Source organism: Arthrobacter sp. B055-34 (assembly GCF_059090425.1).
The window spans coordinates 1-46823 of sequence record NZ_JBNHFQ010000018.1 but is presented as its reverse complement, the minus strand read 5'-3'; the positions used below and the strand labels follow the sequence as shown (position 1 = coordinate 46823).

At 64.3% G+C, this 46823-nt stretch carries 41 protein-coding genes; 24 read left to right on the top strand and 17 right to left on the bottom strand.

Annotated elements, in window-relative coordinates; genetic code table 11:
• Positions 1-95: transposase-like zinc-binding domain-containing protein (locus AC5RWO_RS21385; protein ID WP_498731395.1), on the bottom strand; the 95-nt coding region annotated here is incomplete at its 3' end.
• 166 nt (positions 96-261) lie between these two features.
• Between AC5RWO_RS21385 and AC5RWO_RS21380 the strand changes: the two genes are divergently transcribed.
• Together AC5RWO_RS21380 and lplAB are read left to right on the top strand one after the other, a co-directional pair.
• On the top strand, positions 262-705 hold the full coding sequence (locus tag AC5RWO_RS21380) for an NADPH-dependent FMN reductase (protein ID WP_498733937.1): 444 nt from the start codon (positions 262-264) through the stop codon (positions 703-705).
• Positions 706-903: 198 nt separating this feature from the next.
• Positions 904-1965, top strand: coding sequence for a lipoate-protein ligase LplAB (gene lplAB, locus AC5RWO_RS21375; RefSeq protein WP_498733935.1), 1062 nt, complete (start codon positions 904-906; stop codon positions 1963-1965).
• Here lplAB and AC5RWO_RS21370 read toward each other — a convergent pair.
• A complete protein-coding gene (locus AC5RWO_RS21370) occupies positions 1860-2801 on the bottom strand; it encodes an alpha/beta fold hydrolase (RefSeq protein WP_498733933.1) in 942 nt (313 codons plus the stop codon). The two genes, lplAB and AC5RWO_RS21370, sit on opposite strands and share 106 nt — an antisense overlap.
• A 164-nt stretch (positions 2802-2965) precedes the next feature.
• Between AC5RWO_RS21370 and AC5RWO_RS21365 the strand changes: the two genes are divergently transcribed.
• The gene (locus tag AC5RWO_RS21365) at positions 2966-4996 is read left to right on the top strand and encodes a hypothetical protein (protein ID WP_498733929.1); all 2031 of its coding nucleotides are present in this window, start codon (positions 2966-2968) and stop codon (positions 4994-4996) included.
• On the opposite strand, the gene pepN is transcribed toward AC5RWO_RS21365, so the two are convergent.
• The gene (gene pepN, locus AC5RWO_RS21360) at positions 4997-7618 is read right to left on the bottom strand and encodes an aminopeptidase N (protein WP_498733928.1); all 2622 of its coding nucleotides are present in this window, start codon (positions 7616-7618) and stop codon (positions 4997-4999) included.
• Between the two features lie 102 nt (positions 7619-7720).
• On the opposite strand from pepN, the gene AC5RWO_RS21355 reads away from it, so the two are divergent.
• Genes AC5RWO_RS21355 through AC5RWO_RS21340 form a run of 4 tightly spaced genes read left to right on the top strand, consistent with a single transcriptional unit; the run spans position 7721 to position 12111 of the window.
• Positions 7721-9286, top strand: coding sequence for a circularly permuted type 2 ATP-grasp protein (locus AC5RWO_RS21355; RefSeq protein WP_498733926.1), 1566 nt, complete (start codon positions 7721-7723; stop codon positions 9284-9286).
• 37 nt (positions 9287-9323) lie between these two features.
• Positions 9324-10250 (top strand): alpha-E domain-containing protein, encoded by a 927-nt coding sequence (locus AC5RWO_RS21350; protein ID WP_498733925.1) that lies wholly within the window; start codon positions 9324-9326, stop codon positions 10248-10250.
• Positions 10247-11098 (top strand): transglutaminase family protein, encoded by an 852-nt coding sequence (locus AC5RWO_RS21345; RefSeq protein ID WP_498733923.1) that lies wholly within the window; start codon positions 10247-10249, stop codon positions 11096-11098. The genes AC5RWO_RS21350 and AC5RWO_RS21345 overlap by 4 nt, the downstream gene beginning before the upstream one ends.
• Before the next feature lie 17 nt (positions 11099-11115).
• Positions 11116-12111: an adenosine deaminase gene (locus AC5RWO_RS21340; RefSeq protein ID WP_498733921.1), complete on the top strand. Its 996-nt coding sequence runs from the start codon at positions 11116-11118 to the stop codon at positions 12109-12111.
• Between the two features lie 28 nt (positions 12112-12139).
• On the opposite strand, the gene AC5RWO_RS21335 is transcribed toward AC5RWO_RS21340, so the two are convergent.
• Positions 12140-13582 (bottom strand): SDR family NAD(P)-dependent oxidoreductase, encoded by a 1443-nt coding sequence (locus tag AC5RWO_RS21335; RefSeq protein ID WP_498733919.1) that lies wholly within the window; start codon positions 13580-13582, stop codon positions 12140-12142.
• A 111-nt stretch (positions 13583-13693) separates the two neighbouring features.
• Complete coding sequence (gene glgC, locus AC5RWO_RS21330) at positions 13694-14962, bottom strand: glucose-1-phosphate adenylyltransferase (RefSeq protein ID WP_498733917.1); 1269 nt, start codon at positions 14960-14962, stop codon at positions 13694-13696.
• Between the two features lie 104 nt (positions 14963-15066).
• On the opposite strand from glgC, the gene glgA reads away from it, so the two are divergent.
• The gene (gene glgA, locus AC5RWO_RS21325) at positions 15067-16263 is read left to right on the top strand and encodes a glycogen synthase (protein ID WP_498733915.1); all 1197 of its coding nucleotides are present in this window, start codon (positions 15067-15069) and stop codon (positions 16261-16263) included.
• 53 nt (positions 16264-16316) lie between these two features.
• Here glgA and AC5RWO_RS21320 read toward each other — a convergent pair whose 3' ends face one another.
• Together AC5RWO_RS21320 and AC5RWO_RS21315 are read right to left on the bottom strand one after the other, a co-directional pair.
• Complete coding sequence (locus AC5RWO_RS21320; RefSeq protein ID WP_498733913.1) at positions 16317-18434, bottom strand: acyl-CoA dehydrogenase family protein; 2118 nt, start codon at positions 18432-18434, stop codon at positions 16317-16319.
• Between the two features lie 10 nt (positions 18435-18444).
• Positions 18445-19176, bottom strand: coding sequence for a TetR family transcriptional regulator (locus tag AC5RWO_RS21315; RefSeq protein ID WP_498733911.1), 732 nt, complete (start codon positions 19174-19176; stop codon positions 18445-18447).
• Between the two features lie 75 nt (positions 19177-19251).
• On the opposite strand from AC5RWO_RS21315, the gene AC5RWO_RS21310 reads away from it, so the two are divergent.
• Genes AC5RWO_RS21310 through AC5RWO_RS21295 form a run of 4 tightly spaced genes read left to right on the top strand, consistent with a single transcriptional unit; the run spans position 19252 to position 24098 of the window.
• Complete coding sequence (locus AC5RWO_RS21310; RefSeq protein WP_498733909.1) at positions 19252-20601, top strand: acetyl-CoA C-acetyltransferase; 1350 nt, start codon at positions 19252-19254, stop codon at positions 20599-20601.
• A gap of 3 nt (positions 20602-20604) precedes the next feature.
• Complete coding sequence (locus tag AC5RWO_RS21305) at positions 20605-21948, top strand: 3-oxoacyl-ACP reductase (RefSeq protein WP_498733907.1); 1344 nt, start codon at positions 20605-20607, stop codon at positions 21946-21948.
• A complete protein-coding gene (locus AC5RWO_RS21300) occupies positions 21945-22844 on the top strand; it encodes a MaoC/PaaZ C-terminal domain-containing protein (RefSeq protein WP_498733906.1) in 900 nt (299 codons plus the stop codon). The genes AC5RWO_RS21305 and AC5RWO_RS21300 overlap by 4 nt, the downstream gene beginning before the upstream one ends.
• 24 nt (positions 22845-22868) lie before the next feature.
• Positions 22869-24098, top strand: coding sequence for a kynureninase (locus AC5RWO_RS21295; protein ID WP_498733904.1), 1230 nt, complete (start codon positions 22869-22871; stop codon positions 24096-24098).
• Between the two features lie 55 nt (positions 24099-24153).
• Here the strand turns inward: AC5RWO_RS21295 and mshA are convergent, their stop codons facing one another.
• The gene (mshA, locus tag AC5RWO_RS21290; RefSeq protein ID WP_498733903.1) at positions 24154-25386 is read right to left on the bottom strand and encodes a D-inositol-3-phosphate glycosyltransferase; all 1233 of its coding nucleotides are present in this window, start codon (positions 25384-25386) and stop codon (positions 24154-24156) included.
• Positions 25387-25575: 189 nt separating this feature from the next.
• On the opposite strand from mshA, the gene AC5RWO_RS21285 reads away from it, so the two are divergent.
• On the top strand, positions 25576-26046 hold the full coding sequence (locus tag AC5RWO_RS21285) for a hypothetical protein (protein ID WP_498733901.1): 471 nt from the start codon (positions 25576-25578) through the stop codon (positions 26044-26046).
• Here AC5RWO_RS21285 and AC5RWO_RS21280 read toward each other — a convergent pair.
• The 4 genes from AC5RWO_RS21280 to AC5RWO_RS21265 are packed head-to-tail and all read right to left on the bottom strand — an operon-like array spanning position 26043 to position 29235.
• Complete coding sequence (locus AC5RWO_RS21280) at positions 26043-27209, bottom strand: FAD-dependent oxidoreductase (RefSeq protein WP_498733900.1); 1167 nt, start codon at positions 27207-27209, stop codon at positions 26043-26045. The two genes, AC5RWO_RS21285 and AC5RWO_RS21280, sit on opposite strands and share 4 nt — an antisense overlap.
• Positions 27202-27903: a class I SAM-dependent methyltransferase gene (locus AC5RWO_RS21275; protein ID WP_498733899.1), complete on the bottom strand. Its 702-nt coding sequence runs from the start codon at positions 27901-27903 to the stop codon at positions 27202-27204. The genes AC5RWO_RS21280 and AC5RWO_RS21275 overlap by 8 nt, the downstream gene beginning before the upstream one ends.
• Positions 27904-27921: 18 nt before the next feature.
• On the bottom strand, positions 27922-29100 hold the full coding sequence (locus AC5RWO_RS21270) for a type III polyketide synthase (protein ID WP_498733897.1): 1179 nt from the start codon (positions 29098-29100) through the stop codon (positions 27922-27924).
• 9 nt (positions 29101-29109) lie between these two features.
• The gene (locus AC5RWO_RS21265) at positions 29110-29235 is read right to left on the bottom strand and encodes a hypothetical protein (RefSeq protein WP_498733896.1); all 126 of its coding nucleotides are present in this window, start codon (positions 29233-29235) and stop codon (positions 29110-29112) included.
• A gap of 116 nt (positions 29236-29351) precedes the next feature.
• On the opposite strand from AC5RWO_RS21265, the gene AC5RWO_RS21260 reads away from it, so the two are divergent.
• The 5 genes from AC5RWO_RS21260 to AC5RWO_RS21240 all read left to right on the top strand — a co-directional run bounded on the left by AC5RWO_RS21260 (position 29352) and on the right by AC5RWO_RS21240 (position 34141).
• The gene (locus AC5RWO_RS21260) at positions 29352-30047 is read left to right on the top strand and encodes a phosphoribosyltransferase (protein ID WP_498733895.1); all 696 of its coding nucleotides are present in this window, start codon (positions 29352-29354) and stop codon (positions 30045-30047) included.
• 68 nt (positions 30048-30115) lie between these two features.
• On the top strand, positions 30116-31432 hold the full coding sequence (locus tag AC5RWO_RS21255; RefSeq protein WP_498733893.1) for an ATP-grasp domain-containing protein: 1317 nt from the start codon (positions 30116-30118) through the stop codon (positions 31430-31432).
• Positions 31429-33468, top strand: a complete 2040-nt coding sequence (locus AC5RWO_RS21250; RefSeq protein WP_498733891.1) for a CocE/NonD family hydrolase — start codon at positions 31429-31431, stop codon at positions 33466-33468. The genes AC5RWO_RS21255 and AC5RWO_RS21250 overlap by 4 nt, the downstream gene beginning before the upstream one ends.
• 70 nt (positions 33469-33538) lie before the next feature.
• Entirely contained in the window at positions 33539-33697 is a 159-nt protein-coding gene (locus AC5RWO_RS21245) for a DUF6480 family protein (protein WP_498733939.1), read from the top strand.
• A 6-nt stretch (positions 33698-33703) separates the two neighbouring features.
• Entirely contained in the window at positions 33704-34141 is a 438-nt protein-coding gene (locus AC5RWO_RS21240; RefSeq protein ID WP_498733890.1) for a hypothetical protein, read from the top strand.
• A 98-nt stretch (positions 34142-34239) separates the two neighbouring features.
• On the opposite strand, the gene AC5RWO_RS21235 is transcribed toward AC5RWO_RS21240, so the two are convergent.
• The gene (locus AC5RWO_RS21235; protein WP_498733889.1) at positions 34240-34725 is read right to left on the bottom strand and encodes a hypothetical protein; all 486 of its coding nucleotides are present in this window, start codon (positions 34723-34725) and stop codon (positions 34240-34242) included.
• Between the two features lie 225 nt (positions 34726-34950).
• Here AC5RWO_RS21235 and AC5RWO_RS21230 point away from each other — a divergent pair, with 225 nt between their 5' ends.
• The 3 genes from AC5RWO_RS21230 to AC5RWO_RS21220 all read left to right on the top strand — a co-directional run bounded on the left by AC5RWO_RS21230 (position 34951) and on the right by AC5RWO_RS21220 (position 38934).
• Positions 34951-36627 carry a glycoside hydrolase family 13 protein gene (locus AC5RWO_RS21230; RefSeq protein WP_498733888.1) on the top strand — a complete coding sequence of 559 codons (1677 nt, stop codon included), beginning with the start codon at positions 34951-34953 and terminating at the stop codon, positions 36625-36627.
• Positions 36628-36711: 84 nt separating this feature from the next.
• On the top strand, positions 36712-37125 hold the full coding sequence (locus AC5RWO_RS21225) for a CBS domain-containing protein (RefSeq protein ID WP_074702400.1): 414 nt from the start codon (positions 36712-36714) through the stop codon (positions 37123-37125).
• Positions 37126-37143: 18 nt separating this feature from the next.
• Entirely contained in the window at positions 37144-38934 is a 1791-nt protein-coding gene (locus tag AC5RWO_RS21220; protein ID WP_498733886.1) for a thiamine pyrophosphate-requiring protein, read from the top strand.
• A 6-nt stretch (positions 38935-38940) separates the two neighbouring features.
• On the opposite strand, the gene AC5RWO_RS21215 is transcribed toward AC5RWO_RS21220, so the two are convergent.
• The 3 genes from AC5RWO_RS21215 to AC5RWO_RS21205 all read right to left on the bottom strand — a co-directional run bounded on the left by AC5RWO_RS21215 (position 38941) and on the right by AC5RWO_RS21205 (position 41864).
• The gene (locus AC5RWO_RS21215; RefSeq protein ID WP_498733885.1) at positions 38941-40059 is read right to left on the bottom strand and encodes an FUSC family protein; all 1119 of its coding nucleotides are present in this window, start codon (positions 40057-40059) and stop codon (positions 38941-38943) included.
• 56 nt (positions 40060-40115) lie between these two features.
• Positions 40116-40937, bottom strand: a complete 822-nt coding sequence (locus tag AC5RWO_RS21210; protein ID WP_498733884.1) for a DUF1684 domain-containing protein — start codon at positions 40935-40937, stop codon at positions 40116-40118.
• A 78-nt stretch (positions 40938-41015) separates the two neighbouring features.
• Positions 41016-41864, bottom strand: a complete 849-nt coding sequence (locus AC5RWO_RS21205; RefSeq protein WP_498733882.1) for a metal-dependent hydrolase — start codon at positions 41862-41864, stop codon at positions 41016-41018.
• Positions 41865-42081: 217 nt separating this feature from the next.
• Here AC5RWO_RS21205 and AC5RWO_RS21200 point away from each other — a divergent pair, with 217 nt between their 5' ends.
• Positions 42082-42879, top strand: coding sequence for an SRPBCC family protein (locus AC5RWO_RS21200; RefSeq protein WP_498733880.1), 798 nt, complete (start codon positions 42082-42084; stop codon positions 42877-42879).
• 1138 nt (positions 42880-44017) lie between these two features.
• On the opposite strand, the gene AC5RWO_RS21195 is transcribed toward AC5RWO_RS21200, so the two are convergent.
• Entirely contained in the window at positions 44018-44392 is a 375-nt protein-coding gene (locus tag AC5RWO_RS21195; protein WP_498733878.1) for a PGPGW domain-containing protein, read from the bottom strand.
• Between the two features lie 328 nt (positions 44393-44720).
• On the opposite strand from AC5RWO_RS21195, the gene sbnA reads away from it, so the two are divergent.
• Both sbnA and AC5RWO_RS21185 read left to right on the top strand, forming a co-directional pair.
• The gene (sbnA, locus tag AC5RWO_RS21190) at positions 44721-45797 is read left to right on the top strand and encodes a 2,3-diaminopropionate biosynthesis protein SbnA (RefSeq protein ID WP_498733876.1); all 1077 of its coding nucleotides are present in this window, start codon (positions 44721-44723) and stop codon (positions 45795-45797) included.
• A partial coding sequence (locus tag AC5RWO_RS21185; protein WP_498733874.1) for an acyl carrier protein occupies positions 45794-46823 on the top strand: 1030 nt, incomplete at its 3' end. The genes sbnA and AC5RWO_RS21185, both read left to right, overlap by 4 nt.

Genomic DNA, 46823 nt, shown 5'->3' with positions numbered 1-46823 from the left:
CAGCGCCAGCGCTGCTTCCCGGCAGAGGTCCTGCCGTTCTTGACCAGTACGTCTCCACAGACCTGACAACGGGAGGAATTGCAAGCACCATTCACAACTACTGGTGCTAAGGCATAACGAACCCCGTTTTACTGCACCAACACAGGGAAGCAAGCCGATTCGATACACACTTTTTTGCCTATAAGCCAGGATGCGACTAGGCCCACCGCGCCGCAGATACGAGCACGACTGAACCGCCTTCGTCGAATGGAGAAGTCCGCCATGTTGAAAATCGCGATCATCCTCGGCAGCACCCGCCCCGGCCGCACTGGCTCGCCCGTGGCCAACTGGGTTTATGAGCACGCCCGCCAGCGTACGGATGCCGAATTCGAGCTGATCGACGTCGCCCAGCAGAACCTGCCTCTGCTCGACGAGCCGATGCCGCCGTCCACCGGGCAGTACAGCAAGGACCATACCAAGGCCTGGTCGGCGAAGATTGCCCCGTTCGACGGCTACATTTTCGTCACCGCGGAGTACAACCATTCGGTTCCCGGCGCCCTGAAGAACGCCATCGACTTCCTGTACGCGGAGTGGAACAACAAGTCGGCCGGATTCGTCAGCTACGGCAGTGCCGGCGGCACCCGTGTGGTGGAACACCTGCGCGGGATCGCGGCCGAACTGCAGCTGGCCGACGTCAGGGCCCAGGTCTTCCTGCCCTTTCGATGATGAATTCGACGACGACCAGGACTTCGTCCCCACGGACGAGGCCACCGAGGCGCTCACGCCGCTCTTCGACCAGGTCATTGCCTGGGCTGGGGCGATGAAGACGCTGCGCAGCTGACCTGCCCCGCTTCGCGCACTGGCCGCCGTCGATGGTAAGACTGGAACGTTAAGTTGGTAGGCGTGGAGCACAGGGGAGCGCAGATGTTAGAACACCGGCATGGTGAATACAAGGTCCTCGGCGGCAAGCTGGTTGTCGCCGACCTGGACGTCCTTGATGGCCGGCTGGCCAACGTTTCAATCAGCGGGGACTTCTTCCTCGAGCCCGACGAGGCGCTGGCGGACATCAACGCAGCCCTGAACGGACTCTCCGCGGAGGCCGGCCACGGCGAGTATTCGGCAGCCATTTCCGCCGCGCTGGCTGCCGACGTCGTGCTTTTCGGATTTTCGGCCGATGCGGTGGCAGTGGCAGTGCGGCGCGCCTTGGCCAAAGCGACTGGATGGCTTGACCATCACTGGCAGGTCATCGGGCCGCAGACGCTACCCATCCACCTCAACGTTGCCCTGGACGAGGTACTGGCACGGCGGGTGGGCGAAGGCAAACGGCCGCCCGCGCTGCGCCTGTGGGACTGGGACGAACCGTCTGTGGTCATCGGCAGCTTTCAGTCAGTGCGCAACGAGGTGGATCCGGACGGAGCCGAGCGCCACGGCGTCACGGTGGTCAGGCGGATCACCGGTGGCGGAGCGATGTTCATGGAGCATGGCAACGCCATCACGTACTCCCTGTACCTGCCGCAGACCCTCGTGGACGGACTGTCCTTTGAAGCCTCGTACTCGTTCCTGGATGCCTGGGCGATGGCCGCACTGAAGAAGGTGGGCGTAGAAGCCTTCTACCAGCCGCTCAATGACATTGCGACGCCGGAGGGCAAGATCGGCGGGGCTGCGCAGAAGCGGCTGGCCAGCGGTTCCATGCTGCACCATGTGACCATGTCCTATGACATCGATGCGGACAAGATGACCGACGTGCTCCGGATCGGCAAGGAGAAGCTTTCCGACAAGGGCATCAGCAGTGCCAAAAAGCGGGTCGACCCGCTGCGCCGTCAGACCGGGTTGTCCCGCGCCGAGATCATCACCACCATGATGGATACCTTCAAAGACCGCTACGGGGCGGTGGAGGCCGGGGTCTCCGAAGAGGAACTGGCTGCCGCCAGGGAACTCGCGGCCACCAAGTTCGCCACCGACGAATGGCTCAACCGCGTGCCCTGAACCTTCGGTGCAAGGAATTCCGAAACGAGGCGGTTGAAGTCGTCGGCGCGCTCGATCGCCGCAACGTGCGAGGCCCCGTCTCCACGGATGACTTCGAACCGTGCGCCGGGGATCGCGTCGGCGACCTCGCGCGCTATCCAGGGTGGCGTCAGCAGGTCCTGCTCGCCAACAAGTACCAGAGTGGGTGCCGTGATTGCGCCCAACCGGTCCACGGCGTCGAACTGCAGGTAGGCATCTGCCTGCCGCCCGTAGGCCTCGGGACTCATCGGATACGGATTGCTTGCCAACAGCGCGGCAGTGTCCCGCACGGCCTCGCGGTTCCGGAGGAAGGCTGTGGAGAACAGCGACACGAACTGCTGGCCGCCAAACACCTGCCCCGTAGCGTCGTTCGCCTTAACCCAGCTCCAGATCTGGATCGGATCGACGGCGCTTCGTGCCGGCGCGGCTCCCGTTGCGGCGAGCACCAGCCGATCCAGCCGGTCGGCGTGCCGTAGGGCGAATTCCTGGGCAATCATCCCGCCCATGGAAAGCCCCAACAGGTGGGTCCGGGCAATCCCCAGCGCGTCAAGCAGGCCGGACAGGTCATCCGCCATCTCCGCAATGGTGTACGGATGGCTGGCTTTCGAGCTGCGGCCCGCGTCGCGGTTGTCGACCAAGACCACCCGGAACTGGGTGGACAGGGCCGGGACCTGCGCCAACGTCCAGAGCGACGAGTCGTAGCCTATTCCCATCACCAGGACGAGTTCAGGTCCTTCTCCATGAATTTCGTAATACAGCACCTGCCCGTTCGTCTGCACCGTGCCCGATGATGGCAGCTTTGCCTGGTTCGTGTTCATTTTGATGCTCCTTGTGACTGACCCGTCATCGGCTCGCGGCGTCTCCCGCGGCCAGAGGTCGGGCTTGGTAAACCCCTACGCGTGAGGAACACTGTTACTTGGGTAACCCCCCGGTGTTACACCGGGGCCGGGTCTGAGCAGGCATGCCTGCGGATCGGTGAGCGATGTACGACGACGCCGAAGCGCCGCTGGTGGAGCAGGCGCGCGAGGCATACTCCAGCGGCGAGTGGTCGCAGGCGTACGACCTGCTCGTCGGACTGGACGCGCGCGGCCGGCTTTCGGTGCAGGACCTGGGGCTTCTGGCCGAAGCCGCCTATGCCGCCGGTCATCTCGACGTGACGATCGAGGCATGGGAACGCGCGCATGCGGAGGCTGTGCGCCTCGGCGACCCGATCGCAGCGGCCGGTGCGGCGGCCCGCGTTGCCTTGCATCTGCTCATGGATACTGCTCTGATGGCGCCGATCCGCGGGTGGGTCAAACGGGCAGAGCGGCTCTTGGTGGGGCAGGAGGAGACGCCGGTCCATGCCTGGCTGGCGGTCATCAGGAGCTACGAGCGCCTGATGATAGGCGACGTCGGCGCCGCGCGCGAATGGGCCGGCCGGGCCGTCGAGGTGGGATCGCGCTGCAACCCGGCAGCGGCTGCCGTCGGCAGGGTGGCAGAGGCCCACGCCGTAATTCTGGAGGGGGACGTCCGCCGGGGCCTGATACTCGTCGACGAAGCCGCGGTGGCCGCCGTCTCCGGTGAACTGGATGCCATATCGACGGGAATGGTTTACTGCGAGCTCGTGTGCATGCTCCAAGGGCTCGCTCAGTACGACCTCGCCGAGGAGTGGACGGAGGCCATGGAGCGGTGGCGCCACGGAAACGGTAACGGCAGCACCCATGGTCGCTGCCGTGTCCACCGTGCCCAGATCCTGCGGCTTCGCGGGGCAACCGCCGAAGCGGAGCAGGTGGCACTGGCGGCCTGCGCGGAGCTCCGGCCATATCTTCGGCGCGAGTTCGGATGGCCACTTACAGAATTGGGCCGCGCGCGATACCAGTTAGGCGATCTAAACGGTGCAGAGGAAGCTTTCCTCGCAGCTCGCCAGGCTGGCTGGGATCCGGAACCGGGCCTCGCCCTTGTGCGGCTTGCTCAGGGCGACGTGGCTTTGGCGGCAGCATCCATCCGCGACTCACTCGAACATCCCGTGACCGTCCCTTCCAAGGAACTCCCGCCGAACAGCGCACTACGCCGGGCTCCGCTGCTGGCCGCGAGTGTCGAGATCGAAGCGGCGGCCGGAGACCTCGTGGCCGCCCGTGACTCCGCCGACGAACTTGCCCAGATAGCCGCCTCGTTCGAGAGCAGTGCATTGTCTGCCAGCGCGGCCATGGCGAACGGCCGAGTGCGGCTCGCCGCCGGTGAGGTGCCCGGCGCCCGGAGTGCCTTCCAGAGTGCCGTGCAGCTGTGGAGCCTGGTAGGAGCACCCTACGAAGTCGCCTTGGCGCGCACCGGGCTCGCACAGGCGCACCGCGCTGCGGGGGATGAAATCAGTGCCGGCCTGGAGCTGGCGGCTGCCGATGCCGCCGTCGAAATCCGTAGAGCAGGCCATAAGGCAGAGGAGAGCAAAAGCGGACCCAACTCCTTTCGCCGGACAGGCGACTACTGGTTCATCTCATTCGAGGAAAACAACGTTGCCCTGCGCGATCTGAAGGGGCTTCACTATCTGGCGCGGCTCCTCGCACATCCCGGCAGGGAGTTCCACGTGCTCGACCTCGTATCGAGCGGGACTGATCCAGCTGCGGTCCATGCGGGTCTGCCTGATCCCGAGCTCCCGTCTTCCGGCTGGGGAGACGCAGGCCCCATGCTGGACGACCAGGCGAAGAACGCCTATCGTCGGCGGCTTGCGGAGATCGATGAGGACCTCGATGAGGCCCGTCTCATGCGGGACCGCGGGCGTGTTGTCCAGGCGGAGGCGGAACGCGAGTTCCTCATCCGCGAGCTATCTAGGGCTGTCGGACTCAGCGGGCGTGGCCGGCGCGCCGGCTCCGCATCCGAACGCGCCCGCGTCAGCGTGACCCGGGCAATCCGCCATGCCATGGACCGGATTCGTGAGCACGACCCGCCGTTGGCGGAGCACCTCGAGCGGACCATCCGGACTGGGACTTACTGCGTCTACCTCCCAGACTCACGCGTCAACGTGGCCTGGGTAACCTGATCAGAATGCCTGGACCAACTGCCGCCCCTGCACAGTCAGGGCGCGGAGCAGATGGTCGCGCTGCTCGATGACGATCCGGCGCAGGGCGGCCGGCGCGTCGCTGTGGCCGGCCAGCCATTCGTCGGTACGAACAACGACGGCGTGCTGCCGCGGCTCGGCGCCCGGCTCGAGGTCCTGGGCAAGGGGATAGAAACCTCTTGCAATGCGGCTGGCAATCTCGATGCTCTTCTGCGCCCAGACGCTTTCGATGCTCTGGAAGTACGGCTCGACGTAGGGATCCAACAGTTCATGGTCGGCGGCGGTAAAGCCGTCGATGGTCGCATCGAGCAGTTGGTTGGACAGTTCGGATCCGGCCACTGCGTCAGCCCAGGCCTGCGCCTTGACCTCAGGATCGGGACGCGCTGTCATGGCTGACATGTGGCCTGCTCTGCCGGCTGCGTTCAGGTCCGCCGCCAGCTCCGTGTCCAGCTGCTCCTGGTTGGCGTGGCCGGTGGCGGCGAGTGCCTGCCAGAAACGCCAGCGCAGGTCAGTGTCCAGCGTCAGCCCGGCAACGCTTTCAGTGCCGTTCAGCAGGTCTGCGATGTAGCCGGCATAGCGCGGGGTCGAGCGGGATAATGCGGCCAGGGACCGGGCCCAGGTCAGCTGCTGGTCGCTGCCGGGCGCGGCCTTTCCCAGTTCCAGCCGCACGGAGTCAACAAAGCGCTCCCGCTGTACCGTCCGCTCAACTGCGGGCAGGTAGCGGTCCAGCGCTGTCCTGGCACAGTCGAGCAGCATTTGCAGCACGCCGTTGTCCGATTCGGCGGGAGCGAAGCGTTCCACGGCGCCTAGGTAGTCTGCCGGTGCCAGCAGCCCGTCGCGGGTCATGTTCCATAAGGTTGACCAGCACAGGGCGCGGGCCAACGGATCGGTGATCTTATCCAGGGCAGAGAGCACGGTCTGCAGCGAGGCGGCATCGAACCGGACCTTGGCGTACGTCAGGTCGTCGTCATTGACCAGCAGCAGCGCCGGGGCTGGCCGCCCCGCGAGCTCCGGAACGTCCGTCGCGGCTCCGGCCAGGTCCAGCTCTACAGAATCGGTCCGCACCAGAGCACCACCGGCGTCGAAGTTGTAGAAACCGAGCCGGAGCCGGTGCGGCCTCTCTACGGTCCGGGCGGTGACGGGATCCATTGCCTCCTGGAGCAATCGCACCCGGGCCAGCCGGTCGCCGTCGTACTCAATCTCCGGAACCAGCGTGGAAATGCCGGCAGTCTGCAGCCACAGGGAGGACCAGCGGCGCATATCCCGCCCTGAGGCGTCGCTGAGGACAGTCAGGAAATCGTCCAAGCTGGTGTTCGAGTAGGCGTTGTCCCGGAAGTACTGCCGGGCGGCATCAATAAAGGCGTCGAAGCCGACGTAGGCGACCAGCTGCTTGAGCACCGAGGCGCCCTTGGCATAGGTAATCCCGTCGAAATTCTGCTTGGCGGCCTCCAGGTCCCGGATATCGGCGACGATCGGATGCGTAGTGGGCAGCTGGTCCTGCACATAGGCCCAGGCCTTACGGCGGTTGGCGAAGGCAACCCAGGCGTCCTTCCACGCGGTGGCTTCCACCAGCGCCAGCGAACCCATGTAGTCGGCGAAGGATTCTTTGAGCCAGAGGTCGTCCCACCACTGCATCGTGACGAGGTTGCCGAACCACATGTGGGCCATCTCGTGCATAATGGTGTTTCCGCGTGCCTGGTACTGGGCATCCGTGGCCCTGGATTTGAAGACGTAGGTCTCGGTGAAGGTGACCAGCCCCGGGTTTTCCATGGCACCGAGGTTGTATTCGGGCACGAAGGCCTGCTCGTACTTGCCGAAGGGATAGGGGTACTCGAACAGCTCGTGGAAAAAGTTCAGTCCGGCCTTGGTGAGCGCGAGAATTTCCTTCGCATCGAAGGCCTCCGCCAGCGATGCCCGGCAATAGGCCCCCAACGGGACCTCCAGTTCGGTGCCGTCCGCAAGGGTGCGCTTCCAGCTGTCCTCGACGAAGTGGTACGGGCCTGCGAGGACCGTGGTGATGTAGGTGGAGATGCGCTCGGTCGGGGCAAAGCGCCGGATCGAGAATCCGGGCGTGGAGGTCATCTCCTCACACACCGCCAGCGGGCTGTTGGAGGACACCTGCCAGTCCGACGGCGCAGCGACATTGAAGGTGAAGCTGGCCTTCAGGTCAGGTTGTTCGAAGTTGGCGAAGACCCGGCGGGCATCGGCCGGCTCATACTGCGTATACAGGTAGATCCGGCCGTCCGCAGGGTCCACGAACCGGTGGAGTCCCTCGCCGCTGCGGCTGTAAGGGGCAGTACCGACGATGGTGACTTGGTTTTCGGCGGCCAGGTCCGCGAGGTGGATACGCGAGCCATCCACGACGGCGTTCGGATCCAGCTGGATCCCGTTCAGCATGACCGAGTGGATGCCATCGTGGATGAAGTCCACAAAGGTCCCGGCTCCCGGTTCATTGCACCTGAACGTGATGACGGAGCGGGAAATGTAGCCGGTTGCCTCCGGGTCCAGGACACCTCGCAGGTCCAGCGCTACATCGTAGTTCTCGACTTTGATGAGTTCTGACCGTCGGCGGGCCTCTGACCGGCTAAGATTCTCGTTCTTCACCCGGCCCATTTAACCACGGCGACCGCTGTACCGGTCCGCTGTGAACACGCTGTTGTGGAGCAAAAGCGTGTGCCGGAGCCAAATACGTGAAACGCTTTTGCCATGTCGGACTTGTTTGAGGACTACGCCACCGCGGCGAAACGCAGCCCTGCCTTCGACGAGATGTTCGGCGCTGGTCAGATGCCGCGCGCCGAGTACGCGCATGTGGCGGCAGCATTGGGCGAATTGACGCTGGCGGATGTCACCTCACGGGCAGATTCCATGGCGCGGACCTTCCTGGACCGGGGAGTCACCTTCGACTTCGCCGGCGAGGAACGGCCTTTTCCACTGGATCTGGTGCCGCGGATCATCTCCGGGTCCGACTGGAACATTCTGGAGCGCGGCGTCACCCAGCGGGTCCGGGCACTGGAGTTCTTCCTGGACGACGTCTATAACCGGATGTCGGTGGTGGCGGACGGCGTGATTCCGCGCAAGCTCATCACCTCCAGCGCCAACTTCCACCGGGAAGCATACGGCTTCGATCCAGCCGGAGGCGTGCGCGTGCATATCGCCGGAATCGACGTGGTCCGGGACCAATCCGGCACCTTCCGTGTCCTGGAGGACAACGTCCGCGTTCCCAGCGGCGTCAGCTACGTGATCGAGAACCGACGCGCCATGGCGAAGGGCCTGCCGGAGGCATTCGGGCAGCAGCCCATCCGCCCGGTCGAGGAATACCCGCGGCGGCTGCTGACGGCGCTGCGCAAAACCGCACCTGCCGGCGCTGAGGATCCGACCGTCGTCGTACTCACTCCCGGCGTTTTCAACAGCGCCTATTTCGAACACACCCTGCTGGCCGGACTGATGGGCGTGGAACTGGTCGAAGGCCGGGACTTGATCTGCCGTGCCAACCGGGTCTACATGCGCACTACCGGCGGCGAGCAGCGCGTGGACGTGATCTACAAGCGGATCGACGACGAGTTCCTCGACCCCCTGCAGTTCAGGTCCGATTCGATGCTGGGCTGCCCCGGCATCGTCAATGCGGCCCGGGCCGGCAACGTGACCATCGCCAATGCAGTGGGCAACGGCGTCGCCGATGACAAGCTGGTTTACAGCTATGTGCCGGACCTGATTCGGTACTACCTGAGCGAAGAGCCTATCCTTCCCAACGTGGACACCTTCCGGTTGGAGGAACCCCAGGCCCGCGAAGAAGTCCTGGACCGGCTCGATGAACTGGTGGTCAAGCCAGTGGACGGTTCCGGCGGCAAAGGACTGGTGATCGGGCCGGATGCCACCAAGGAGGAGCTGGAGACGCTGCGCGCCAAGGTTCTCCAGGATCCGCGCGGCTGGATTGCCCAACCGGTGCTCCAGCTGTCCACGGTCCCCACCATGTCCGGCGGCCAGTTCAGCCCCCGGCATGTGGATCTGCGCCCCTTTGCGATTAACGACGGCGACGACGTCTGGGTGCTGCCCGGCGGATTGACCCGGGTGGCGCTGAAAGAGGGGTCGCTGATCGTCAACTCCAGCCAAGGCGGTGGGTCCAAGGACACCTGGGTGCTCGCCGACGGTTCGCCGGACACGCAGGTCGAAACGACCGGCAGTCCTGCCGTTGTGCCTGCCCCGCCGGCGCGGGAACAGGCGAGTGTCTGGCCGGTGGATTCAAACTGGCCCGACAGCCAGCCGGAACAGTAAAGGACGTTGTGACAGTGAACCAAGGAGGCAGGAACCGATGCTGAGCCGCATTGCGGAATCCCTGTTCTGGATAGGCCGGTATGTGGAACGCGCCGATGGCACGGCGCGCATCCTGGACGTCAATCTGGAGCGGCTGAACCAACTGCAGCCGGATGAGCAGCGCTTGGTGTCGCGGCAACTGCTCGGGATCATGGGCTCGCGACCCGACAGCGACGACTTCGGCCTAGGCGATCTGCTGAACAAGCTGGCCTATGACCGGGTGAGTCCGACCTCCATCGCCGGTGCGCTCGGGGCCGCACGCGAAAACGCCCGCCGGGCGCGCGAGACCGTCTCCTCAACGCTCTGGGAAGGGCTGAACACCACTTGGTACGGCCTTAGCCAGCACCGTAAAGACGTGGTGGGCACCTACCGGTTCTGCCACTGGGTGCTGGAACGCACCGCCATGATCAAAGGCTTGGCCGATACCACCATGAGCCACGACGAGAGCTGGCAGTTCCTCGCCCTGGGCCGCAGCCTCGAAAGGGCGGACATGACGGCTCGCATGCTCTCCACCCAAGGGGTGCTCTCTGCCGGGCTGTCCTGGGTGAACATGCTGCGCTGCGCGGGAGCTTACGAGTCCTTCTTGCGCACCCGGCGCGGGGCCTCAGGTGAAGAACAGGCCGCGGAGTTCCTGCTGCTGGACCGGTTGTTTCCGCGGTCCATTGTCTACGCGCTCAGCGACGCGGAAAAGGCCCTCGAGCGCCTGGATCCGTCCTACCAGCGGATCGGCTTCATCAACGACGCGCGCAGGATTGTTGGCCAGGCCCGCACCTTCCTGGAGTTCCACCAGCCCGATGATCTGCTGGCCGAGTTGCCCGAGCACATGGACCGCGTCCAGAGGGCCTGCGCCCAGGCTTCCGATGCCGTCACCCGGACCTACTTCGCCCAGCCCATCGATCTGTCCTGGGTGGGGGAAGTCTCATGAGCCGGCTGCGCATCGAACACCGGACCGGGTACCGCTACGACCGCAGCGTCACGCTCTCCTACAACGAGGCACGGATGACGCCCCTCACCGACTCCCAGCAAGTGGTGCTGGAATCATCCATGACGGTCAGCCCATCGAGCGCCGTCGTCAGCAATTACCGCGATTACTGGGGCACCCGGGTCACGGCCTTCGATATGCAGACGGCGCACGACTTCCTCGAAGTCACCTCGCTGACCACGGTAGAGGTCCATCGCAGCCAGAGGATTCCGGCCGCGGAGGAAACGGCGGATTGGGACGTGCTGCGGTCCGATCCGGTCTTGGACGACTACGCCGATTGGCTGCCCCAGACCCCTCTCAGCGAGCCCGGCGAGGAGGTCCTGAGATCGGTGCGCGAGTTGACGGATGGACTGCCGCCGCATGAGGCCGCCCACGCCCTGATGGCCTGGCTTAAGGCGGAAATGCAGTACGTCCCCGGCGTCACCGGGGTGCAGTCCAACGCTGAGGAGGTGTGGAACCACCGCAAGGGCGTTTGCCAGGACCTGGCACATCTGGGCATCGGCGCGCTGCGCGGCCTCGGTATTCCCGCTCGGTACGTCTCCGGGTACCTGCATCCCAAGCCGGACGCGGGGATCGGCGAGACGGTAACGGGGGAGTCCCACGCCTGGCTGGAGTGGTGGGACGGAGAATGGCGCAGCTGGGATCCCACCAACGCCGGCCCGATCAGCGACCTGCATGTGTCCGTGGCCCGCGGCAGGGACTACCGCGATGTCTCTCCACTGAAGGGCATACTCTCCGGCGGCGGCCGGTCCGAACTCAAGGTGCAGGTCGAGGTTACCCGGCTGGCATGAAGACGCAGAGGAGCGAAATGACCGAGCTACCTACCGTGGAACTCCACATTCACATCGAGGGCACGCTGGAGCCGGAGCTGATCTTCCGGCTCGCCGAACGCAACGGCATCAAGCTGCCGTATGGAGATATCGAAGAGCTGCGCTGTCACTATGAGTTCGTCGACCTGCAGTCCTTCCTGGACCTGTACTACAGCAATATGGCCGTACTCCGGACCGCGGATGATTTCGCCGATATGACCAGGGCGTACCTGACGCGCGCGGCGGCCGCGGGGGTCCGCCACGCGGAAATCATGATGGACCCGCAGGCCCACCTGTCCCGCGGAATCCCTTTGGCCACCTCGGTGGGAGCCGTTGCCGAAGTGTTGGCGAAGAGTGAATCCGAATTCGGAGTCAGCACAGAGCTGATAGCCGCATTCCTGCGGGATCGCCCCGCGGAAGAGGCACTCGCCGTACTGGACGACTTGCTTGCGATGGAAGTACCGATCATCGGTATCGGCCTGGATTCAGCCGAGCGGGACAACCCGCCCCGGAACTTCGTGGCGCTGTACGAGAGGGCCCGCCAAGCGGGCCTCAAACGCGTGGCACACGCGGGAGAGGAGGGGCCGCCGGACTATATCCGCGAGGCGCTGGACCTGCTGGCGGTGGACAGGATCGACCACGGCATCCGGTGCATGGAGGACGAGGAACTGGTGGAGCGCCTCATCGCCGAGCAGGTTCCGCTCACTGTCTGCCCGCTATCCAACGTGCGGTTGCGGGCCGTGGACACGTTGCCCGAGCACCCTCTGCCGCAGATGCTGCAGCGCGGCCTGAACGTGTCGGTGAATTCGGACGATCCGGCTTACTTCGGTGGTTATATCGACGAGAATTTCCGCCAGGTGCGTGCGGCCTTCAGTTTGAGCACCGCGCAGCTAGCCGATTTAGCCGCCAACTCCGTCAGGTCAGCCTTCCTGACGGACACGCGCCGCCGCGAATTGCTGGCCGAGGTCGAACAGTGGCGGCAACATCAAGCGTAGGCACAATGCCGCAGGTTTGTATCCGGATCTACCATGGCGACGGCTTGTAATCCTTCAGGAAGCAGCCGTACAGATCCACGCCTTCCTCCCCTTGGACCACGGGATCGTAGACACGGGCAGCACCGTCGACCAGATCCAGCGGGGCGTGGAACCCTTCGTCGGCCAGGCGCATCTTGGTGTGATGCGGCCGCTCATCGGTAATCCAGCCGGTGTCCACGGCAGTCATCAGGATGCCGTCCTCGGTGAACATTTCTTCCGCGCTGGTCCGGGTGAGCATGTTCAACGATGCCTTGGCCATATTGGTGTGCGGGTGGCCGGGACCCTTGTAACGACGCGAGAACTGGCCTTCCATGGCGGACACGTTCACGATGTACTTCCGCCGCGCGGACGAGGCAGCCATGGCGGGGCGCAGCCGGCTGACCAGCAGGAACGGCGCCGTCACGTTGCACAACTGGACTTCTAGCATTTCCAGCGGATCCACCTGGTCAACAACCTGCGTCCAGCTGTTAATGTGCGTGATGTCGGGGACCAGTCCACCGGCGTCGATCGCTGTTCCGTTGCTGATCCGTTCCGGCGTCGCGGAACGCGCGGTCAATGCCAGGGCCGTGATCTCGTCCGCCGCAAGCACCGGGTGGGAGGAAACTGAGCCGGCCAGGGCGATCGGATGCTTGTCATGGGCGTGGCCAAAGGTCACCAGTTCGGGGACGGTGCCGGCCCCGGCAGCCAGCGGCTCCGATTCGGCGTCCACGAGGGGACGGTAGGCATTGGGGGAGCGGCGCACGGTCTGGGCCGCATTGTTAATCAGGATGTCCAGCGGACCCGCTTCGGCGACTGAATCGGCCAGGGCGATGACCTGTGCCGGGTCGCGCAGATCGATCCCTACAATGCGCAGCCGGTGGATCCAGTCCGCACTGTCTTCCAACGCCATGAAGCGGCGTGCCGCATCCTTCGGGAAACGGGTCGTGATCGTGGTGTGGGCGCCGTCGCGCAGCAGGCGCAGGGCGATGTACATGCCGATTTTGGCGCGGCCGCCGGTCAGCAGGGCGCGCTTGCCGTGCAGGTCGGCGCGCGCTTCCCGCTTGCCGTGGCTGAATGCCGCGCATTCGGGGCAGAGCTGGTGGTAGAAGGCGTCCACCTGGGTGTACGGCTGCTTGCAGATGTAGCAGTTCCGCGGCCGGATCAGATGTCCGGCCACGTCGCCCCGGGCGGAGGAGGTCAACTGCAGCCCCTGGGTTTCGTCGTCGATCCGGTCCTCGGCCGCGGTAGCAGTCCGCGACATGACCTCCCGGTCGGCGGCAGCAACGGCGTCGCGCTTTTGAATCTTGCGGTGCCGTTTGACGGACTTGAACATCTTCCCGGTGGCGCGGCGCACTGCCACATAGTCCGGATGGTCCTCATCCAGGACATGGATCTGCTCGAGCACTTTCACGCACGCGGCGATTTCTTCCGGGGTCAGGTCTGGCTTGCTCATGTGGTGCTGTTTCACTCCGGAAGACTTGGCAGGGGATGGCCCGCATTGATACCGGGCCTTGCCAAGTTTACTGCCCCCGGGCTCCGTCCGTTGAACCCGGGGGACAAGGGCCTACGGGGTAGCCACCGGCGACGGGTTCTGGAGCAGGACCTCCTGGCCCTTGCTCAACACCGTCAAGCCGGATTCGGTCACGGTAAAGCCGCGCGCCCGGTCCAGCTCGGCATCGACGCCGATGCTGGCGCCGGCAGGCACGCGCACGTTCTTGTCCAGAATGGCCCGGCGGATCACTGCGCCTTTGCCCACGTTGACCTTGTCCATCAGGACGCTGTCCGATACCTCGGCCCGCTCCGCCACAAAGACATCCGTGGCGAGAACCGAGCCGGAGACCTCGGCGCCGGAGACCACAACACCCTGGGACAGGATCGAATCGAGTGCGGTACCGGCGGCGCCGCTGACGCCGCGGACCAGTTTGGCCGGCGGAGAGACGGACTGCCGGGTGTAGATGGGCCACTCAAGGTTGTACAGGTTGAATGCCGGCAGCGGGCTGATCAAATCCATGTGCGCGTCGTAGTAGGAATCCAGTGTTCCAACGTCGCGCCAGTACTGCTGGTCGGCAGCCGTTGAACCGGGAACGTCGTTGGCCGTGAAGTCGTAAACGGCAGCCTCACCGCGGTTCACGAAATACGGAATGATGTCCCCGCCCATATCGTGGTTCGTGTCCAGCCGTTCGGCGTCGGCCTCCAAGGCAGCCAGCAGCGCGTCGGTATTGAACACGTAGTTGCCCATGGACGCCAGGAAGCTGTCCGGATCATCCGGCAGGCCCGGGGTGCTGGCGGGCTTTTCGACAAAAGCCTTGATGCGTGTCGGCGCCTGCGGGTCGGTTTCGATCACGCCGAACTGGTCAGCGAGCTTCAGCGGCTGGCGGACGGCGGCGACGGATGCCGGTGCCCCGCTGGCAATATGGTCCTCAACCATCTGGGAGAAATCCATCCGGTACACGTGGTCCGCACCGATTACGACGACGATGTCCGGATTTTCGTCATGGATCAGGTTCAGCGACTGGTAGATAGCGTTGGCACTGCCCAGGAACCAGCTCTTGCCGCGGCGCTGCTGCGCCGGCACGGATGCCACATAGTTGCCCAGCTGGGTTGCCATCCGCCAGGTCTCGGAGATGTGCCGGTCAAGACTGTGCGACTTATACTGGGTCAGCACGACAATCTTCCGGTACTCCGAATTGACCAGATTGGACAGCGCGAAATCGATCAGCCGGTAGCTGCCGGCAAACGGCACGGCCGGTTTGGCCCTGTCTGCCGTCAATGGCATCAACCGCTTGCCCTCGCCGCCTGCTAAGACTACGGCGAGAACTTTCTTCTGTGGCATTGCATCTTCCCCGTTCAGTCGCTTAGTTCGTCCGTGAACCAACTATGAAGTCCCCCACGACATCAGACTAGAGGAGAACCCCCGGGTGCACTACGTTAGGTTTCGTGCGGATAGATATTGTGACGAAGGAATTCCCCCCTGCCATCTATGGCGGCGCCGGTGTTCATGTGGCCGAGCTCAGCCGTGTGCTGGCAGACAAAGTGGATCTGCGCGTCCACGCCTTCGGGGCTGACCGCCCCGCTGACTTCCACGGGGCGACGGTGCGCAGCTATGCGGTTCCGGCGTCCCTGAACGAGGCCAACCCCGCGGTCCAGACACTCGGAGTTGACCTCGAAATGCTCGCGGGCATCGAGGGCGCCGACCTGGTCCATTCACACACCTGGTACGCCAACATGGGCGGACATCTGGCCAGCCTGTTACACAACATTCCGCACGTATTAAGCGCGCATTCACTCGAGCCGCTGCGCCCGTGGAAGGCCGAGCAGCTCGGCGGCGGCTACGCGGTTTCGTCCTGGGTGGAGAAGACTGCCTACGAGGCCGCGGCGGCAATCATCGCGGTGTCCGCCGGAATGCGGAACGACATCCTGCGCAGTTACCCCGATGTGGACCCGGACAAGGTAAAGGTCGTCCACAACGGCATCGACGTCGAACTGTGGCAGCGGGATGAAAACGACGACGCCGTTCGCGCCCTGGGCATCGATCCGTCCCGTCCCAGCGTGGTGTTCGTGGGCAGGATAACGCGCCAAAAGGGCGTGCCGTACCTGCTGCGTGCGGCCAAGCTGCTTCCGCCCGAGGTGCAGGTGGTGCTCTGCGCCGGCGCGGCGGATACCCCGGAACTCGGGGCCGAGGTCAACGCCCTGATCGAAGACCTGCGCGCGGAACGCGACGGCGTGGTGCTCATCGAGCGGATGCTTCCCCGGAACGAGCTCATCCAGGTGCTCAGCCATGCGACGGCCTTTGCCTGCCCGTCCATTTATGAACCCCTCGGCATCGTCAACCTCGAAGCCATGGCCTGCGGTGCCGCCGTCGTCGCCAGCGCCACCGGAGGCATTCCGGAGGTTGTCGACCACGGCGTCACCGGCACGCTGGTCCCACTGGAACAGGTCCAGGACGGCACGGGAACGCCGCTGGATCCCGAAAAGTTCGTGCAGGATTTCGCGGCCGCATTGACGGAGACGGTCAGCGACCCGGCCCGCGCCCGGAAGCAGGGCGAGGCCGGACGCCGCCGCGCGGAAGAGCATTTCTCCTGGCACTCCATCGCGGAGACCACGCTTGAGGTCTACCGCAGCGTACTGAAGTAGAGCGCAGAGCCCCGCCGAACCGGTAGCCCCGGCCGGCGGGGCTGAGCGTTGAGTCAGTTCCCGGCTGCTGCCTGGCGTTTCTCCCGTTTGGCCGCCGCCTTCTGGCGGGCGATCAGAATTCTCTCATCCACTGGAGCCTCACCGCTGGCACGGCGTATGCGTGCATAGGCCATGGCTTCTTCTTGGCGCATGCCTTCAGCACCGGAGGCGATCTTCGCGCGAAGGTGCTCCGGGCCGTAGCCGAAGGCATCCACCAGGTCCAGCGAGAACGGGCGCAGACGGGCAAGCAGCCTGTTGATGTAGTCGCCGAGCGTCCGGGCGCGCTGTGCGGAGAGCCGGCCGTTCATCAGGTACCAGCCCAGGTTCTTCTCCACCAGACCCAGCCCGAAGAGGTCACGTACCCAGGTCAGCACCTGGCGGGTGTCCCGGTCCTCGATTCCGGGTAGCGCCCGGGTGAAGGCCTCCCACTGCAGCAGCTCGGCATGCGCGCGCGCCGCCTCGATGAGCTCGTTCTGGTGCTCATTGAACAACGCTGCGGCTTCGGCCTGCGGCAATCTGCTGGCGCTGCGCAAAGCGTTACCCGCCTCCTTGACCATCGCGGACACCCGCTCGGTCAGCAATTGGCGCTGGGTGTTTTCATCCTTGAGGTAATTGGCGGACTTCTTCTCGGAGCCGCTGTCCACAAAGGTCTGAGCGACCTGCCGCAGGCCGGTCCTATGCAGCGTGGCGTCTGCGGCCTTGTGGGCCACCCAGCGGGCCATCACGCCGAAGTCGGCATGGCGGAATTCCTTGGCATAGTCCGCCAGCAAACGCTTGGCGACCAGCTGCAGCAGGACGTTGTTGTCACCCTCGAAGGTCGCGTAGACATCCAGATCGGCATGCAGCGACGGGAGCCGGTTCTCGGCGAGGAAGCCGGCGCCGCCGCAGGCCTCGCGGCACTCCTGAATGGTGTCAAGGGCGTGCCAGGTACTCAAGGATTTGAGGGCCGCGGCCAACGTCTCCAAGTCCTGCCGGTCTTCGTCGGTATCGTGGGTTCCCGAAAAGACACCGTCGAACTGCTCGAGCAGTTCCTCGTGGGCGAAGGAGGCTGCATACGTAGTCGCGAGCCGCGGCAGCAGGCGCCGCTGATGGCGCTGATAGTCCATCAGTACTTCCTCGGTAGTGTCCGAAGCCGCGTTGAATTGCCGCCGCTCGTTGGCATATTTGATCGCGATGGACAGCGCTACCTTGCTTGCGGCTACGGCGGCACCGTCCAGGGACACTCGGCCCTGCACCAGCGTGCCCAGCATAGTGAAGAAGCGCCGGCCCGGGCTGGCAATGGAGGAGCTGTAGGTGCCGTCTGCGGCAACGTCCCCATAGCGGTTGAGCAGGTTGGTGCGGGGGATACGGACGTGGTCAAAATGCAGCCGACCGTTGTCGATGCCGTTCAAACCGCCCTTAAGGCCATCATCCTCACCGCCGACGCCGGGCAGGAAGTTCCGCTGTTCGTCGCGGATAGGGACAAAGAAGGCATGCACACCGTGGTCGACCCCGCGGGTGATCAGATGCGCAAAAACGACGGCGGCAAGCCCGTCCTTGGCCGCGTTGCCCAGGTAATCTTTCCACGCTGCCCGGAACGGTGTGTGCAGCACGAACTCCTGGCTCTGCGGATCGTATGTCGCGGTGGTGCCGATGCTGGCGACGTCGGAGCCATGCCCCGTTTCCGTCATGGCGAAGGCGCCCGGAATATCCATGTTCATGATCCCCGGCAACCACTTGTCGTGGTGTTCCTTCGTGCCCAGGTGGAGCACGGCGGAACCGAAGAGCCCCCATTGGACACCCGCCTTGATCTGCAAGGACGGATCCGCCACCACGAGCTCCTCGAAGCCCGCGATGTTGCCGCCGTGGTTGTCTTCTCCGCCGAGGTATCTCGGGAACGCGCGGTGGACCGCACCGCTGTCCACGAGGTATTTGAGCTGACCGGATACCCGTTCCCGATGTTCGGTCATGGTCAGCCCGTCAATGCCCTGGAGCTCGGGGCGGCCGGCCAGCTCGCGGGCCTGCCGGCGGATGTCCGCCCAGTTGCCGAGCAGATGGCCGCCCAGCGCAGCAACATCCACGGCGACCGGGGCCGTGATGCCGTCTTCCGGGAGTTCGGGAGCGCTTGTATTGGTGACTGTCACTTGGGTCATCCTTGATCCTTCAGCTGGTGGTTTTGTTCTTGTTGCTAGTGTTGCCGCCGGGGTTCGACGCGATCTGGGCGATGCCGTCAAAGAGCCAACCGGTGAGCTGCTCCGTCATTTGCTCCCTGCTGGGCTTGTCGTCGCCTTCGGGTGCTCCGAGCCAATGTTCGCCAGCTGCGCGGACCATACCGATGGCGGCGGGAGGCCAGTATGCGGCGGCTTTGAGCTGGGCTTCGGTGCTCTTGCCGGCTGTGAGATGGGCACGGAACGGAGCCTCCATCATGGCCGTCACGGCGGCGAAGAAGTGGCTTAGGACCGCCGCGCCACCGGCGCCGTCCGCCTCGCTTCCCGTAACTGCAGAGGTTTCCGCTCCGCCGGGCCGGGTAACAAAGGCGTAGACATGGGGCGACGATTCAGCCATTTGCAGGTAGACCGAAACCATCGCATGCAGCCCTTCGCGGGCTGTTGTGGCGGTCTCCGCCGCTTCCTGCAGCTTGTTCTGCATGCGTCCGATCACCACTTCGCCGACCGCCCGCTGGAGACCCGCCTTATCGCCGAAGTAGCGGTAAAAGACTGGTTTCGAGGTGCCTGCTGCCGCGGCGATCTCTTCCATCGACGCGTCCGGGCCCAGCCGGTGCACAGCCTGCCGGGCCGCCCTGATGAGCTCACGGCGCCGGGTAGCCCGGTGGGCATCCCACCGAGCCGATCGTCCATCTGCCGCAGGTTGTCCATGGGCAAGAGCTGTATTCACGATACCCAGCGTATCAGGTACGCTAGGTAGCAGTAACTACCTGATCTGCTACCGAGCTCCGAGGAGAACGCCCCCATGGCTGCTTCACCCGATGTGTCCGCCGCTTCCACTGACTCCGCCGCTGGTGCGGGAATCCGCAAGGCGGTAGTCATCGGTGGAAACCGCATCCCCTTCGCCCGCGCCAATGGCGCCTACACCAAAGCCAGCAACCAGGACATGCTCACCGCGGCCCTCGACGGCCTAGTTGCCCGTTTCGGACTGCAGGACGAACGCATCGGCGAGGTCGCCGCCGGGGCGGTACTCAAGCATTCCCGGGACTTCAACCTCACCCGCGAAGCCGTGCTCGGCTCCGCGCTCTCGCCGGAGACGCCCGTTTACGACCTGCAGCAGGCCTGCGCCACGGGACTGGAAACGGTCATGGGACTGGCGAACAAGATCAAACTGGGCCAGATTGAATCGGGAATCGCGGGCGGCGTCGACTCCGCCTCAGATGCGCCGATAGCAGTCAGCGAGGGACTGCGCGCTGTGCTGCTGGAGCTGAACCGCGCGAAGACGCTGCAGCAGAAGCTCACCGCCGTGGCCAAACTCAGGCCGAAGGACCTGGCGCCCAATGCCCCCGGTACGGCCGAACCCCGTACCGGGCTGTCGATGGGGGAGCACCAGGCCCTGACCACTGCCGCCTGGAACATCTCCCGGGAAGCACAGGACGAACTAGCCCTGGCCAGCCACAAAAACCTGGCCGCCGCCTACGACCGCGGGTTCTTCGACGATCTGGTCACCCCGTACCACGGCCTCACCCGCGACGCGAATCTTCGTGCCGACACCTCGCTAGAGAAGCTTGGCAAGCTGGGGCCGGTATTCGGCAAGAGCCTCGGCGAGAAAGCGACCATGACCGCAGGCAACTCCACGCCGCTGACCGACGGTGCGTCGGCCGTCCTCATCGGTTCGGAAGACTACGCCCGCGCGCACGATCTGCCCATGCTTGCGGACATAGTCGACTCGGAAGCGGCAGCCGTGGACTTCGTGCACGGCAAGGAAGGGCTGCTAATGGCACCGGCCTACGCCGTCCCGCGGCTGCTGGCGCGGAACAACCTCACCTTCGAGGACTTCGACTACTTTGAGATCCACGAAGCATTTGCCGGCACCGTACTGTGCCACCTGGCCGCGTGGGAGAGCGAAGAATTCTGCCGCAACAAGCTCGGGCTGGATAAAGCGCTCGGGGCCATCGACCGCAGCAAACTCAATGTCAACGGCTCATCGCTCGCGGCCGGTCATCCCTTCGCCGCTACCGGGGGACGGATCGTAGCGACGCTGGCCAAGCTGCTCCACGAGAAAGCGGCAACCGAGGGCAACCGCGGACGCGGACTGATCTCGGTCTGCGCAGCAGGCGGCCAGGGCGTCGTCGCCATTCTGGAGGCCCGCTAAGCCATGACGGATTCCTACCTGACGCTCGTCAACAGCGGACTGTCCAAGAACATTGCGAAGAAGCTTGGCCTGCCACGGCCGGCCATCCTGCGGCGCTACCACCCGGGCCAGCCCTTGGTTCCCGGACCCGTGCTCCTGATCGGCAGCAGTGCCGGTACCGAGGCGCTGGCCACGGAGCTGCTGGCGTGGGGACTCGATGTGCGCCGCCACGCCGGGCCCAAGGACAAGCTGGGGGCGATTATCGCCGTGCTGGACGAAGTATCCGATCCCGAGGAACTTGCCGAGCCGATGTTGGCCGTCGGTTCCTCACTGCGGAGCCTTCTGCCGGGCGGGCGCGTCGTGACGATCTCCCGCCCGGCGTCCGCTGCGGAAGCCCCGGCACGGGCGGCAGCCCGGCAGGGGGTCCAAGGCGCGCTGCGCTCCCTCGCGCATGAACTCCGTGGCGGCGCCACCGGCAACGGCATCCTGCTCGACGAAGGCGTGGATGCCAAGGCCCCCAGCGCATTGGCGGCGCTGCGCTTCTTCCTGTCCGGCCGCAGTGCCTACGTGGATGGCCAGTTCCTGCTCGTCGGGTCACCAGAAGGGCAGCTGCCGGCAGACTTCGACCGGCCGCTGGCGGGGCAGGTCGCCGTCGTTACCGGTGCAGCCCGTGGCATTGGCGCTGCCATAGCCAAGGTCCTGCACCGCGACGGCGCCCGGGTTATCTGCGTGGATGTACCCTCCGCCGGCGAGCAGCTGGCAAAGGTATCCAACGAAACCGGCGGAACGGCGCTGCAGCTCGATATCACCGGCGACGGTGCCGGGCAGAAAATCCTGGAACATGCCCACAGCCGCTACGGAAGGCTGGACATCGTGGTCCACAATGCCGGTATTACCCGGGACAAACTGCTGGCGAACATGGATGAAGCCAAGTGGAATTCGGTGATCAGCGTCAATATCGCCTCCCAGCTGCGGATCAACGAGGTCCTGCTGGCCTCCGAGCTGTTCCCGCAGGCTCCGCGCATGGTCTCGCTTGCCTCGACCAGCGGTATCGCCGGCAACCGCGGGCAGACCAACTATGCGGCTTCTAAAGCCGGGGTCATCGGGATGGTTGCCGCCTCCGCGGGGGCCCTCGCCGAACGCGGCGGTTCCATTAACGCCGTCGCTCCTGGCTTCATCGAAACGGAGATGACGGCGAGGATCCCCCTGGCGACCCGGGAAATCGCACGCCGGATGCTGCCGTCCCTGCAGCAGGGCGGACTTCCGCTCGACGTCGCCGAGACGGTCTCCTTCCTGGTCAGCGATGCGGCCGGGGGCATTAACGGACAGACACTGCGGGTCTGCGGCCAGAGCCTGGTGGGCGCATGAGCACCCGCGAAGCCATTGCGCTCCCGGAACTGCCGTCCCTGTCCAAGCTGTATGTCAGCGCCCTCTCGACGGCCGCGAGGACCAAGCTGGGGTCGCTGGAACGCAGCCATGCCCTGCCCCACGTGCAGCACACCGTCGCGGACCTGCAGGTCAGCCTGGAGCACGTCACCACGTTCCAGCACCTGTTGCACGGCACGGTGCGGGACACCCTGCCCTCTGTGTTCGTCCACTCGGTGGCGTTCCCGGTAGTCATGAGTGTGCTGACGCGTCCGGATTTCCCACTCCCGCTGCTGGGCATGGTCCACTTGGGCAACCGGGTGCGACACCTGCGCAGCATCGACTTCAGTGAACCCCTGACGGTCACGGCGTGGGCGGAAAACCTGGCCGGCCATCACGCGGGTACCTGTGTGGACGTGCGTGTCGATGTCCAGGCAACGGGGGAGAACGTCTGGGAAGGCACGTCCACCTACCTGGCCAAGGGACTGTACCTGCCCGGCCTGGACAAGACGAGCCGCCCCGAACGGCAGGACTTCGTGCCGCCCCAACCGACGGCCAAATGGCGCCTTGGTCCGGAAGCGGGACGGGAGTATGCCGCCGTCTCCGGCGACTTCAACCCGATCCACCTGAGCGCGCTGTCTGCCAAGATCCTCGGATTGAAACGTTCAATTGCGCACGGCATGTATTTGGCTGCCCGGGTCATCAACAGTGTCGAGGCCGTTGCGGCGGAGCCATTCGCCTGGGACATCGAGTTCGCCGCGCCGGTGTTCCTGCCGGCCACGGTTGCCCTGCGGATTGAGGACCACGAAGCGGACGGCCGGTGGGATTCTGCGGACTTCACCGGCTGGGGCGAGCGCAGCCACCGCAAGCACTTCAGCGGCAGCGTCCGCGCCCTCTGACCCGCCGGAAGTATGCTTGGCACCATGACTGAAGACCACCGATTGCTGAAGCGTGCCCGCGAGCTGGACGCAGCGGACCAGTTGGCGTCGTTCCGGACCCGCTTCGTGGGGCACGACGACGCCACCGTCCGCTCGTATCTGGACGGCAACTCCCTGGGACGCCCGCTCCAGGCCAGCGTGGAACGGGTCCAGGAACTGATGGTGTACCAGTGGGGCGGCCGTCTGATCCGCGGCTGGGACGAAACCTGGCTGCAGTTGCCGAAAATGATCGGGGACGAGCTGGGCCGCGTGGCGCTGGGTGCTGCGCCGGGCCAGTGCATCGTGGCGGACTCCACCACGGTGCTGCTGTACAAACTGGCCCGGGCCGCGATCCAGGCACGCCCCGGACGTAACAGGATTGTCATTGACCGCGACAATTTTCCGTCCGACCGGTTCATCGTGGAGGGCATCGCAGACGAATGCGGACTCGAACTGGACTGGCTCGAGGCACCGCAGGATGGCGGTGTGGACGCCGAACTCGTCCGGTCGGTCGTAGGTCAGGACACGGCACTGGTGCTGCTCAGCCATGTGGCCTACCGGTCCGGGTATCTGGCCGACATGCCCGCCATTACCCAGGCAGTGCACGACGCCGGGGCTCTGGTCTTGTGGGATCTGTGCCATTCCGTTGGAGTCGTCCCGATTGAGCTGGACGCCTGGGGCGTGGACCTCGCCGTCGGATGCAGTTACAAGTACCTCAACGGCGGTCCCGGCGCCCCGGCCTGGGCCTATGTCAGGGCCGAGCATCAGCATTTCCGGCAGCCGATCCAAGGGTGGATCGGCAGTGCAAATCCCTTTGAGATGGGGCAGGGCTATGAGCCCGCCCCGGGCATCGGCCGGTTCGCCAGCGGCACGCCGCCGATCATCGGCATGACGGCCATCCAGGACATGGTGGACCTGATCGGCACCACCGGGATCAAGCATATCCGTGCAAAGTCCGTGGCCCTGACGGAATTCGCCGTCGAGGTGACGGAGGAGCTGCTGGCGGGCTACGGCGTCGTTATTTCCTCACCCCGGGACCCCGCGCAGCGCGGCAGCCATATCACCATCGACCATCCTTCGTTCAAGAAGGTGGTGGGCAGCCTCTGGGAGCAGGGAATCATTCCGGACTTCCGCGAACCCGACGGCCTGCGGCTGGGACTATCGCCCTTGTCCACCAGTTTCGAAGAGGTCTATGTCGGGGTGGCAGCGATCCAGGCGGAACTCGCGCTCGGCTGACCGCGGCTGCCAGCCGGCGGCCCGGCCGGACAGGACCGGAATGGCGGCGGCGGCGCTACGCGAAGTGATCCACCGCATGCTGGTAACTGTGGGCGGTCAGGGCAGCGGTCTGTTCCCAGCCGAAGGCCGCGGCATGGATCGCCGCGCTGACTCCCAGCCGGTGGCGGAAGTCCGGGTACTCGTACAGCTCGCGCAGGGCCGAGGCCCAGTCCTGTGCCGCATGCCCGTCCACCAGCAGCCCGGTAACGCCGTGGCTGACCGCCGAGGGCAGGCCTCCGACGTTGGTGGCGACCACCGGTGTGCCGCAGGCCTGTGCCTCAAGCGCCACGAGGCCGAAGGACTCGCTGTAGGAGGGCACTACCACCACGTCGGCGCTGCGGAAGTGTTCGGCCAGTTCCGCAGCGCCCACCGGCGGCAGCAGCCGGACCGTCTCCTCCAGGCCCAGCTGGTGGATCAGCGGTCCCAGTTCCAGTTTGCTCGCGCCGCTGGCTTCACCGATGACGGTGATCTGCAGGCGCATGTCGGGGCAGAACTCCTTCAGCCGGGCCGCCGCGTTGACCAATACTTGTGGTCCCTTCAGGGCCTGGATCCGACCGGCGAAGCAAATGTGGAAAACGCCCGGGGCGATGCCCGCGTTGCGCCGCGCCTCGTCCCGGCCCTCCGGCGTGAAGTTCGATAGATCCACCCCGGGCGGAACCACATCGATCTTTTCTCCGGCGGTCCCGTACAGCTCCTTGAGCTCGCCGGCCTCGGTGAGCGTGTTGGCGATGAGGCGGGCCGCGCCGTCAGCGACGTCCTGTTCGCCGGTGATCCTGATTTGCGGCTCCGGGGATTCGCCGGACTGCAGGTGTCGGTTCTTGACCTTGGCCAAGGTGTGCATCGAATGCACCAGAGGCACCCGCCAGTCGCGCTGCAGCTGAAGCCCCACGGCGCCGGAGAGCCAGTAGTGGGAATGGATGACATCGTAGGCGCCGGCGTTGTCGGCCGAGGTAAACCTGCGCAGTTCTGCCTCCAGCCGCGGCAGCAGCCGGGGGAGTTCCTCTTTGGGCACGGTGTCCGCGGGGGCGCCGGGCAGGTGGATGACGCGCGCCCCAGGCCGCGGATACTCCACCGGCTCCTGATCCTCCACCGTGGAGCGGGTGAAGACATCCACCTGCGCTCCCATCGCAATCAGTTCCCGTGAGACTGCCCGGACGTAAACGTTCATGCCGCCTGCATCGCCGCCGCCGGGCACAGCCAGCGGCGAGGTATGGAGGGAAAGGACCGCAATTCGGCGCAGGGGGCGCATGGGCTTCCTTCCCTCAGGGCTTGGCGGACGTAGCATCAACTTTAGTCGGTGCTGAACCTTCTGCCGTCCGGACGCGTCTGGATCAGTAAACGCGTTCGGGTCGATGAAACGTCACAGCCGGCCGCGGCGACGAAAGCCATCGGAGTTAAGGGGAACACCGTCATGGAGTACGTAGTCAATGGACTGCCGATGCACGTTCTGTTGGTCCATGCCACGGTCATCGTGATTCCGGTTGCGGCGTTGTGCACCATTCTGAGCCTAGTCTGGCCGACGGCGCGGCGAAGGCTTGGCATCGTGACCCCGCTGATCGCCCTTGCAGCCCTGGTGCTGGTGCCCATCACGCAGCAGGCCGGGGATTGGCTGCTCACGCGGATCGATGTAACACCGCTGGTGCAGGAGCACCAGCAGCTGGGCGAAATGATGCTGCCCTGGGTAATCGGCATCTTTATCGCCGCACTGGGCCAGTGGCTGTGGTTCCGCTATGGCACGACGGCGGCGGCGGGCATCCGCCACAAGCTCGGCAAGGTGGGGACTCGGGTACTGGCGGCCCTCGCCGTGCTGGTGGTTGCTGCCGTATGTGTGGGCGCCACGGTCATGATTGTCCAGGTGGGCGAATCCGGCGCCAGGGCCGTATGGCAGGGCAGCTTCAGCGAGGGCTAGTGCATGGTGAACCGGCGGGCCACCAGTGTGGCTGCACCGGGGACGGCCAGGGCGCGCAGCAGCAGGCTGTTCCGCGCATTCAGCACCGCAGGCGGAAGCGGGCGGCCCAGCGCCATATTCAGATGGGCTTGCCATCCTGCCGTGGCCGCGGCTGCGCGCCGGCTGCGCTCGAATACGCGCAATTGTTCACCGGTGTCCTGCCCTTGAAGTGCCGCGGAAATGATCGGGGCAAGCGCGGCAGCGTCCAGCCACCCCAGATTCATGCCCTGCCCGCCAATGGGGCTGATTTCATGGGCGGCGTCCCCGATCAGGGCAACGCGGCCGTGGACCATGCGGCGGACTCGCCGCGAGCGCACGGCGAACGAGCTGAGCATCGAATTGGTGGCGACGTCCACGCTCCGGCCGGTGCGCCCGGAGATCAGATCGGCCAGCCGCCCCGGCTGCGGCTCATGGTCCAGGGCTGGGGTTCTGACCACCCAGCGGCGGAGGCCTCCGGGCAGTGGAAAGGACTCGACGATGCCGTCCGGCTCCAGGTAGAGAACGGCGGTGGCTCCGTCGGAAGTAGTGTCCGCGAAGTCGCCCATCACGTACGTATCGGGATAGCGCCGCGATGCCACGGGCACTTGCAAAAGGTCCCTGATGGTGGAACGGGCACCATCGGCTGCCACTGCCAGCCGAGCGTAGACCTTCTCCGGTCCCCGGTCGGTGCTGCCGCCGGCGTTGCCGGTTGTCCCGCTGCAGCGGCCGACTTCCAGCGTGACCCGGCCCCCGCCGTCGTCAATCCTTTGGGCCGTCCTGCCGTAATGAACCCGGCCGCCGAACGCGCGCAACTGCTGCTCCAGGATCTGTTCCGTCATTACCTGGGGCACTGCGAGCACGTACGGATGTGGTCCGGGCACGCACCCGAAGTCCAGAACAGCGATGTCGCGGCCGCTGCGGCGCGCCACTCCGTCCCTGATCCGCACGCCGGAGGCAATCAGCTCTTCGGCAACCCCGGCTTCGGCCAGGACGGCGAGCGCGGGCGGGTGGATACCGATCGCACGCGAGTGAGCACTGCGCTGCCTGCGCTGCTCAAGAATAACGACGTCGAGGCCGCGCCGTCGGAGCAGAATTCCGAGCAGCAGCCCTACCGGACCGGCGCCCACAATAGCCACGTCATGCATGGCTCTGCGGCCTGTAGCTGAGCAGGTGGTGGAACGGCCTCTTGGTGCTGACCGTCCAGCCTGGCGGCGCAAGCTGTTGTAGTTCGCTGGAGGTGTAGCTGCGGCGGATGGAAGTCAGTCCGTCCCTGCGGATGTAGGAACCGGGGAAGAACGGCAGCGTCCCGGCGGAAAAAAGCGCGTAGGCCAGCGGGCTGCGGCGAATGTCGTTGTGCAAGGCCGCGCGGCGGCACAACTGCTGTGAGTCAGACAGCAGCGCCGGCAGCTGGGTGGCGTCCAGATGGTGGAGCAGGTGGTTGGATGTAACCAGGTCGAAGGTGCGTCCCTGTGCCACCAGTTCGGAACTGAGCGCGCGCTGGAACACCAGGCCGTCCACCTTGGGCCGGGAGACGGCGAACGCGTGGGCCCGCTCATCCGGGTCGATCGCGGTGATCTCCAGCGGGATGCCGTCGCGGGCGGCCCACTTGGCGATCGCCCGGGGAATGTCGCCGCCGCCCGAGCCGATATCCAGCAAGGTGTTGGGCCCGTTCGGCCTCAGCAACGGGCGCAGCTGCCGCCGGTAAACGCCGTGCCAGCCCGACACTGCCCAGTTAATGACCGGAAACTGCCGGTAGGTGCGCTCCAGCTTCCGCTCATCGCAGTCAGGCCGGTCCATCTCCTCGACGGCGTCGACCGCCCGCTCCGCCAGAAAACGCACTACTGCTGCCCGCCGTGCCTAGACAGTAGCCGGCTCGCTGGCCGCTGCCCGCGACGTCGTGATCGTCGGAGCGCCGCTCTTCGTGAACAGGCCGGTTTCCACAGTCAGCCCCGGACCGAAGGCCATGGAGCAGATGCGTTCGTCGTCTCCGGCGAACGGTGCGTCCATAATGTGCTTGAGCACGAACATCACGGTGGCACTGGACATGTTGCCGTAGTCACGCAAGGTCTCCCGGGCCGGGACCAGCTGGTCTTCGCGCAGCTGCAGTTTGGCTTCCACCTTGTCCAGGATGCTGCGTCCCCCGGGGTGGATGGCCCAATGCTCGATCTCTTCATAGGGCCGGTCATGCACGGAGGCATCGCGGGCCAGCAGGGGTTCCAGCGCGCCGACGATATGCTCGTCGATGATGTGCGGTACATAAGTGCCCAACACCATCTCGAAGCCCTCATCGCCAATGTTCCACGCCATTGATTCCTCGCCGACAGGGGTCAGCACCGTCTCGAAATGATCGAGCACAATACCAGGGGACGACGACGGCAGGTCCCGGGCGGTGACAATCGCCGCGGCGGCGCCGTCGGCGAACAGGGACGAACCCATGATGGTATCCGGGTCATTGGAGGTGCGTACGTGCAGCGTGCACAGTTCCGCGGTCACCACGAGGACAACCGCGTCCGGATCGGCCTCGCAGAAGGATTTCGCCGCGCGCAGAGCGGGAAAAGCGGCATAACAGCCCATGAAGCCCAGATGGTAGCGCTGGACGGCGGGGCTCAGCCCGAGAGCCCGCACCACTTTGTAGTCCGGTCCGGGGTTGAAAAACCCCGTGCAGGAAACCGTAATTACGTGCGTCACCTCGCTAGCAGTGATCCCCGGACAAGCGGCCAGGGCTTTGGAAGCTGCTTCGATGAAGAGCGGAGTGGCTGCACCAGCAAACTTGTCGTTTCGGACCTTCGTACTGGGGCTCAGAATGAGCCGGGTCTCCGGATCGAAGAAGACCGGCGTCTCCGAGCGCCGCTCCAGGGTCAGTTCTTCTACCGCCGTATAGCGCGTCTCGATTCCTGAATAGTCAAAGGACGTCCCCACCAGCCTCTGGCCCAGGCGGGTCAGGCCCGGCTGTGCGGCGAAGACGTCGCGTACCTGGGACTGGACCAGAATGGTCTCGGGAACTGCGGTTTCAAGGGACCTCATGGTGACCGGCATAGTTCATTCTTAGAGGAGCCCGGGCAGGAAAACAATGGCTTGAAGCCGATCAGCCACCCGTAGGCCGGCGACGTTGTTGTCCCGTCCCCGCTGGTCCAACCCGGGCGTGACCCCGCAGCCCATGGTGCCAGTCACACCTTCAGCAAGCTCCTTGTCACCTTCCGGTATCGGTCATACGGTGGAGGAAACGCCACGAACTGAACAACCGCCGGCATGGGTAACGGAACCAACTGCCAGGGATGGGAAGTGCAATGACTACTAACCGGAACCGCAGGGAGCGCTATGCCGACCGGCAGGACGCTGGCAGAACGCTCGCCTCGGAACTGGACTCCTACAGTGGTCGCCGGGATGTTCTGGTACTCGGCTTGCCTCGGGGCGGCGTCCCCGTAGCCGCAGTCATCGCCGAAAGCCTCAAGGCGCCGCTGGACGTAGTCCTGGTGCGCAAGATCGGCGTTCCGGGTCATCAGGAGGTGGCCATGGGAGCGATGGCTTCGGTGGCCGGTTCCGTTGAGACCGTGCGCAATGAAGACGTGCTGGCCAAATTCGCCAAACGCTACGGCGACTCCGGTGCGTTTGACCAGGTTGCTGCAAAGGAGCGCGCGGAACTGGACCGCAGGGAGCGGGTTTACCGCGCGGACAGGCCACCGCTGGACGTTGCCGGCCTCACACTGATCGTGGTGGACGACGGACTGGCTACCGGTGCCACCATGCGGGCGGCGATTACCGTTCTGCGGGAACTATCGCCGGCGCGCATTGTGGCGGCCATTCCGGTTGGCCTCAGCGGCACCTGCAGGGACGTGGGCAGCATCGCCGATGAGGTGGTGTGCGCTTGGAATCCGCAGGATCTGGTCGCCGTCGGCCAAGCCTATGACCGTTTCGACCAAGTGGATGACGCCGAGGTCATCAACCTGCTCGCGCAATACCAGCGGCCGGCGCAAGCCGGCTGAGCAGACCGTTGGGGGAACCATAGACCGCGGCGGGCAAACTCGCCCGCCAACGGAGAAGGGACGGCACAATGACAGCCAAGAATGTATTCGTACTTGCACTGACTGATGTTCAGCGGGGGGAACTGGAAACTGTCAACGGTGCCGAAAACTACGTATTCCGCAACCTGCTCGACTACGAGAGCGTGGTGAACACCCCGGATATCGATTTCGAGGGCCTGCTGGCCAAGGCGCGGAGCCAATTGCAGGAATTCGATGGGCCGGTAGACGCCATCGTGACGCACTGGGACTTCCCGGCCAGCGTGATCGGACCGCTGCTGGCTAAGGAACACGGACTGCCTGCACCCTCGCTGGAGAGCCTGCTCAAGTGCGAGCACAAGTACTGGAGCCGGCTCGAGCAAAAAGCCTCGATACCCGAATGCGTTCCGCAGTTCGCCTCTTTCGATCCGTTCGACGACGACGCACTGTCGAAGATCGACATCGATTACCCGTTCTGGGTCAAGCCGGTCAAGTCGCACTCCTCAAACCTCGGCTTCGAGATCCAGAACGAGGAGCAGTTCAACGAAGCGGTCCAGGAAATCCGCGACCAAATAGAACAGATTGGCGACGCCTTCAACGATGTACTCGCCATGGTGGACCTGCCGCCGGAGCTAAGGAACGCGGACGGCAACACCTGTCTGGCCGAGGGGTTCATTTCCGGCATCCAGGCCGCCCCTGAGGGAACGATGTTCGGCGGAAAATTCCAGGTCCATGGAGTTTTCGACATGCACAAGGACGAAGCCGGAACGAGCTTCGAACGCCTCGATTATCCTGCCAACAGCGTCCCGGAGAGTGTCCAGCAGCGCATGATCGACTTCACCGAGCGCTACATGCACCATGTCGGTTTTGACAACGGTTGCTTCAATGCCGAATTCATGTGGGACGAGGCCGAGGACAAGCTGTGGCTCGTGGAAATCAACACGCGCATCTCGCAGTCCCACAGCGACCTCTTTGCGAAGGTAGACGGAGTCTCCAATCACGAAGTAGCTATTGACATTGCACTGGGCCACGAGCCGAAGATGCCGCTTCGGAAGGGGAACTTCGCCGTCGCATCACAATGCATGATCTTCCACGACGAAGATGCCATAGTGACGGGCGTACCCAGCGCCGAAGATAAGGCCGCCATCCGGAAACGCTATCCGGAAACTACCGTGACCCTGCAGGTCAAGGAAGGGGAGAAGCTCTCGGACCTGCCGGGCCAGGACAGCTACCGCTACATCCTGGGCAAGCTCTATATTGGCGCGGACAACCGGGAGCAGCTGGTGGAACGGTACAACGCCATCCTGTCCGAGCTGCCGTTTGAGTTCGCCCCGGTGGATCAGACCGCCGGCCAGGACGGAGCCGCATGAAGACCATCACCGAATTTCCCCATGAAGTCCGGGTCATCGAAAACACCTTCATTCCCATGCGCGACGGCGCCCAGCTAGCGGCCCGGATCTGGCTACCGGTGGACGCCGAGGAGCTTCCCGTTCCCGCCGTGCTGGAATACCTTCCTTACCGTAAGCGGGACAGCACGCGCGGCCGGGACGCAATGAACCACCCCTACATTGCCGGCCACGGTTACGTCGCGGTCCGGGTCGATATGCGCGGCAGCGGCGACTCTGACGGCGTCATCGTGGATGAGTACCGGCCACAGGAACACGAGGACGCTGAGGACGTCATTGCCTGGCTCGCAGAACAGCAGTGGTGCGACGGCAACGTAGGCATGATGGGGATTTCCTGGGGTGGTTTCAACAGTCTGCAGATTGCCGCCCGCAGACCACCCGCATTGAAAGCCATCATCAGTGCTTCGGCGACCGATGACCTGTATGTGGACAACATGCACTACATGGGCGGCTGCTTGCTGGCAGACAACCTGTCGGAGGCCACCGTCATGTTCGCCTTCAACTCGCTGCCGCCGGATCCGGCCATTGTAGGAGACCGCTGGCGAGACATGTGGCACGAACGCCTTGCCGGCAGCGGGCTCTGGCTTGAAACCTGGCTCGAACACCAGCGCCGCGACGATTACTGGAAACCTGCCTCGGTCTGCGAAGACTACAGTGATGTCCAGGTTCCGGTGATGGCGGTAGGCGGTTGGGCCGACGGCTACACCAACGCCATCTTCCGCTTGATGGAGAACTTGGATGTGCCGCGCAAGGGCCTCATCGGTCCATGGGGACACAAATATCCCCATATCGGCATTCCCGGCCCGGCCATCGGCTTCCTCCAGGAAGTCGTGCGGTGGTGGGACCATTGGCTCAAGGGCAAGGACACCGGCCTGATGGAAGAGCCGATGCTGCGTGCCTGGATGCAGGACAGCGTCTCTCCGGAGCCGTCCTACTCCGACCGTCCCGGCCGCTGGGTCGCCGAGGACAGCTGGCCCTCGCCGGCCATCGAAAAACGCCGCTACCATCTGAACCGCCATGGCATCGAGCAAGGTGACGCCAAGGATGAACCGGGCCACGACGTCACCCTGCAATCACCCTTGAGCGTGGGTATGTTCGCCGGTAAATGGGCCTCGTATGCCGCCACTCCCGATCTTCCGTTCGACCAGCGCGAGGAAGACGGCGGAGCACTCGTCTACGAGACGGATCCGCTGCAGGAAACGATGGAGATTTTCGGGCTGCCCTCGGTCACCTTCGAAGTCTCCGCGGACAAGCCTGTCGCAATGCTCGCGGTCCGCCTGTCCGATGTGGCGCCGAACGGCGAAGCCACGCGGTTCACCTATGGACTGCTAAATCTGACCCACCGGGACGGGAGCGAAAACCCGCAGCCGCTGGAACCGGGACGCAAATACCGCGTGGAGATCGACTTAAACGGGATTGCGCAGACGATCCCCGCAGGCCACCGGCTCAGGCTGTCGGTGTCCACGTCCTACTGGCCCTTGGCCTGGCCCTCGCCGGAGGCCGCCATGGTGACGCTGACGACCGGCGCAAGCACGCTCACCTTGCCGGTCCGCCCCCCGCGGCCGGAGGACGCCGCCCTCCGGGAATTCGGCGAGCCCGAAGCGGCGCCGGATCTGGAAATCACTCCGTTGACGCCGGGCGAGCACCACTGGCGTGTCTCCCGCGACCTGGTCACAAATGTTTCGACCTTAGAGGTGGCCAACGACCAAGGCAGCTTCCGGATCGACGAAACGGACACCATAGTCCGGCGCAGCACCAACGAGTGGTACAGCTTCCGCTGGAACGAGGTTAATTCCGTCCGCGGCGAAACCCGGACGATCCGGCGCTTCGAGCGCGATGACTGGAGGGTGGAAATAGTGACCCGGACGGTGTTGACGTCAACACCGACGGACTTCCACATCAGCGCACAGCTCGATGCCTACGAACTCGACACCCAGCGCGGGAATCCCCGTGTCTACTCCGAGAATTGGCAGCGCGCGATTCCCAGAGACCTGGTTTAGGACGACGAAGGGCAGGATCATGAGCAATATGGACAAGCAGGAAAGCAACGTTCCGGATGTGGAGCCGCCGATGAAAGAGGGCAGGTCCTCGCAGGACAAGGCGGACAGGGTCAACCCCGATCCGGAGACGGAGAACATCACTGGTCTGGAACCCGGCGGGGGAGTCCCACCGGGAGAAACTCCACCAGCAGAGGACCAGATGAGTTCGGACCAAGGCCACGAGGAGTAGCAGGCAATGAAAAACAAACTCATATTGGGAGCCGGGCTTGCAGTCGGGTTCGTCCTCGGCTCACGCGCGGGCCGTGGCAGTTACGAGCAGCTGAGGGACGCCGCACAGGAGCTGTGGGCCAGCAACATTTCCAGGAACACCCGCCAAAATGATCCAGTGCGGAGCGGGGCGTCAACGGGCTCACGGGCAGGACGCCGCGCGTCCTCCGGAAATGCGTGGAACAGCGACGCCGGTGCTTCTTCGGCGCGAACCGGAGTGGCCGGCTCCGGCGCAGCGGACGTCGGGGCTGCTGCAGCGGCAGGGCGACCGGAAACAATGCGGGATGTCTCATCCGACCCGGCAATGGATGACCGACCGGGCGGAGAGTGGGCAGGCGAAGGCGGTGCTCTAGCTGACGGACCTGCCACCGGTACCGATCCCGAAGAGAATCTGGGCCACTCCTGAAGCTGATGCCGACGCAGTGGGGACGGCACGCTGCGGCCGGGCAGCCCGTCGACTGCCCGGCCGCAGGCTTGGTAGTTTCGGGCGGACCGGCTGAGGTCTTAGCCGGCTTCCCTATGCTCCGTCAGATCGGGCGCTTGGTGTATGTCCCGTCGTCCCTGTTGGGGCGACGGCAGATCGGGCAATCCGGCCAGGTGAATATGGCCTACTTTGAGCCGGCCGCCGCGGAAGTTGCCCGCCGGAACGGCCAACGCCACCACAAAGCGTGCGCCGTCGTCGTCCCTTGACGTAATAGTCAGGCTTCTGGTTCCGGCGGGAACGGACGGCGTAAAGACCTGCAGGTGGCGGGAACCGATGCTTGCGCTGCTTTCCAGCGAATACTCGGTACCGAAGTGGTCCTGAACGGCAATCCTTGGCTGCGGAGGCTGCGAACCGTTAGCGGGAGGCAGTTGCATGTTGACCACGATGCCAGTGCTCCAGATCTCTACGCACAGCACGGTGAATTCCGTGACGGCGGTCTGGTGCCGGCCGAACTTCTGGGGCAGCAATACATATTGAAGGGAGCCGCCGGGTATTGGATCTTTCATCGTGTGTCCTTCCTGCAGGCCCCCGCAGAAACTAATTGACTAGAGCATTCCATTTTAGTAAGGCTGCTGCCCGTTTGTCATCAAATAAGGGCGCACTATGCTGATGCACCTCGACAAGGCCCAAACGCGGTGCTAGACAGAGGGGGCAGTGGCCGGATCCGGACGGAGCAACCATGCGCATAGCCGATACCACCGTTTCCGCGGCAGGAGAGGAATGAACCGACTGTGACCGACACTTTTGACCAGTTCAAACCCAAACCGGACCTGAACTGGTGGCGGCAGGCGGCCGTCTACCAGATTTACCCGCGTAGCTTCGCCGATGCAGATGGCGACGGTTTGGGCGACATCCGCGGTGTCACCGCCAAAATTCCCTATCTGGCGGCACTGGGCATCGACGCCGTGTGGCTCAGCCCGTTCTATCCTTCGCCGCTGGCGGACGGCGGTTATGACGTGGCCGATTACCGGGATGTGGATCCCCGTCTGGGCACGCTGGAGGACTTTGATGAAATGGTTGCGGCACTGCATGCCGCGGACATCAAGCTGATCGCGGACATCGTACCGAACCATTCCTCCGACCAGCACGAATGGTTCCAGCAGGCGCTGGCCGCCGGGAAGGGTTCACCCGAGCGGGAGCGGTACATTTTCCGCGATGGCTTGGGTAACGACGGCGGAAAGCCGCCCTCGGACTGGGTTTCCCACTTCGGCGGCAGCGCCTGGACCCGGATCACCGAGCCCTCCGGCGAGCCCGGCCAGTGGTATCTGCATCTCTTCGCCAAGGAACAGCCGGACTGGAACTGGGAGAATCCGGAAATCCGCGAAGACTTCCTGAAAACGCTCCGGTTCTGGTCGGACCGCGGGGTCGATGGCTTCCGCGTGGACGTGGCCCATGCGCTCGCCAAGGACATGAGCGAACCGCTGCGCAGCAAGCCGAGCGTGGCGGACGAGCTCACTCCGGTGGACGGCAAGGATCCGCTCTTCGACCGGGACGAGGTCCACGACATCTATGCCGAATGGCGCAAGGTCTTCAACGAGTATGACCCGCCCCGCACCGCCGTCGCGGAGGCCTGGGTTCCCGCCTCGCGGCGGATGGCGTATGCGAGCCCTGAAGGTCTGGGCCAAGCCTTCAACTTTGATCTGCTGCGTGCGGACTGGGACGTGGAGCAGTTCCGCTCCATCATCACCAACAACTTGTCCCAGGCGGAAGAATCAGGCGCGTCCTCAACCTGGGTATTCTCAAACCACGACGTCGTTCGGCATCCCTCGCGCTATGGGTTGCCGGCCGGCCTGGACTATGGCGCCTGGCTTATGGCAGACGGCTCCGAACCTGAGGTGGACCGGATTGCAGGACTCCGCCGTGCCCGTGCCGCCACCCTCCTGATGCTTGCCCTGCCGGGATCGGCCTATCTCTACCAAGGCGAGGAACTGGGCCTGTTCGAGGTGCCGGATCTGCCGGCGGCCACCCTGCAGGATCCCATTTGGCAGCGAACCGGGCATCAGCGCAAGGGCCGGGACGGTTGCCGTATCCCGCTGCCCTGGACCACGGAAGGGAAATCCTTCGGGTTCGGGACCAATGGAGCCCACCTGCCGCAGCCGGACTGGTTCGGCGGCCTCTCCGTCGAAGCCCAAGACGGCATTGCGGGATCCACGCTGGAGCTCTACCGGCATGCCCTGAAACTGCGGGGGCAGCTGCAGAGCTATGAGGATTTGGAGTGGATCAGCGGTACCGGCGAAACGGCGCTTCATTTCAGGCGTCCCGGCCAATGGCAGTCGATCACGAACTTCGGCCGCGAGTCGCTGACCCTGCCACCGGGCAAGGTTCTCATCAGTAGCTCGAAGCTGATGGCGGATCAGCTGCCCCCGGATACAACGGCGTGGCTCACCGGATCGGCTCAGGAGACTTGAGATCGGGGAGGGGGTTCAAATCCTCTGCGGTCAGTGATAGACAGTAAGTATCCTTAGTAAAGCCAACAATCGGAGTTGATACGGATGCTGACAGCACGCGAAATCATGACAGGCGGCGCCGAGTGCATTGGCGAGAATGAGACCTTGGAACAGGCAGCGAAGAAGATGCTGGACCTGGACGTGGGTTCTCTGCCGATCTGCGGCGAAGACAACCGGCTCAAGGGCGTTGTCACCGACCGCGACATCGTGGTGAAGTGCCTGGCCAAGGGCGGCGATCCGCGGAGTGTGAAGGCGGGAGAACTAGGTGAAGGCAAGCCGGTGACCATCGGCGCGGACGACAGCATCGAAGAAGCCATCAAGACGATGCAGGAGCACCAGGTCAGGCGGCTGCCCGTGATCGACGGCCACGACCTCGTGGGCATCCTCAGCCAGGCAGACGTCGCCCGCAATTACCCCGAGGACAGGGTCGGGGAACTCGTCGAATTCATCTCCTACTAAGCAGGCAGGAGGAAGCGGATGCCGCAGCGTCTCGTTGCCGATGCCATTGTCGAACGGCTCGAGGCGTGGGCGGTGCCGCGCGTCTTCGGCTACAGCGGGGACGGCATCAACAGTTTTATGGGCGCGCTCCGGCGCGCCGGAACAGTGGAATTCGTCCAGGCACGTCATGAGGAAAACGCGGCCTTCATGGCCGTGGGCCACGCGAAGTACAGCGGCGGCGTGGGCGTGGTGACCTCAACCCAGGGACCCGGGGCGATCCACCTGCTCAATGGTCTCTACGATGCGAAACTGGACAGCGTCCCCGTGGTGGCCATCATCGGGCAGCAGTCGCGCAGTGTCCTCGGCTCCGGCTACATGCAGGAAGTCGATCTGCTGGACCTGACGAAGGACGTAGCCTCGGCATTCCGCGAGCAGGTCAACACACCGGAGGCGCTGCCGATGGTGCTTGACCGGGCTTTCAAAGCCGCGCTCGCAAACAGGGCACCCGCCGTCGTTATTGTTCCCCATGACGTGCAGAAGATGCCGGCCCCGGAACTGGAGCACAAGCACGGCATCATTGCCACCGCCCCGCGCTGGGAGCAGTCCGCCAGCGTACCGGTGGACGACGACCTCAAGGCGGCAGCGGAGGTGCTCAACGCCGGCAGCAAAGTGGCGCTGCTCGTGGGGCAGGGTGCCCGGCACGCTTGGAAAGAGGTTGCCGCGGTGGCCGAACGCCTCGGTGCCGGCATCACCACGAGCCTGCTGGGCAAACCGTACGTGGACGAGTCACTGCCGAATGTTGCAGGCACCATGGGGCATCTGGGTACCAGCGCCAGCGGCCAGGTACTCGGCGGGTGCGACACGCTGCTGATCATAGGTTCCAATGACCCATGGACCGAGTTCTACCCACCGCCAGGGGCCGCACGCGCCGTCCAGATCGACACGGACTCCGGTGCCATCGGCAACCGGTACCCCGTTGAGGTGCCGCTGCCCGGGGATGCGTCCCGCACCATGCAAGCGCTGCTGCCCCTGCTGGAGGACAAGCAGGATCTGCCGTGGCGCGGCCAGGTGGAGCAGTGGGTCTCGCATTGGCACGAGCTTTCCGCCGAGCGTGCCATGACCAAGGCGGATCCGGTCAATCCGGAGCGGGTGCTGTTTGAGCTGAACAGCAGGTTCCCCGCAGATGGCCGGCTCGCCGTCGATGTTGGCAGCTCGGTCTACTGGTATGCCAGGCAGCTGAGGCTGCCGCTCGGCGTACCGGCCCACTTGTCCAGCACCTTGGCCAGCATGGGCTGTTCGGTGCCGTACGGCATCGCCGCCAAACTGGACCAGCCCGGGAGCCCGGTGCTGCTCGTCACCGGTGACGGTGCCATGCAAATGACGGGTATCGCGGAGCTCATTACCGTCAGCAGAATGTGGCAGACGTGGCAGGACCCGCGCTTTGTTATCTGCGTGTTGAATAACAGGGAACTGGCCGAGGTGACCTGGGAACAGCGCGAGATGGAGGGGGAGCCCCGCTTCGAAGCCAGCCAGGCTCTGCCGGATTTCGATTACGCCGGCTATGCAAAACTGCTGGGACTCGGTGGCGAGCGGGTTGATGACCCGGAGCAGGTTGGCGCCGCCTGGGATGCCGCGCTGGCAGCAGATAGGCCGTATTTGATCGACGTGGTCACGGATCCGGAAACTCCGCTGCTTCCGCCGTTCCCTGCCGGAGAGCAGAAGGCCGGAACTATGGCCGAGGCCTTGGGACAGGAGAGCGCCGAGTCTGCCGACCGTGCCACGGAGCTGCTGCGGACCTACGTCGACCAGGAGAAACCGAACTTCTCCTGAACGCGTCTACGTTGCCGCCGCATCCTGCTTGATACAAGGTTCCAGGGTGTCAAGAATCCGCCGTACCGCGGTAGCCACGCTGGCCGCCGGGCTAAAGGCCGCGGCGCCGGCGTCGCGGTGTGCATCGACTTGGCCGAGCAGCTCGTTCAAGGCCCGCTCCACTTCCTCCCACCGGTCCTGAAGCTCCGATCCGGATTCCCAGGCCTTCAGCATCTCGGCTGCTCCCCGGAGCGCCTCGCTGACTGGCTGAAGCAGTTCGGTGGGCAGTTCGTTGGACAACGGCTCCTTACCGCCGGCGCTAACGCCGGCAAGGGTGTCGGTAATGTCCTTGACATGGAACGACACGGATTCCAAAGCCCGGAGGTCGCGGTAGTCCTGCGATAGATTGCGCCGGTGCAGCTTGGCCCGCGGGTTGCCTTTGCGGCTCTCATCCGCGTGGTAAACCGCTTCCCGCACGTCATGCCCGGCCGTGGAGAGCTCGTCATTGTAGCGAGTCCACTTCTCCGGTTCCGGCGGCCATTCATCGGTCAGGGCGGCAGCCATGCCTTCCAGGTGCCGCGCCAGCATGGTGCGGAAGCGGGACAATTTCAGAATTGCTGCGTTGAAATTCAGCGGTGGCAGGATCACGGCATTGACCAGCAGCCCACATCCCACGCCGACGGTCATCTGGACCGCATAGCCAATGGAATAGGACTCAACATCCTGCCCGCCGATGATCAGAACGAAAAGTGCCGCCATTGGAACGTAGTCTTTGCCGTGACCGAGCCAGCGAACCCCGGAGAACAGGACGGCAACGCCAACTACCGCGGAAATCGTGAGCAGGCTGGGTTCTGCGAACAGCACAATCACGCCTGCCAGCAGGATCCCGAGCAACAGTCCGAGGAGGGTCTGCAGACCGGCCTTGGCTGAACCCATCAGAGTGGGATACATGCTGACCAAGGCGCCCAGCGGCGCGTAGTACGGATAGTCGTCGACCACGCCCGGCATGTACCCAGCTACAAACCACGCCATTCCGACGGCAATGGCTGCCTTTATGGCCAGCATGAATCGCGGGCCGGTCACGCCGGCCTTGATCCAGGACAGTGCGCGCTGGACGGAATTGCGCGTTGGCTGCTCCGGGTTCATACATTCATACTCACAGCATTCGCCAGTCATGCCAACTGCAGCTGGACCTGCTTCTGCTAGGGAAGTTTCTCCCCGGCCTCAATGAGCGCGTCGATCTGGTTGCCACGGATGGGCCGCGGACAGGTGCCGTACGGGGTAAAGGCGCTGGGATAGTTGATTGCGCGGTTGAAATCGATGATGACACTGCCGTCCGGACGCGGCTTCGCGGTGGTGACCTTGCGCCAGTCGTAGGTGCTGGTGCCGTTGGTGAGATCGTGGAAGTTCAGTGTCAGGCCGCCCAAGGTGCCCGGCTCCGCAACCAGCCGGTGGCTGGCGCCACCTAGTTCGAAACTGACTTCCCCTACTGCCGCCACTGTGCTCTGCACCTGCGGATGGGATGTGGCGATCGGAACCTGGCGTTCGGCGTCGTACGCTTTGAAATGCCCTGTCACGACGAGGTCAGGATTGAAATCGAATGTAGGCACCCCTTTGAATCTGGTGTAGACGGGGGAGTCGAGGTCGCGGGTGCGGATGGCATAACGGTCTGCGCGGACCGCAAGTTCCACCATGATATTGCCGAACCGCACCCAGTTCAGCGACTCCTCATTGGCCAGCCGGGCTGTCACCCTGCCGTCCACAGGCTCACCGGTGTCGGCAAAGAACAGGTTGTCCGCGGCAGTAGCGGTCAGCGTTGCAATTCCGCCGGCCGAGGCGGATGCGTTGGCGCTCCAAAGACCGGGAAGCAGCTCAACGGTTGTCGGTTCCGCCCCGAGCCACTGCAGCGAAGTGAGGGTCAGCCAGCCGAACTCGGCGGCCAGTGCTTCATGCCGGCTCTGCCGGTAACGGGCAAAACGCAGCTGCTCGCGGTCTACGGCGCTGGGTGCTCCGGCGCTAGTCATGGCGTTCCTCCTGTTGGACTATGTTGCCATGGGTTCAACACGGCAGGCCGCCTAATCATTTCCGAACCTGCGCACGGACTAACGCGAAGCGACGAATGTGGACATGCCTACCTGCCCGAGGTCGGCGGTAGCACCGGCGAGGACCAGCACGACGTAAAGGCTGACCGGAATCAGCAGCAGCCACTCCCGCCAGGAACCTGCGTTCCCAAGAATCGGTAAGGCAAAGTATCCGTTGGGACGCCAGATCCAGCGTAATACGGGAATTCGCCGCCAGGCCCTAGGTGGTTTGATCCGCAGCGGCCAGGCCAAGTTCACTCCGCCTGTTGTCGCCATGTCACCGAGGATGTGCATGACTACTCCGATGCCCATGGCCAGCGGAAACCAGTTCTGTTGTTCCGGGGCGAAAAAGGTGATGAATGCGGCCACGAAGATTCCAACCGCCCAAGGGGTCTTCTTTAATCGGTCGGGTATGAATCTGAGGGCTTTGGCGGCGAAGGCGACCAGCAGGATGCAGAGGACACCGGCGGCCGGGTATATGGTTCCAAACCGCTCCGTCTCCCACGTCACCAAGCCCGCCATCCAAGCGATCAGGACGAATACGCACATCCCGATGATGGAATGGGTCCCCTTGCGGTGGCCGCCGGCCAGCGTGCCTACGCCGGCACAAACTGCATTGGACACGGGCGGAAGCGAATGGGCAATCGTGGCCCGGTGATGGTCCGCATCCGGAACCAAGGCAGCCCCGGCCGTGACCAAGGCGCCGGAGATGACGCCGATGGGTCCCACATCCAGCACACCCATGCCTAACAGTACGGAATGGCTGCCGAGGCCCAGGGGCTCAGCCAAGGGACCGAGGGAAACTTCAAACTGGGTGGTGAGCGCTATCCAGGCGGCGGCTCCGCTGGCGGCATGATGGGCTCCCAGCATCGTGAAGAGGTTCCTTTCAATAACTGGTTCCGCCGCCGAAGATGCGGTTTATCGTTCCAGTGGATTCCGTGAATTCTATCGACTCTTACCGTGGCATATCGCACTGACAGAATCTAAAAGCTGCTTGCGTACTAGCCCGGAAGAGACAGAAACGATATGGTAAGCATGCTGATCAATCGCAGGCCTCTACGGTCTTTTCCAATCAAAAGGAGACGCAATGAGCACGAAGGTCGAGAAGCAAGTCATGGTTAACGTGCCGGTGAGCACGGTTTATAACCAGTGGACCCAGTTCGAGGAATTTCCCCACTTTATGGGCGGCGTCAAGAGCGTAAAGCAGCTCGGCGACAACCGGCTCGAGTGGGTTGCCGAGATCGGCGGAGTCCGTCGGCAGTGGGAGGCGAGGATTGTTGAGCAGGTGCCGGACCAAAAGATCGCCTGGGCGGCAACCGAAGGCGCCACGAACGCTGGAGCGGTGTCCTTCGAGGACGTGGGTGGCGGCCAGACGTCCGTACGAATGACGCTCGAATACGAGCCCGAGGGCATGGTCGAGAAGGTGGGCGATAAGCTCAACATCGTGGAGAAGCAGGCCGAAGCGGACTTGCAAAAATTCAAGGAGTTCATCGAGGCTGAGGGCTACGCCACTGGTGCATGGCGTGGTTCGATCAATGAAGGCGCGGCAACAGGGACGCCCGGCGTCGAGGACGCCAGCGCAACGCGCGGCGACAGCGGAAAGGCCGGCGTGTCCGGCAAGGTTGCGGCCGCCGGGGTCGGTGTAGCGGCGGCGGCCGCAGCAGGCGTAGCTGCCGCCAAGAAGGACAGTGCCGATAAAGACGCGCAAGTCACGCCTGTAGTGGAACCGGTACCGGCAACGCCCGTGGTGGAGACTGCGCCGATCGTCACCGAGCCGGTCGTAGACACCGGTGCGGCCCTGACCCCGGAAGAGATCGCCGCGAAGTCCGACCGTGTGCGGCAAGACATCGAGGACGACGACAGGAACCGGGGCGCCGGAATCTAACGTGCGATGACAAAGAACGACGGCGGCCTCCCGCCGTCGTTCTTTGTGTCCACGTTGGACGGCGGTGGTGCGGCCCGCGCATCTTGAGCCAATCTTGAGCTAAAGCAGGGCACAGTGTTGAGATTGCTCCACCATGCTTGAAGCAGCAGATGGCAAGAGCTGAAGCCGGAGTCCGAATACTGGGGAGTACACGGATCCTAAGGGCCAGCTCGTCTCAGCTCATCCGGTGCGGGGCACGGGCAGGCCTTTGGGGAGGCTGCCCGCCCCGGCACTCGGGTCCGGGACCTGCCGACCGACGTCGTAGCGGGCCCGTTTCCGTGGCTTGAGGCATGCGTTGCCGCATGGACCGCACGATTGAACCGAATCGGCGCCGTCAAGCGCTGGCTACAGATTCCTGTCGAAAGCTTTTGCTGATTTCATGGATGAAACGGTTGCCAGGGGCGACAATGGAGTCGTCGGTAGCGAATGAACGGAGGAAGCAGCATGCGCGGAAGCAACCTTGTCTGGACAATCGTTGGCATTTTGTTGGCCATTGCCCTGATTATCTGGATCGTTTCTGTCATCTAGTGCGCAGCGGAGGCCTAGCCGTATGGCTGGCCACCAGTGCGTTTCGGTTGCGGAACTAGAAGAGCCTCGGCAAGGGCGGGCCGGGGCTTTTCCGTGAAATTGTCTTCCACCGATGCTTACCCTGAAAATGATTAGGCATATCCCACGTTCAGCTTTCTTGCGACAAGCACCGGAGGCCAAACAGTATGGCCGGAAGCCGCCGGCACGACCGCAGGCTTCTTGATCAAATCTTGAGCTAACAGTGCGCAAGCATTGAGCTTGCTCCGTCACCCTAGAACCAGCAGATGGCGAGAGCTGAAGCCGGAGTCCAGCTACTGGGGAGTGCAAGGACATTCGCGGGCGGCTCGTCTCGGCTGATCCGGTGCGGGGCACGGGCAGGTCCTTGGGGAGGCCGCCCGCCCCGGCGCCCGCCTCAGGACAATGGTGGCAATGCGCGCAACATCGAGTACATCTGTTGCTCGGCCACTTCAAAACCATGCGGAAGAGTCTCCGCGGTGGGAAGAGGTACGTGGCCGACGGAATCTGTGGAAGCTGTAGATCATGAGCGCAAGGGCCACCAGCCCGGAGACGATCAAGGTCGATCCCACGATCCAGCTTCCTGGAAGCCACCAACGGCCACCGAATGCCCACCAGTCCGGCATCGGGGACCGAATGCCCCACACGATTCCTGCAGCAATAGCCGCGAGCCCTCCCATGGCGCTAGCCACGATGCGCGGCCACGTCCGCACTCCTTCTCGGCTATTTTGAGCGCCTCGGCCTTGATCGGCACCAACAGACGCTTGGCCCAGGCATAACGCAGGGAAAGAACCACCAGGCCGCCAGCGAGGGCAAGCAGGCCTGGACCGGGCAGTACAAGTGCGGCGAGTCCGACGGCAATGAGGGCCCAGCCGAGCAGTTCGATGCCCGTTCGATGAAGCCAAGGCGGAATGGCGCTGGTCCTCCCCATGTGCACATCCTCCAACAGCAAAGTCATTGGCTAAATGTCAGTCCCTCGACGGCGCGCAACTATGGGGACCTGCTTGGATCATTAGCTCTCACGGTCAACCCATCGTGAAGGTTGCATACCGCCAAGCGGCGAGGAGTGTCCGGCCTAACGTGCCGATAACGACACAATAACGGCACGATAACGGGAGCGGGGTTCCACTGTAAAGACATTGCAAACTTGCAGCTTCATTGGGGTTCTGTTGGGGAAAACAAGCGATGCTCACTGATCCGACCCGCCATTCCCTGGCGACCCTTGTGACCAAGCTCATGGCTGGAAAACGAGGGAGACCATGTCGATTATTAAGGATCCGCACCTGTTCAACGAGCAGAGCCTATTCGTCGACCTGGAAGGGGTGCTTGGCCGCCGCCTCTATCTGAAGATCGAGGGGTTCAACTTCGCGGGCTCGATCAAACTCAAGCCCGCGCGGGAAATGGTCGAGCGCGCCGAGCGGGAGGGGATAATCGGGCCCGGCTCCACACTCGTGGAGTCCTCGTCGGGAAACCTCGGCGTCGCACTCAGCATGATCGCGGCCAGCAAAGGATACCGCTTTGTCTGTGTGGTGGATCCGCGGTGCAATCCGACGACCCGGCAGCTGATGGAGTCGCTCGGAGCACAGGTTGACCTGGTCACCGAACCGGATCCCGTCGACGGGTTCCTTGGGGCCCGGCTCAACCACGTCCAGGAACTGTGCGCGTCCGACGAGCGGTACGTCTGGCTCAATCAGTACGTCAACCCCGGCAACTGGGGCGCGCACTACCGCTGGACGGCCCCCGAAATCGCCGCCGAATTTCCCGACCTCGACGTGCTATTCGTCGGAGCCGGCACCACGGGCACCCTGATGGGTTGCGCGCGGTATTTTCGTGAGCACCGCCCCGACGTACGGATCGTCGCGGTCGATGCCGTCGGATCTGTTTCCTTCGGCTGCCCGCCGGCGCCCCGCCTGATCCCCGGCCTCGGCATGAGCGTGCGGCCGCCCCAACTCGACGAATCCTTGCTCGATGACGTGGTGTTCGTCGAGGAGCTGGACACGGTGCGCACCTGCCACCGCCTGGCCGCGGGCGGGTTGCTGCTCGGCGGGTCAACGGGGACCGTGGTCCACGGCGCCATGACATGGCTCGCCGACCACCACGCCCAGGACGTCACCGCGGTGACCATCTCGCCCGACTTGGGCCGCCCATACCTGGACACCATCTACCAGCCCGACTGGGTGCTCGACCACTTCGGGGCCGAGGCGCTCGCCAACGCGGGTCAGACGTCAGACCCCGGTCTACAGACTGACCCGTTGTTGTCGGGGCCACAATTTCCCGCAGCCGCCGCGTTAAAAGATTCCGTGGCCACTGCCTCGATAAGGAGCTTCTCGCAGTGAACAAGTCCGTGGACACGCTGTCAACGTCGCCAGGTCCCACGATTCCGATAATTCCGACGAACCCCGCGGCATCCGCGGCTCAGGCCGGAAACGGCTCTCCAGCAACGCCGGCCACGAGTGCGGTCGTTGCCCTGGAGCGCCGCCTGGCGGATCTTCTCGCATCAGTGGTGAAGAAGGACGACGTCCCGGTGGGCGCCAACTTCTTCCTCGAATTAGGCGCGGACTCGCTGGTCATGGCGCAATTCTGTGCCCGCGTGCGCAAACAGCCGGACCTGCCGGCCGTGTCGATCAAGGACATCTACCAGCACCCATCAATCTCGGCGCTGGCCGCGTTCCTGGCACCGGCGGAAAAGACACCGGCGACGGCGCAGGTGCAGGACCGATTGGTGAAGGTGCTGGCCGACGTACTGGACGTCGAGCACGTGCCGGTGGACGCCAACTTCTTCCAGGACCTGGGCGCGGACTCGCTGGTGATGGCCAAGTTCTGCGCCCGCGTGCGCAAACAGCCGGACCTGCCGGCCGTGTCGATCAAGGACATCTACCAGCACCCATCAATCTCGGCGCTGGCCGCGTTCCTGGCACCGGCGGAAGAGACACCGGCGACGGCGCAGGTGCAGGACCGATTGGTGAAGGTGCTGGCCGACGTACTGGACGTCGAGCACGTGCCGGTGGACGCCAACTTCTTCCAGGACCTGGGCGCGGACTCGCTGGTGATGGCCAAGTTCTGCGCCCGCGTGCGCAAGCAGCCGGACCTGCCGGCGGTCTCCATCAAGGACATCTACCAGCACTCAACGATCTCGGCGCTGGCCGCGTTCTTGGCACCGGCGGAAGAGACACCGGCGACGGCGCAGGTTCAGGACCGATTGGCGGAGGTGCTGGCCGGCGCGCTGGGCAGAGACCAGGTCCCGGTGGACAGCGACTTTTTCCAAGACCTGGGCGCGGACTCGCTGGTGATGGCCAAGTTCTGCGCCCGCGTGCGCAAGCAGCCGGACCTGCCGGCGGTCTCCATGAAGGACATCTACAGCA

Coding starts and splice junctions, on each gene's coding strand:
- AC5RWO_RS21380 (WP_498733937.1), top strand. CDS start 262: ATGTTGAAAATCGCGATCATCCTCGGCAGCACCCGCCCCGGCCGCACT.
- lplAB (WP_498733935.1), top strand. CDS start 904: ATGTTAGAACACCGGCATGGTGAATACAAGGTCCTCGGCGGCAAGCTG.
- AC5RWO_RS21370 (WP_498733933.1), bottom strand. CDS start 2,801: ATGAACACGAACCAGGCAAAGCTGCCATCATCGGGCACGGTGCAGACG.
- AC5RWO_RS21365 (WP_498733929.1), top strand. CDS start 2,966: ATGTACGACGACGCCGAAGCGCCGCTGGTGGAGCAGGCGCGCGAGGCA.
- AC5RWO_RS21355 (WP_498733926.1), top strand. CDS start 7,721: ATGTCGGACTTGTTTGAGGACTACGCCACCGCGGCGAAACGCAGCCCT.
- AC5RWO_RS21350 (WP_498733925.1), top strand. CDS start 9,324: ATGCTGAGCCGCATTGCGGAATCCCTGTTCTGGATAGGCCGGTATGTG.
- AC5RWO_RS21345 (WP_498733923.1), top strand. CDS start 10,247: ATGAGCCGGCTGCGCATCGAACACCGGACCGGGTACCGCTACGACCGC.
- AC5RWO_RS21340 (WP_498733921.1), top strand. CDS start 11,116: ATGACCGAGCTACCTACCGTGGAACTCCACATTCACATCGAGGGCACG.
- AC5RWO_RS21335 (WP_498733919.1), bottom strand. CDS start 13,582: ATGAGCAAGCCAGACCTGACCCCGGAAGAAATCGCCGCGTGCGTGAAA.
- glgC (WP_498733917.1), bottom strand. CDS start 14,962: ATGCCACAGAAGAAAGTTCTCGCCGTAGTCTTAGCAGGCGGCGAGGGC.
- AC5RWO_RS21320 (WP_498733913.1), bottom strand. CDS start 18,434: ATGACCCAAGTGACAGTCACCAATACAAGCGCTCCCGAACTCCCGGAA.
- AC5RWO_RS21310 (WP_498733909.1), top strand. CDS start 19,252: ATGGCTGCTTCACCCGATGTGTCCGCCGCTTCCACTGACTCCGCCGCT.
- AC5RWO_RS21305 (WP_498733907.1), top strand. CDS start 20,605: ATGACGGATTCCTACCTGACGCTCGTCAACAGCGGACTGTCCAAGAAC.
- AC5RWO_RS21300 (WP_498733906.1), top strand. CDS start 21,945: ATGAGCACCCGCGAAGCCATTGCGCTCCCGGAACTGCCGTCCCTGTCC.
- AC5RWO_RS21295 (WP_498733904.1), top strand. CDS start 22,869: ATGACTGAAGACCACCGATTGCTGAAGCGTGCCCGCGAGCTGGACGCA.
- mshA (WP_498733903.1), bottom strand. CDS start 25,386: ATGCGCCCCCTGCGCCGAATTGCGGTCCTTTCCCTCCATACCTCGCCG.
- AC5RWO_RS21285 (WP_498733901.1), top strand. CDS start 25,576: ATGCACGTTCTGTTGGTCCATGCCACGGTCATCGTGATTCCGGTTGCG.
- AC5RWO_RS21280 (WP_498733900.1), bottom strand. CDS start 27,209: ATGCATGACGTGGCTATTGTGGGCGCCGGTCCGGTAGGGCTGCTGCTC.
- AC5RWO_RS21270 (WP_498733897.1), bottom strand. CDS start 29,100: ATGCCGGTCACCATGAGGTCCCTTGAAACCGCAGTTCCCGAGACCATT.
- AC5RWO_RS21260 (WP_498733895.1), top strand. CDS start 29,352: ATGACTACTAACCGGAACCGCAGGGAGCGCTATGCCGACCGGCAGGAC.
- AC5RWO_RS21255 (WP_498733893.1), top strand. CDS start 30,116: ATGACAGCCAAGAATGTATTCGTACTTGCACTGACTGATGTTCAGCGG.
- AC5RWO_RS21250 (WP_498733891.1), top strand. CDS start 31,429: ATGAAGACCATCACCGAATTTCCCCATGAAGTCCGGGTCATCGAAAAC.
- AC5RWO_RS21245 (WP_498733939.1), top strand. CDS start 33,539: ATGAAAGAGGGCAGGTCCTCGCAGGACAAGGCGGACAGGGTCAACCCC.
- AC5RWO_RS21240 (WP_498733890.1), top strand. CDS start 33,704: ATGAAAAACAAACTCATATTGGGAGCCGGGCTTGCAGTCGGGTTCGTC.
- AC5RWO_RS21235 (WP_498733889.1), bottom strand. CDS start 34,725: ATGAAAGATCCAATACCCGGCGGCTCCCTTCAATATGTATTGCTGCCC.
- AC5RWO_RS21225 (WP_074702400.1), top strand. CDS start 36,712: ATGCTGACAGCACGCGAAATCATGACAGGCGGCGCCGAGTGCATTGGC.
- AC5RWO_RS21220 (WP_498733886.1), top strand. CDS start 37,144: ATGCCGCAGCGTCTCGTTGCCGATGCCATTGTCGAACGGCTCGAGGCG.
- AC5RWO_RS21215 (WP_498733885.1), bottom strand. CDS start 40,059: ATGAACCCGGAGCAGCCAACGCGCAATTCCGTCCAGCGCGCACTGTCC.
- AC5RWO_RS21210 (WP_498733884.1), bottom strand. CDS start 40,937: ATGACTAGCGCCGGAGCACCCAGCGCCGTAGACCGCGAGCAGCTGCGT.
- AC5RWO_RS21205 (WP_498733882.1), bottom strand. CDS start 41,864: ATGCTGGGAGCCCATCATGCCGCCAGCGGAGCCGCCGCCTGGATAGCG.
- AC5RWO_RS21200 (WP_498733880.1), top strand. CDS start 42,082: ATGAGCACGAAGGTCGAGAAGCAAGTCATGGTTAACGTGCCGGTGAGC.
- AC5RWO_RS21195 (WP_498733878.1), bottom strand. CDS start 44,392: ATGGGGAGGACCAGCGCCATTCCGCCTTGGCTTCATCGAACGGGCATC.
- sbnA (WP_498733876.1), top strand. CDS start 44,721: ATGTCGATTATTAAGGATCCGCACCTGTTCAACGAGCAGAGCCTATTC.